This is a genomic window from Corynebacterium marinum DSM 44953 (assembly GCF_000835165.1).
In the GTDB taxonomy this organism is placed as follows: Bacteria; Actinomycetota; Actinomycetes; order Mycobacteriales; family Mycobacteriaceae; genus Corynebacterium; species Corynebacterium marinum.
Window position 1 is genome coordinate 1,246,239 of sequence record NZ_CP007790.1, and the last position, 56,860, is coordinate 1,303,098.

At 68.6% G+C, this 56,860-nt stretch carries 52 protein-coding genes, 4 pseudogenes and 1 riboswitch (2 of these 57 only partly in view); of the genes and pseudogenes, 18 read left to right on the plus strand and 38 right to left on the minus strand.

Translation table 11 applies throughout. The features are described from left to right. The 5 genes from secA2 to B840_RS05995 all read left to right on the plus strand — a co-directional run. Positions 1–1,212 carry the 3' portion of an accessory Sec system translocase SecA2 gene (secA2, locus tag B840_RS05975; RefSeq protein ID WP_042621388.1) on the plus strand. The gene continues 1,029 nt to the left of window position 1, outside the view, so only the last 1,212 of its 2,241 coding nucleotides appear in the window; its start codon lies beyond the left edge, outside the window; its stop codon occupies positions 1,210–1,212. Between the two features lie 120 nt (positions 1,213–1,332). Beyond that, the gene (gene odhI / locus B840_RS05980) at positions 1,333–1,767 is read left to right on the plus strand and encodes an oxoglutarate dehydrogenase inhibitor Odhl (protein WP_042621389.1); all 435 of its coding nucleotides are present in this window, start codon (positions 1,333–1,335) and stop codon (positions 1,765–1,767) included. A 21-nt stretch (positions 1,768–1,788) separates the two neighbouring features. Further along, positions 1,789–2,547 (plus strand): transcriptional regulator FtsR, encoded by a 759-nt coding sequence (gene ftsR / locus B840_RS05985; RefSeq protein ID WP_042621390.1) that lies wholly within the window; start codon positions 1,789–1,791, stop codon positions 2,545–2,547. Beyond that, positions 2,544–3,173: a bifunctional nuclease family protein gene (locus B840_RS05990; RefSeq protein WP_042621391.1), complete on the plus strand. Its 630-nt coding sequence runs from the start codon at positions 2,544–2,546 to the stop codon at positions 3,171–3,173. Before ftsR ends, B840_RS05990 begins: the two co-directional genes overlap by 4 nt. Positions 3,174–3,294: 121 nt before the next feature. Then, entirely contained in the window at positions 3,295–3,840 is a 546-nt protein-coding gene (locus tag B840_RS05995) for a MerR family transcriptional regulator (RefSeq protein ID WP_042621392.1), read from the plus strand. 79 nt (positions 3,841–3,919) lie between these two features. Here the strand turns inward: B840_RS05995 and B840_RS06000 are convergent, their stop codons facing one another. The 6 genes from B840_RS06000 to gndA form a co-directional block, all read right to left on the minus strand. Further along, positions 3,920–5,308: a hypothetical protein gene (locus tag B840_RS06000; RefSeq protein WP_042621393.1), complete on the minus strand. Its 1,389-nt coding sequence runs from the start codon at positions 5,306–5,308 to the stop codon at positions 3,920–3,922. A 27-nt stretch (positions 5,309–5,335) separates the two neighbouring features. Further along, on the minus strand, positions 5,336–6,202 hold the full coding sequence (locus B840_RS06005) for a hypothetical protein (RefSeq protein WP_042621394.1): 867 nt from the start codon (positions 6,200–6,202) through the stop codon (positions 5,336–5,338). Further along, positions 6,195–7,223 (minus strand): hemolysin family protein, encoded by a 1,029-nt coding sequence (locus tag B840_RS06010; RefSeq protein ID WP_373285112.1) that lies wholly within the window; start codon positions 7,221–7,223, stop codon positions 6,195–6,197. The genes B840_RS06005 and B840_RS06010 overlap by 8 nt, the downstream gene beginning before the upstream one ends. Before the next feature lie 24 nt (positions 7,224–7,247). After that, entirely contained in the window at positions 7,248–8,627 is a 1,380-nt protein-coding gene (locus B840_RS06015; protein ID WP_042621396.1) for a hemolysin family protein, read from the minus strand. Positions 8,628–8,659: 32 nt separating this feature from the next. After that, on the minus strand, positions 8,660–9,967 hold the full coding sequence (locus tag B840_RS06020; RefSeq protein WP_042621397.1) for a DEAD/DEAH box helicase: 1,308 nt from the start codon (positions 9,965–9,967) through the stop codon (positions 8,660–8,662). Positions 9,968–10,036: 69 nt separating this feature from the next. Beyond that, positions 10,037–11,491 (minus strand): NADP-dependent phosphogluconate dehydrogenase, encoded by a 1,455-nt coding sequence (gene gndA, locus B840_RS06025; RefSeq protein WP_042621398.1) that lies wholly within the window; start codon positions 11,489–11,491, stop codon positions 10,037–10,039. Positions 11,492–11,591: 100 nt separating this feature from the next. Between gndA and B840_RS06030 the strand changes: the two genes are divergently transcribed. After that, positions 11,592–12,041, plus strand: coding sequence for a PaaI family thioesterase (locus B840_RS06030; protein WP_042621399.1), 450 nt, complete (start codon positions 11,592–11,594; stop codon positions 12,039–12,041). Between the two features lie 7 nt (positions 12,042–12,048). Here the strand turns inward: B840_RS06030 and corA are convergent, their stop codons facing one another. Continuing rightward, positions 12,049–13,137 (minus strand): magnesium/cobalt transporter CorA, encoded by a 1,089-nt coding sequence (gene corA / locus B840_RS06035; protein ID WP_042621400.1) that lies wholly within the window; start codon positions 13,135–13,137, stop codon positions 12,049–12,051. Between the two features lie 76 nt (positions 13,138–13,213). Between corA and B840_RS06040 the strand changes: the two genes are divergently transcribed. Then, a complete protein-coding gene (locus tag B840_RS06040) occupies positions 13,214–13,819 on the plus strand; it encodes a class I SAM-dependent methyltransferase (RefSeq protein WP_042621401.1) in 606 nt (201 codons plus the stop codon). Between the two features lie 6 nt (positions 13,820–13,825). Then, positions 13,826–14,725, plus strand: a complete 900-nt coding sequence (locus B840_RS06045; RefSeq protein WP_042621402.1) for a TIGR01777 family oxidoreductase — start codon at positions 13,826–13,828, stop codon at positions 14,723–14,725. Here B840_RS06045 and B840_RS06050 read toward each other — a convergent pair. The 5 genes and pseudogenes from B840_RS06050 to B840_RS06070 form a co-directional block, all read right to left on the minus strand. Next, positions 14,726–16,252, minus strand: a pseudogene (locus B840_RS06050) (bifunctional hydroxymethylpyrimidine kinase/phosphomethylpyrimidine kinase); the annotation flags it as partial. Then, positions 16,241–16,340, minus strand: a riboswitch (TPP riboswitch). It overlaps the preceding pseudogene by 12 nt. 8 nt (positions 16,341–16,348) lie before the next feature. Beyond that, positions 16,349–17,212, minus strand: a complete 864-nt coding sequence (gene pflA, locus B840_RS06055; RefSeq protein WP_042621404.1) for a pyruvate formate-lyase-activating protein — start codon at positions 17,210–17,212, stop codon at positions 16,349–16,351. Continuing rightward, positions 17,212–17,766: pseudogene (gene grcA2 / locus B840_RS14045) on the minus strand (autonomous glycyl radical cofactor GrcA2). Before grcA2 ends, pflA begins: the two are co-directional and overlap by 1 nt. Next, positions 17,746–19,569: pseudogene (locus tag B840_RS06065) on the minus strand (pyruvate formate lyase family protein); the annotation flags it as partial. The pseudogenes grcA2 and B840_RS06065, both read right to left, overlap by 21 nt. Positions 19,570–19,812: 243 nt before the next feature. Then, a complete protein-coding gene (locus B840_RS06070; RefSeq protein WP_042621407.1) occupies positions 19,813–21,234 on the minus strand; it encodes an NAD(P)/FAD-dependent oxidoreductase in 1,422 nt (473 codons plus the stop codon). A 173-nt stretch (positions 21,235–21,407) separates the two neighbouring features. On the opposite strand from B840_RS06070, the gene B840_RS06075 reads away from it, so the two are divergent. Then, complete coding sequence (locus B840_RS06075; RefSeq protein ID WP_042621408.1) at positions 21,408–22,712, plus strand: SAM-dependent methyltransferase; 1,305 nt, start codon at positions 21,408–21,410, stop codon at positions 22,710–22,712. Between the two features lie 123 nt (positions 22,713–22,835). Here the strand turns inward: B840_RS06075 and B840_RS06080 are convergent, their stop codons facing one another. Genes B840_RS06080 through B840_RS13800 form a run of 3 tightly spaced genes read right to left on the minus strand, consistent with a single transcriptional unit; the run spans position 22,836 to position 25,885 of the window. After that, positions 22,836–23,240, minus strand: coding sequence for a DUF1003 domain-containing protein (locus B840_RS06080; protein ID WP_042621409.1), 405 nt, complete (start codon positions 23,238–23,240; stop codon positions 22,836–22,838). Positions 23,241–23,249: 9 nt separating this feature from the next. Next, positions 23,250–24,647: a cation-translocating P-type ATPase gene (locus B840_RS13795; RefSeq protein ID WP_229676650.1), complete on the minus strand. Its 1,398-nt coding sequence runs from the start codon at positions 24,645–24,647 to the stop codon at positions 23,250–23,252. Then, a complete protein-coding gene (locus B840_RS13800) occupies positions 24,620–25,885 on the minus strand; it encodes an HAD-IC family P-type ATPase (RefSeq protein ID WP_268236896.1) in 1,266 nt (421 codons plus the stop codon). Before B840_RS13800 ends, B840_RS13795 begins: the two co-directional genes overlap by 28 nt. Before the next feature lie 296 nt (positions 25,886–26,181). Between B840_RS13800 and B840_RS06090 the strand changes: the two genes are divergently transcribed. The 5 genes and pseudogenes from B840_RS06090 (at position 26,182) to B840_RS06115 (ending at position 30,236) form a co-directional block, all read left to right on the plus strand. Further along, positions 26,182–27,411 carry an NAD(P)/FAD-dependent oxidoreductase gene (locus tag B840_RS06090; RefSeq protein ID WP_042621410.1) on the plus strand — a complete coding sequence of 410 codons (1,230 nt, stop codon included), beginning with the start codon at positions 26,182–26,184 and terminating at the stop codon, positions 27,409–27,411. 808 nt (positions 27,412–28,219) lie between these two features. Then, positions 28,220–28,336, plus strand: a pseudogene (locus tag B840_RS14050) (hypothetical protein); the annotation flags it as partial. Positions 28,337–28,562: 226 nt separating this feature from the next. Continuing rightward, the gene (locus B840_RS13695; protein ID WP_042621413.1) at positions 28,563–29,099 is read left to right on the plus strand and encodes a hypothetical protein; all 537 of its coding nucleotides are present in this window, start codon (positions 28,563–28,565) and stop codon (positions 29,097–29,099) included. After that, complete coding sequence (locus B840_RS06110) at positions 29,078–29,467, plus strand: FtsX-like permease family protein (protein ID WP_084602827.1); 390 nt, start codon at positions 29,078–29,080, stop codon at positions 29,465–29,467. Before B840_RS13695 ends, B840_RS06110 begins: the two co-directional genes overlap by 22 nt. A gap of 13 nt (positions 29,468–29,480) precedes the next feature. Further along, on the plus strand, positions 29,481–30,236 hold the full coding sequence (locus B840_RS06115; RefSeq protein ID WP_042621415.1) for an ABC transporter ATP-binding protein: 756 nt from the start codon (positions 29,481–29,483) through the stop codon (positions 30,234–30,236). Positions 30,237–30,622: 386 nt separating this feature from the next. Here the strand turns inward: B840_RS06115 and B840_RS13475 are convergent, their stop codons facing one another. From B840_RS13475 to B840_RS13075, 3 genes are read right to left on the minus strand one after another with little or no spacing between them, the layout of a single operon-like run. Then, positions 30,623–30,796 carry a membrane protein gene (locus B840_RS13475; RefSeq protein ID WP_042621416.1) on the minus strand — a complete coding sequence of 58 codons (174 nt, stop codon included), beginning with the start codon at positions 30,794–30,796 and terminating at the stop codon, positions 30,623–30,625. After that, positions 30,796–31,497 carry a YceI family protein gene (locus B840_RS06125; protein ID WP_042621417.1) on the minus strand — a complete coding sequence of 234 codons (702 nt, stop codon included), beginning with the start codon at positions 31,495–31,497 and terminating at the stop codon, positions 30,796–30,798. Before B840_RS06125 ends, B840_RS13475 begins: the two co-directional genes overlap by 1 nt. A gap of 6 nt (positions 31,498–31,503) precedes the next feature. Beyond that, positions 31,504–31,848 (minus strand): hypothetical protein, encoded by a 345-nt coding sequence (locus B840_RS13075; protein WP_373285109.1) that lies wholly within the window; start codon positions 31,846–31,848, stop codon positions 31,504–31,506. A gap of 133 nt (positions 31,849–31,981) precedes the next feature. On the opposite strand from B840_RS13075, the gene B840_RS06130 reads away from it, so the two are divergent. Beyond that, a complete protein-coding gene (locus tag B840_RS06130) occupies positions 31,982–32,359 on the plus strand; it encodes an RNA polymerase-binding protein RbpA (RefSeq protein WP_042621418.1) in 378 nt (125 codons plus the stop codon). Between the two features lie 64 nt (positions 32,360–32,423). On the opposite strand, the gene B840_RS06135 is transcribed toward B840_RS06130, so the two are convergent. The 4 genes from B840_RS06135 to B840_RS06150 are packed head-to-tail and all read right to left on the minus strand — an operon-like array spanning position 32,424 to position 36,640. Continuing rightward, positions 32,424–33,227 carry a polyprenol monophosphomannose synthase gene (locus B840_RS06135; RefSeq protein ID WP_042621419.1) on the minus strand — a complete coding sequence of 268 codons (804 nt, stop codon included), beginning with the start codon at positions 33,225–33,227 and terminating at the stop codon, positions 32,424–32,426. Further along, positions 33,224–34,777, minus strand: coding sequence for an apolipoprotein N-acyltransferase (lnt, locus tag B840_RS06140; RefSeq protein WP_042621420.1), 1,554 nt, complete (start codon positions 34,775–34,777; stop codon positions 33,224–33,226). The genes B840_RS06135 and lnt overlap by 4 nt, the downstream gene beginning before the upstream one ends. Further along, complete coding sequence (locus B840_RS06145; RefSeq protein WP_042622562.1) at positions 34,774–35,313, minus strand: FxsA family protein; 540 nt, start codon at positions 35,311–35,313, stop codon at positions 34,774–34,776. The genes lnt and B840_RS06145 overlap by 4 nt, the downstream gene beginning before the upstream one ends. Positions 35,314–35,323: 10 nt before the next feature. Next, a complete protein-coding gene (locus B840_RS06150; protein WP_229676648.1) occupies positions 35,324–36,640 on the minus strand; it encodes a lipase family protein in 1,317 nt (438 codons plus the stop codon). Positions 36,641–36,669: 29 nt separating this feature from the next. Between B840_RS06150 and B840_RS06155 the strand changes: the two genes are divergently transcribed. Beyond that, on the plus strand, positions 36,670–37,329 hold the full coding sequence (locus tag B840_RS06155) for a hypothetical protein (protein ID WP_052491112.1): 660 nt from the start codon (positions 36,670–36,672) through the stop codon (positions 37,327–37,329). On the opposite strand, the gene B840_RS06160 is transcribed toward B840_RS06155, so the two are convergent. From B840_RS06160 to B840_RS06170, 3 genes are read right to left on the minus strand one after another with little or no spacing between them, the layout of a single operon-like run. Further along, positions 37,326–38,057 carry an SDR family oxidoreductase gene (locus B840_RS06160; protein ID WP_042621422.1) on the minus strand — a complete coding sequence of 244 codons (732 nt, stop codon included), beginning with the start codon at positions 38,055–38,057 and terminating at the stop codon, positions 37,326–37,328. The genes B840_RS06155 and B840_RS06160 overlap by 4 nt on opposite strands. A 5-nt stretch (positions 38,058–38,062) precedes the next feature. Continuing rightward, the gene (gene ygiD, locus B840_RS06165) at positions 38,063–38,851 is read right to left on the minus strand and encodes a 4,5-DOPA-extradiol-dioxygenase (protein ID WP_042621423.1); all 789 of its coding nucleotides are present in this window, start codon (positions 38,849–38,851) and stop codon (positions 38,063–38,065) included. Positions 38,852–38,855: 4 nt separating this feature from the next. Then, positions 38,856–39,971, minus strand: coding sequence for a M24 family metallopeptidase (locus tag B840_RS06170; RefSeq protein WP_042622564.1), 1,116 nt, complete (start codon positions 39,969–39,971; stop codon positions 38,856–38,858). Between the two features lie 35 nt (positions 39,972–40,006). On the opposite strand from B840_RS06170, the gene B840_RS06175 reads away from it, so the two are divergent. Beyond that, entirely contained in the window at positions 40,007–40,618 is a 612-nt protein-coding gene (locus B840_RS06175; protein WP_042621424.1) for a S1 family peptidase, read from the plus strand. Positions 40,619–40,734: 116 nt separating this feature from the next. Here the strand turns inward: B840_RS06175 and B840_RS06180 are convergent, their stop codons facing one another. The 11 genes from B840_RS06180 to B840_RS06230 form a co-directional block, all read right to left on the minus strand. Further along, positions 40,735–43,527 (minus strand): DEAD/DEAH box helicase, encoded by a 2,793-nt coding sequence (locus B840_RS06180; RefSeq protein ID WP_042622565.1) that lies wholly within the window; start codon positions 43,525–43,527, stop codon positions 40,735–40,737. Between the two features lie 45 nt (positions 43,528–43,572). Further along, positions 43,573–44,541 (minus strand): twin-arginine translocase subunit TatC, encoded by a 969-nt coding sequence (gene tatC / locus B840_RS06185; RefSeq protein WP_229676647.1) that lies wholly within the window; start codon positions 44,539–44,541, stop codon positions 43,573–43,575. An 18-nt stretch (positions 44,542–44,559) separates the two neighbouring features. Then, positions 44,560–44,871, minus strand: coding sequence for a Sec-independent protein translocase subunit TatA (gene tatA, locus B840_RS06190; protein WP_042621426.1), 312 nt, complete (start codon positions 44,869–44,871; stop codon positions 44,560–44,562). Between the two features lie 54 nt (positions 44,872–44,925). Next, entirely contained in the window at positions 44,926–45,921 is a 996-nt protein-coding gene (locus B840_RS06195) for a helix-turn-helix transcriptional regulator (RefSeq protein ID WP_042621427.1), read from the minus strand. After that, the gene (locus B840_RS06200) at positions 45,921–46,874 is read right to left on the minus strand and encodes a helix-turn-helix transcriptional regulator (RefSeq protein ID WP_042621428.1); all 954 of its coding nucleotides are present in this window, start codon (positions 46,872–46,874) and stop codon (positions 45,921–45,923) included. The genes B840_RS06195 and B840_RS06200 overlap by 1 nt, the downstream gene beginning before the upstream one ends. Beyond that, positions 46,875–48,311 (minus strand): Pup--protein ligase, encoded by a 1,437-nt coding sequence (gene pafA / locus B840_RS06205; protein ID WP_042621429.1) that lies wholly within the window; start codon positions 48,309–48,311, stop codon positions 46,875–46,877. Positions 48,312–48,317: 6 nt separating this feature from the next. Continuing rightward, complete coding sequence (locus tag B840_RS06210) at positions 48,318–48,509, minus strand: ubiquitin-like protein Pup (protein WP_042621430.1); 192 nt, start codon at positions 48,507–48,509, stop codon at positions 48,318–48,320. 15 nt (positions 48,510–48,524) lie between these two features. Then, complete coding sequence (gene dop, locus B840_RS06215) at positions 48,525–50,087, minus strand: depupylase/deamidase Dop (protein ID WP_042621431.1); 1,563 nt, start codon at positions 50,085–50,087, stop codon at positions 48,525–48,527. 11 nt (positions 50,088–50,098) lie between these two features. After that, a complete protein-coding gene (arc, locus tag B840_RS06220; RefSeq protein WP_042621432.1) occupies positions 50,099–51,607 on the minus strand; it encodes a proteasome ATPase in 1,509 nt (502 codons plus the stop codon). 86 nt (positions 51,608–51,693) lie between these two features. Then, positions 51,694–52,530 (minus strand): tRNA (adenine-N1)-methyltransferase, encoded by an 837-nt coding sequence (locus B840_RS06225; protein ID WP_042621433.1) that lies wholly within the window; start codon positions 52,528–52,530, stop codon positions 51,694–51,696. A 22-nt stretch (positions 52,531–52,552) separates the two neighbouring features. Continuing rightward, positions 52,553–53,815 carry a M18 family aminopeptidase gene (locus B840_RS06230; RefSeq protein WP_042621434.1) on the minus strand — a complete coding sequence of 421 codons (1,263 nt, stop codon included), beginning with the start codon at positions 53,813–53,815 and terminating at the stop codon, positions 52,553–52,555. A gap of 35 nt (positions 53,816–53,850) precedes the next feature. Here B840_RS06230 and B840_RS06235 point away from each other — a divergent pair, with 35 nt between their 5' ends. Further along, positions 53,851–54,669 (plus strand): RecB family exonuclease, encoded by an 819-nt coding sequence (locus B840_RS06235; protein ID WP_042621435.1) that lies wholly within the window; start codon positions 53,851–53,853, stop codon positions 54,667–54,669. Here the strand turns inward: B840_RS06235 and B840_RS06240 are convergent. Both B840_RS06240 and B840_RS06245 read right to left on the minus strand, forming a co-directional pair. Continuing rightward, positions 54,666–56,330: a formate--tetrahydrofolate ligase gene (locus B840_RS06240; protein WP_042621436.1), complete on the minus strand. Its 1,665-nt coding sequence runs from the start codon at positions 56,328–56,330 to the stop codon at positions 54,666–54,668. The genes B840_RS06235 and B840_RS06240 overlap by 4 nt on opposite strands. A gap of 63 nt (positions 56,331–56,393) precedes the next feature. After that, positions 56,394–56,860: the end of an anaerobic C4-dicarboxylate transporter gene (locus B840_RS06245; RefSeq protein ID WP_042621437.1), read on the minus strand. The gene runs 844 nt beyond the window's last position; the window shows 467 of its 1,311 coding nt (coding positions 845–1,311); its start codon lies beyond the right edge, outside the window; its stop codon occupies positions 56,394–56,396.

Genomic DNA, 56,860 nt, shown 5'->3' on the forward strand with positions numbered 1-56,860 from the left:
ACGCTGCAGGCGCTCATGCGCAGGTACCCCATGGTGTGCGGAATGACCGGCACCGCGGTGGAGGCCACAGACCAGCTGCGGCAGTTCTACGACCTGCACGTCTCCGTCATCGACCGGAACAAGGAACTCAAGCGCTTCGACGAGGCCGACCGCATCTACGCCACCGTCGCGGAGAAGAACCGGGCGATTGTCGAGGAGATCGCCCATCTGAACTCCACCGGCCAGCCGGTGCTCGTGGGCACCCACGACGTGGCCGAATCCGAGGCGCTGGCGGAGGCGCTCGGCGACCTGGGCATCGAGGTCAACGTCCTCAACGCGAAGAACCACGCGGAGGAGGCCCGCATCATCGCCGAGGCCGGCGACCTCGGGCGGGTCACGGTGTCGACCCAGATGGCCGGGCGCGGAACTGATATCCGGCTCGGCGAGTCCGTCGCCGAGCTGGGCGGGCTCGCCGTCATCGGCACCTCGCGACACCGCACCGCGCGCCTGGACAACCAGCTGCGTGGCCGCGCCGGGCGCCAGGGGGATCCCGGGCTCTCGCTCTTCTTCGTCTCCCTGCAGGACGACGTGATCGTCGCCGGCGGGGCAGGCGACACCGTCACCGCCCAGCCGGATCCGAGCGGGTTCATCGATTCGCCGCGGATCCGGGACTGGGTCGGCCACTGCCAGCGGGTCACCGAGGGGCAGCTGCTGGAGATCCACGCCCAGACGTGGAAGTACAACCAGCTGCTGGCAGACCAACGCGTCACCGTCGATGAACGGCGCACCCGCCTGATCGACACCGGCCAGGCGTGGAGCGAACTCGCCGGGCGCAACCCCGGGCGGGCCGCGGAGCTGGCGCATCTCGACCAGGACACCCGCGAGCAGGCGGCCCGCGACATCATGCTCTTCCACCTCGACGACGAATGGGCGGAGCACCTGGCAGTCATGGACGACGTCCGGGAATCCATCCACCTGCGCGCGATCGCCCGGGAGACACCCATCGACGAATACCACCGCATCGCGGTGCGCGAGTTCAAGGATCTGGCGCAGCGGGCCGTCGACAAGGCGTCGGAGACCTTCGCCGCAGTCCGCATCGACGAGGACGGCGCGCACCTGCTCGACGGCGGCCTCGCGCGGCCCTCGGCAACCTGGACCTACATGGTCTCCGACAACTCGCTGGCGGGATCGGGCAACTCCGTCGTGTCGGGAATCGGCAACCTTTTCCGCTGATCAGCCCACCCAGGGGGATGCCCGGGGTAAACCACCCGGGCACTGACACACTCATGCGGTCATCGCAGTCGCTATGATGGCAACAAGTCACAGTTCCGACAAAGCGGAGGATTCAAAATAATGAGCGAGAACACCGGTACTCCTGAGGCACAGGTCGAGACCACGTCGGTCTTCCGCGCCGATCTTCTCAAGGAAATGGAGTCCGGCGCAGGCTCTGCCCCCGCCGCAGCCGGCGCCGACAACCTTCCTGAGGGTGCAGGCCTCCTGGTGGTCAAGCGCGGCCCGAACGCCGGCGCCCGTTTCCTCCTGGATCAGCCGATCACCACGGCCGGCCGCCACCCCGAGTCGGACATCTTCCTCGACGACGTGACCGTGTCGCGCCGTCACGCGGAGTTCCGCATCAACGAGGGCGAATTCGAGGTCTTCGACGTCGGCTCCCTCAACGGCACCTACGTCAACCGCGAGCCGCGCAACTCCCAGGTGCTGACCACCGGCGATGAAATTCAGATCGGTAAATTCCGTCTCGTATTCCTCGCCGCCCCGAAGAACGACTAGGAACAGTCGAAGTAGATAACAGTGAGTGCTGTTCGAAAGTCGACGGACGCCGGTTCGACCTCGACGCACAGCTCCACCGGGGGTGCACCCCGGACAGTGAGGACCCTGTCCATCGGTAAGGTCCTCGAGGAGCTGCGCGGCGAGTTCCCCGACGTGACCGTCTCCAAGATCCGGTTCCTCGAATCAGAGGGGCTCATCACGCCGCAGCGGACCGCTTCCGGCTACCGGCGTTTCACCGCCGACGATGTCCAGCGCCTGCGCTACATCCTGCTCACCCAGCGCGACAACTACCTGCCGCTCAAAGTGATCAGGGAGCAGCTGGAGGCCATGGATTCCGGTGCGGTGACCGCGATTCTCAGCGCCGCCGAGGCGGAGCCGATAGTGTCGCCGGACAGCTTCCGCGCGCCGGCGGCCACCCGCCTCACCGACACCGAAGTGGCCGAGCAGGCGGGTGCATCCATGGCGGACGTCCTCGAGCTGCTCGAGGCCGGGCTTATCAAGCCCGACGCGGCGGGTTTCTTCAACGTCGACGACGTGCGCCTGGTCACCACGGCGCAGGCGCTCAAGGGCTTCGGCTTCGACCAGCGGCACCTGAGGTCGCTGCGCAACACCGCCTACCGGCAGGCCGACCTCATCGGCCAGGTCGCTGGCCCGGTGGCCCGGTCGAAGGGGGATTCCGCCCGGCAGCGCGCGGAGGAGATGGGGCAGCAGATGAGTGCCCTGGTAGTGTCCCTGCACGCCGGACTGGTCAAAAACGCCCTGCGGGAGGAACTGTCATGACGTTGATCCCCGTGGAATTCCACGGCATCCACACCACCGGCCCCGAGCAGTTCACCTGCGTGATCCTGCGCTGGGCCGAGCAGAACCGTGTCCTGCCGATCTGGCTGTCCCCCCTGGCCGCGGCGGAACTGGATATCCGGGAGGGTGGTTACACCCCGCGCCGACCAGGCACGGTCGACCTCCTGCTCGACCTGCTCAACCGGACCACCGGCGGGGTCACGGCGGTGAACATCATCAGCCATTTCGAGGGGGTGTTCATCGCCTCCATCGTGTTGGCCGACGGCGAGCAGCTCGACGCCCGCCCCTCCGACGCCCTGCTGGTCGCCCGTGCTCTGGAACTGCCGATTCACGTGGAGGAGGATGTCCTCACCCACACTTCCTTCTTCGTCTCGGACGACATCATGGAGGAGAGCTTCGGCCTGCGTTTCGATTCCGTACCGCAGGCCGGGGGAGAGGAACTCTCGGCCTCCGGCGATGCGAAGGCGGACGCGGATTTCGAGGAGATGATGCGCTCCCTGGGGATGTCCGAATCAGACTTTTTCCGGGGCAACGGCCCGCACGGTCCTCTCGACCGGGATGATGACGCCGACACCGGCGGGTCGCGGGGTGACGGCGAGAAGGAGTAGGCGTGACCTGCTATTGAGGGTCTGAGTTGCGGCGTGTCGGCGGGTGGACCATTGACGTTCGTCTACCCTTGGTCTTTAATGACGCATAGGGCGCCTTTCCAAACCCCATGGGAGTAATTACGTGAGCACGAACGATCAGCCTGTCCAGGAGTCACTCTTCGACCTCGGTCCGGGTGAGGAAGTCGGCTACCGCGTGCCCATTGCGTGCCAGGTTGCGGGCATCACCTACCGCCAGTTGGATTACTGGGCGCGGACCAAACTGGTCGTGCCCTCCATCCGCGGCGCCCGCGGTTCCGGCTCCCAGCGTCTCTACTCCTTCCGCGACATTCTCGTGCTGAAGATCGTCAAGCGTCTGCTGGACACCGGCATCTCCCTGCAGAACATCCGTCTCGCGGTGGACAAGCTGCGCGACCGCGGGGCCAACGACATCGCCGAGATCACCCTGGTCTCCGACGGCACCACCGTCTACGAGTGCCGCTCCGCCGACGAGGTCATTGATTTACTCGGCGGCGGCCAGGGCGTGTTCGGCATCGCGGTCCCGGGAATCATGAAGGAACTCACCGGGACCATCGCGTCTTTCCCGTCCGAGCGTGTCGAGGCCGACAACGAGCCCACCGTCATCGGCATGGACGAGCTCGCCGCCCGTCGTCAGCGTAAGACCAGCTAGACACCCGCTTCTCCACGCCGCCTTCCTCCCCGCCCCGCTCACGTGCGGCCGGAGGGAGGCGGTTTCTCCGATTCCGGGGTCAGAGCCCCGCGGCCGCCCGCAGCGCGGACTCGAGCTGCGCCGGATCTGTGATCTGGGTGTGCCCGGTCAAACCGGCCAGGACCCCATCGACCTCGCCGCCGCCGACGTGGACCACGTCGACGGAGACGTCGGCGTCGCCGATCGCGTCGGTGAACGCCTGGGTGAAGGCGGCGTCGTCCATGTCCTGGGCGGTGCCGCTGGTGACCAGGAGAACCCGGGCGGGTTCACCGGTGGCCCGGGACTGGTCCGCCGCGTTGGCCAGGGCGGCCACGAGGGCGGAGCGGGTCTGCGGGACGCCGCCGGTGCCGAAGCGCAGCACGGCGTCGGCCGCCTGCCGGCCGTCGGAGAAGTTCACGTTGCGGCGCCAGCCCTGTGTCACACCCGGGTTGAGCGGGGAGGAGTAGTTCCACAGGGCCACCTGCTGCCCGCCGGCGCCGAGGTCGCGGGCAATCGGGCCGAGGGCGGCGGCCGACGCGGCGTAGATGGAGCGGTCCCCGAAGGCGGCGGTCGTTCCCGCCGAGGTGTCCAGCAGAATGAGGGTGTCGGCCGGCGCGGCGGTCTCCGGCGCCTCCGCCTCCGGAGTCTCCTCGGCCGCCACGTCCTCGGTCACGGCGGCCCAGGCGGCGGAGCGGTCCGGAAGGTCGGCCGGGACGTCCCCGGTGGCGTCGTGGAAGTCGGTGAAGGCGGCTGCCGCGCGGGACTGTTCCTCGGTGACGTCGCCTGCGGGGCTGAGGATGTGGGCGAGGGTGACCACCTCGGCCCCGTCGATGACTTCGGTGGCGCCGGCTCCCTTGTGGATGCCGGCGGCGGGGCCGACGGCGAGGATCTCGGCGTCGGAATCCGTTGTGACCTCGCGGTCGCGCTGGATGAGGGCAGGTGCGCCCTCGCCGGCCAGTGCCACGGCGACAGCGACGGCCGTGTCCGGGTCGGTGGCGACGGGGTAGCTCACCTCGGCCGGATCGACATCGTTGAGCGCGGTTTCGTCGCCTGCGGTCCACAGCTGCCCGGTCCACACGTCCACGGGGACCGCGGAGGAGGCGGTGCGGTCGCCGAGCAGCTCGGCGGCGCGCGGATTGTCCGTGGTGAGGAGGACGGCGGCGTCGTCGACGGAATCGACCAGTTCCGCTGTCACGCAGTAGTCGCGGACGACGGGGCCGGTCTCGTTCCACTGGTTGATCAGTGCTTCCGCGGACACCCCCTGACTTTCAGCGACGGGCAGGATCATCTCGCCCTGGATGCATTCCTGCGCCTGCGGCTCGGATTGGGCATTGTCGCGCAGGCTGAACCACCACACGAGAGCGGCAATGAGCGCGAGGATCACCACGCCGACGACGATGACGGAACCGGAGAGGGCGTAGTTGTTCTTGCCACTGCTGTGACGGGCCACGGGGATGCCTTCCTGACGCGACGGACGTTAGGCCTGAAGTGTAGTGGCTTCCGCGCGGTCGATGAGGGAGACAAGCCGGTCGCGCAGCGGCCTTCCTCTTTCGGCCAGCCCGCGCTGCCGCTCGACGTACTCGGCCTTGCCCTCCGGTGTCTCGATGGGCACGACGCCGATGCCGTGGGCGCGGCAGTCGTAGGGGGAGGCCTCCATGTCCAGGACACGCGCGTCGACGGCCAGCTCGAAACAGTCGAGGAAGAGTTCGCCGGGCACCAGCGGCCCCAGTTTCGACGCCCACTTGTACAGGTCCATCGTCGCGTGCACGCAGCCGGCCTGGTCGTTGGCGGGCTGGTCCGCGCGTTCGAGCACGGTGAGGTTCAGCGGCCGCGCGGCCGGGGTGAAGAAGCGGTAGGCGTCGAAGTGGCTGCACCGGATCCGGTGCTTCTCGACGACCGCGTCGCTGCCCGCCGCGCCCAGGCGCAGTGGCAGGTCGTGGCGCGGGGAGTCGGTGCGGTAGACCATGGCCCATTCGTGCAGGCCGAAGCAGTCGAAGTGGGCGGGGTTGAGGTTGGTCCGGTGCAGCAGTTCGCGGATGTAGGTGAGAGAATCGCCCCGGCGGGCCCAGAAACCCGCGAGGTCGAGGGTGGTGCGGCCGCCCGCGACCCGGTAGTCGCGCCACTGCGCGTGAGGTGCGGTTCCCTCGAGGTCGACGCCCAGGCCCGGGTGCCACCGGCGCAGGTGCGAGGGGCGGACCGGGTAGTACTCGAAGAGGAAGTCGTGGACCGGGTGCTTCTCCTGGCGCTGGCGGCGGGCCAGGTGGTCGCGGGTGAGCCGCTCGGCGCGGTGCTCGTGGGCGGTCATGCGGCGCTGCCAGGAGGGGGCGTCGAGAAGCTCAGGCATCCTCGTGGGTCCAGTCGTTGACGGTGCCGACGTACTCCTCGATGAGGTCCTCGAGCGTGATCACGCCGATGAGTTCGCCCCGGTCGCGGACCTGCGCCATGTGCGCAGAACGGCGGTGGAGCTTGCGCAGCGCCTCGTCCATCGTGCCGGAGCCGTCGACGATGGTCAGCGGGCGCAGTTCCGTCCGCGGGATGTGTTCCTCGGGAACGGCGGTGGCCAGGCGGTCGAGCACGTCCTTGACGTGGATGTAGCCGAGGAAGGAACCGTCGGTCCCGGTGACGGGGAAACGGGAGTAGCCTGTCTCCACGACGGCCTCCTCGAGGTCGCCCAGAGTGGGGCCGCGACGGCCGAAGTCCAGGGTGCGGACCTTCTCGAGCGGGATCATGACCTCCGTGAGGGAACGCTTCTCGGAGCGCAGGGCCTTGGACAGGCGCAGGGTCTCCTCGGCGTCGAGAAACCCCTCCTCGCGGGACTCCTTGATCATGAAGGCCAGCTGGGCCTCGTCGACGCTGGAGTCGAGCTCGTCCTTCTGCTCGATGCCGAAAGCACGCAGCGTGATGCGGGCGACCCAGTTCATGAACTCGATGAGCGGGCGGGTGATCCTCACCCACCAGATCATTGCCGGGGTCAGCCACATGGCCAGCGTCTCCGGGCCGGCGATCGCGATGTTCTTCGGAACCATCTCGCCGAAGAGGATATGCAGGAACGTGATGAACCCCAGCGCGATGACGAACGACAGCGGGTGCAGCAGGTCCGGCGGGACACCCAGCGCCAGGAACGGCTCCTCGAGGAAGTGCGCGATCGCCGGCTCGGCGACCTTGCCCAGGATGAGCGAGGCGATGGTGATGCCGAACTGCGCTCCGGCCAGCATGATGGACAGGTGCTCGGTGGCGTAGAGGACCTTGCGGGCGCCCTTCTTGCCCTGCGCGATCAGCGACTCGATGCGGTCCTTGCGCGAGGAGATCAACGCGAACTCGGAGGCGACGAAGAAGGCGTTGGCCGCTAGCAGGGCGACGACCATGACGATGGTGCTGAAGACGTTCACTTAGAGGTATTCCTTCGCTTCCTCGTCGGTGACCGGGGTGAGGATCACCTTGTCCACCCGGCGGTCCTCCATGACGGTGATCCGGGCGATCCACCTGCCGGTGATGCCGGACTCGAACTCGGCGTGGGCCGGCCGGTCGGCCTCCGGCAGCAGGAGCACGTCCGTGATGGTGGGGATCCTGCCCAGGGCGGCCATGATGAGGCCGCCGAGGGTCTCGTAGGGGCCGGAGGGCGCGGTGTAACCGACGCGGGCGGTGAGGTCGTCGATGCGGACCAGCCCGGAGACTTCCCAGGAGGAGCCGAACTGCTGGAAGTCCTGCTCCGCGCTGGCGTCGTCGTACTCGTCGTAGACCTCGCCGAGGATCTCCTCCACCACGTCCTCGATGGTCACCAGACCGGCGGTGCCGCCGTACTCGTCCGCGATGAGCACCACCTGGGAGCCGGCGGAACGCACCGCGTTGAGCACGGCGTCACCGTCCAGGGTGTCCGGCAGGACCGGGACCTTCCTGGCCAGAGGCCCGAGGGTCGTGGTGGAGCGGGCGTCGCGCGGAACGGAGAAGGCGTCCTTGATGTGGACCACGCCGACCGTCTCGTCGAGATCGCCCCGGGCGACCGGGAAACGGGAGTGCCCCGTCTCCAGCGCCAGCGCGATGAGGTCGTCGACGGTGTCCTCGGCACCCAGGTAGGAGATGGTCGCGCGCGGGGTCATGAACTCGTTGGCGGTGGCGTTGCCGAACTGCAGCGAACGGTCGATGACCCGCGCCGTGTTGACGTCCAGCCCGCCCTGCTCCGCCGAACTGCGCACCAGGCTCCCCAGCTCCTGGCTGGAGCGTGCCGACGCCAGCTCGTCCGCGGGCTCGATGCCCAGCTTGCGGACGACGGCGTTGGCCGAGCGGTTCATCACGCGGATGAAGCCCCTGAACACGAGGTTGAACACCCGGACCGGGTGGACGACCACGCGTGCGGTCTGCAGGGGCATGGTGATGGCCACGTTCTTGGGCACCAGTTCGCCGAACACCATGGACAGGAACGTCGCCACGACCAGCGCCAGGATCAGCGCCACCGCCGAGGACGCCTGCTCGGTCAGTCCGACCAGCTCCAGGAGGGGAGTGAAATACCGCGCCAGGATCGGCTCCGCGAGGAAGCCGGTCGCCAGCGTGGTCACGGTGATACCCAGCTGAGCGCCGGAGAGCACGAAAGAGAGGCTCTGGTAGTCGCGCTGCACGGCCCGGGCGCTGCGGTCGCCCTTCTCCCGCACATGGTTGTCCACCGTGGACCGTTCCAGGCCGGTCAGCGCGAACTCGATCGCGACGAAGAGTCCGGTGGACGCCGTCAGTGCGACGAATCCGAGCAGCGAAAGAATGCTTAAGAGTATGTCCATCAGTTATCGGCCAGGTGGGGAACTAGGAGGGGTTAGGAGGAGCGGCGGCCGCGGCGTTGACCTGCGGGCCGTCCGGTGCGGCTGCGCTGACGGGCCTCGCCCTGCGGGGTGGGCCGGGAGGACGGCTTCTTCCTGCCCTGGGTCTGCTGCTGGCCGGGCACCGGGAGCGGGACACCGGAGGGCACCCGGGCACCGGTGATCTTGGCCAACGCATCGGAATCGGCGGTGACGCGCACCTCGGGGGCCTTGACACCAGCCTTGCGCATCATGGCCTCGACCTCCTTGCGCTGCTCGTCCATGACGAGGGTGACCACGGTGCCGGAGAGGCCGGCGCGTGCCGTGCGGCCGGCGCGGTGGAGGTAGGCCTTGTGCTCGGCGGGCGGGTCGACGTGGACGACCAGGGAGACGTCGTGGATGTCGATGCCCCGCGCGGCGATGTCCGTGGCCACCAGGACGGGGACAGAACCGTCGGAGAAACCGGCGAGAGCGTTGGTGCGGGTGGACTGGCCCTTGTCGCCGTGCAGCCCGGCCGCCTGGACACCTTCGCGGCGCAGCTTCTTCACCTGCCGGTCGACACCGTGCTTGGTGCGCATGAACATGATGGTCTTGCCCTCGCGGGCGCCGATGCGCAGGATGACGTCGCTGCGCTCGTCACGGTCGCCGACCAACAGACGGTGGTGCTCCATCGTGTCCACCGACGCCTCCACCGGTGCGGTCGAGTGCGTCACCGGATCGGTGAGGTAACGGTCGATGAGTTTCTGCACGTCACCGTCCAGGGTGGCGGAGAAGAGCAGACGCTGGCCGCTCTTCGGGGTGCGGTCCATGAGACGGCGGACCTGAGGCAAAAAGCCCATGTCGGCCATCTGGTCGGCCTCGTCCAGCGCGGTGACGGAGACCTCGTCGAAGAAGAGCTTGCCCTGGTCCAGCAGGTCCTGGGCGCGGCCCGGGGTGGCCACCAGCAGGTCCACCGGCGCGGCCAGCGAGCGGATGTGGCGGTTGACGTTCACGCCGCCGACGACGTCGAGGGTGCGCAGGCCGAGGGCGTTGGCGGGGGCGTCGAGACGCTCGCGCACCTGGACGGCCAGCTCGCGGGTCGGGGTGAGGACGAGCGCGCGCGGGTGTCCCGGGCGGCTGACGCCGGACTCGGCCAGGCGCGCCAGCATCGGCAGTCCGAAGGTGAAGGTTTTGCCGGAGCCGGTGGGGCCGCGGCCCAGCACATCCCGGCCGGCCAGCGCATCCGGGATCGCGGCCTCCTGGATGGGGAAAGGCTCGGTGATACCCTGCCGCTGAAGTTCACGCACGATGGGCAGGGGAAGACCGAGGTCCTTGAAAGTTGTCATTGCTGACAGTGTAGTCGCTGCCGGCCGAAACTCCATGGTCGGGACAGGACGGGTGATGCGGCGGAGGCGCTAGGACTCGATCTCGGAGCGGTCGCCGGACCACTGGGTGTGGAAGGTGCCCTCCTTGTCGATGCGCCGGTAGGTGTGCGCTCCGAAGAAGTCGCGCTGGCCCTGGATGATGGCGGCCGGCAGGCGCTCGGCGCGCAGGGAGTCGTAGTAGGACAGCGAAGAGGAGAAGACCGGCACCGGCAGACCCAGCTGGGTGGCGACGATGACGACTTCGCGCCAGGAGTCGATGAGATCCCCGAGCTCGCCCTTGAAGTACGGGTCCAGGAGCAGGGCGGGCAGAGCGGGGTCGTTGTCGTAGGCCTCGACGATGCGGTTGAGGAACTTCGCCCGGATGATGCAGCCGCCGCGCCAGATGGTGGCCAGGTCGCGGGGGTCCACGCCCCAGCCGTACTCGTCGGAGCCTGCCTTGATCTCGTCGAAGCCCTGGGAGTAGGCCACCAGCTTGGAGGCGTAGAGGGCGCGCCGGACGTCCTCGACGAAGCGCTCCTTGTCCAGGTTCAGCTCCTGGAAGGTCTTCAGGGCGCCGGTCGGCAGGTTGCCCTGGGCGGCCTTGCGCTGATCGAGGGAGGAGGACAGGGCGCGGGCGAAGACGGCCTCGCCGATGCCGGTGACCGGTACACCCAGGTCGAGGGCCTCCTTGACCGTCCAGCGGCCGGTGCCCTTCTGGCCGGCGGCGTCGAGGATGACGTCGACGAGCGGCTTGCCGGTCTCGGCGTCGACCTGGCGGAGCACCTCCGCGGTGATCTCGATGAGGTAGGAGTCCAGGTCGCCCCGGTTCCACTCGGCGAAGACGTCGGCGATCTCGGCCGGCTCCATGCCCGCGCCGAAGCGCAGCAGCTGGTAGGCCTCGCCGATGACCTGCATGTCGGCGTACTCGATGCCGTTGTGGACCATCTTGACGAAGTGGCCGGCGCCGTCCGGGCCGATGTGGGTCACACACGGGGTGCCGTCGACGACGGCGGCGATGGACTCCAGCAGCGGGCCCAGGGTCTCCCAGGACTCCTTCGGGCCGCCCGGCATGATCGACGGGCCGTTGAGGGCGCCCTCCTCGCCGCCGGAGATGCCGGCGCCGACGAAGTGGCGGTTGCGCTCGGCCATCTCCTTCTCGCGGCGGATGGTGTCGTTGAACAGCGCGTTGCCTCCGTCGATGATGATGTCGCCGTCCTCCATCGCGTCCGCGAGCTGGCTGATCACGGCGTCCGTGGCTGGGCCGGCCTGGACCATGATGATGGCCTTACGGGGGCGTTCGAGCGAGGCGACGAAATCCTCGATGGTTTCGGAGGCGATGAAGTTGCCGTCCGTGCCGTGCTCGGCGATGAGGGTGCGGGTCTTCTCCGGGGAGCGGTTGTAGACGGCGACGGTGTGTCCGCGGGAGGCGAAGTTGCGGGCGAGGTTGGAACCCATGACTGCGAGTCCGACGACGCCGATCTGGGCGAGATTCTCAGGGGTGTTCATGACTCTGGATTCTACGCACCGAGCCCCGGTTAGGCAGCCATCCGGGGCAAAAGATCACATCTTTCCACTAGTTGCAGGCCCGTGGGTAGGATCTTCCACCATGAGCGGGAAGTCGATCAGGGATCTCGTCGCGGCCGCGGCCGCGACCACCGAGGGCATCGGCGCGGAAGCGTTGGAGCTCGTCAACGCCGGAGTGGGCGGTCTCGACGCCGCCCTGGGTGTCCGCTACACCCGCATCGCCAACGGCCGGGTGGAGGCCGAGGTCGCCGTGGACGAGCGGCACCTCCAGCCGGTCGGGCTGGTCAACGGCGGGGTGTTCTCGGCGCTGGCGGAATCCACTGGTTCCCTGGCCGGCATGGTGGCGGCGGAAGGCCGGGTCGTCGTCGGGGTCAACAACAACACCGACTTCATCGCCTCCGTCCGGGACGGCGTCATCCGGGCGGAGGCAACGCCCGTCCAGGTCGGCGGGCGCACCCAGGTGTGGCAGGTTCTCATGCGCAACGACGGCCGCCTGGTCGCGCGCACCACCTTGCGGACGATGGTGCTCTAGGAGCCGGTCACAGCCAGTTGTTGCGGCGGAACCACCAGAACATCAGCGCCACCAGCAACGCGATGAGCGCCAGGACGATGTAGTAGCCGTACTCGTGCTCCAGCTCGGGCATGTGCTCGAAGTTCATGCCGTAGATGCCCGCGATGAGGGTCGGGGCGGCCGCCATACCGACCACCGCGGAGATGGTGCGCATGTCCGTGTTCTGCTGCATCGTGATCTTCGCCACCGAGGCGTCGATGAGGGCGGTGAGGCGTTCGTCGTAGCCCGCGATCTGGTCCTTCACCGTCATCTCGTGGTCGAGGACGTCCCGGAAGTAGCTGCGCAGCTGCTTACCCAGGATGTCGCGGTTCTCCGCGATGAGTGAACGCAGGGCCGGCGCCAGCGGATCGGTGGAGTGGCGCATCTCCAGGATCTCCCGCTTGTACATGTAGATCTGCTCGATGTTGAAGCGTGATCCGGGGGTGAACACCTCCTCCTCCAGCTCGTCGACCTCGCTCTCCAGCTGTTCGGCGATCCGGCTGTAGTCGTCCACCAGGTGGTCGGCCACCCGCCACGCCAGGGCCGCCGGCCCGAGGGCGACCAGCTCCGGGCTGTGCTCCAGGGCGTCGGAGAGCTCCGGCATCAACGCGCCGTGACGCACGGTGATGATGAAGTCGGGGCCGATGAGCATCTGCACCTCACCGGTGGTGATCACCTCCCGCGAATTGCCTTCGTAGGCGTCCGCCCAGAAATGCACGGAACGCACGACCATGAACAACTGGTCGTCGTAACGCTCCACTTTGGGGCGTTGATGGGCGGTGACCGCATCCTCGACGATGAGCGGGTGAATGCCGAACTCTTCCGCGACCCGCTCCATCTGGTGGGAGTCCGGCTCGTGCAGGCCCAGCCACACGAAACCGTTGCCGTGGTCGCGGACCTCCTGGAGGGCGGAGCTCACGTGGTATTCGCCCGGCCGACGAGTCCCGTCGGTGAAGACGCGGCAGTGCTCGATCGCCCGCTCCAGCGGCACCCGGATGCGCGGTCGTTCCACGGAAGGCCGTTGGTTCCCGTTCTTCCGCGCCAGCGGCGGGAGAGCACGTTCAAAAGGACTGGGCACTGGGGCGGTCTCCCTCCTGGGCCGGGCGGATGGACGTCCATCAGCTTATCCCGCCGGTGTTCCTATACTGGTCTCCATGGCTACCTGGACTGACGTGACCGCGCAGAATCCCGACCACTCGGAGAACTACGCCCGCCGCTGGCAGACGATGATCGACCGCGGCGACGACATCGACGGCGAGGCCCGGCTTGTCGACGCCCTCGTGCCCCGCAACGCCCGCATCCTCGACGCCGGCTGCGGGCAGGGCCGCGTCGGCGGTTACCTCGCGGCGCGGGGCCACGAGGTGACGGGCACGGACATCGACCCGGTGCTCATCTCCCACGCCCGCGAGCTCTACCCGGATGCGGCGTGGGCCGTGGGCGACCTGAGCGCCGACGAGATCCCCGGCGGCGGCTTCGACCTGGTGGTCTCCACCGGCAACGTCATGGGCTTCCTCGCCCTCGACGGCCGCCTGCCCGCCCTGGAGAACATCGCCCGCGCGCTCACACCTGGCGGCCGCTTCGTCGTCGGCTTCGGGGCGGGCCGCGGCTGGGGCTTCGACGACTTCATGGCAACCGCCCGGGAGGCCGGACTCGAGCCGGAGAACGTCTTCGAGTCCTGGGACCTCAAGCCCTTCACGGAGAACTCGCAGTTCCTCGTGGCGATCTTCACCAGACCCTCAACCCCCGCCCACAGAAGGTAACCCCCCATGGCCCCCACCAGAATCATCATCTCCGGCGCGTCCGGACTGATCGGCTCCGCCCTCGCCACGTCGCTGGAGGCTGACGGCGTCGAAGTCGTCAGGCTCGTGCGAAGACAGCCCCGCAACGCCGGCGAAGCGTTCTGGGAGCCAGGGAGCGGCGACCTGGATCCCGGTCTGCTCGCCGGTGCCGACGCGGTCGTCAACCTCAACGGCGCCAGCATCGGGAAACTCCCGTGGACGGGGAAATACCGCCAGGTGCTCCGCTCCTCCCGGCTGGCACCCACCCGCACGCTCGCCGACGCGATCCGCACACTGGGGAAGGACGCGCCGATGCTGGTCTCCGCCTCCGCCGTCGGCATCTACGGCGACCGCCCCGGGGAAACCCTCACGGAAACCAGCGGCCCAGGTGAAGGCTTCCTCGCCCGGCTCTGCGTCGACTGGGAGGCGGAAGCCCTCAAGGCCGGCCCCGAGGCGAAGGTGGCGCTGCTGCGCACCGCGTCCCTGCTGCACCCGGAGGCGGTGCTCAAACCTCTGATTCCCCTCACCCGGTTCGGCCTCAACGGCCCGCTGGGCACCAGCCGTCAGATCTGGCCGTGGATCTCCCTGGAGGACGAGGTTCGCGCGATCCGCCACATCATCGACCACGGCATCACCGGGCCGGTCAACCTCAGCGGCCCGACCCCGGCCAGCGCCCGCGACATCGGTCGGCACCTCGCTGAGCGTCTGCGCCGGCCCTACCTCATCCCCGCGCCGAAGTGGGCGCTGCGGATGGTCCTGGGCCGTGACGCCGCGGAGTCCCTGCTGCTTGCCGACGCCAGGGTGGAACCGGAGGTGCTCACAGGCTCCGGTTTCCAGTTCACGGAGCCGACCGCGCAGTCGGCCATCGACAGCGCGCTCGGGCACTGACTACCAGGCGCGGTCGGCCTGGGCGAAGAACTCCCGCTCGTAGACGCAGGCGTTGAGGTAGGCGGCCATCGCCTGTTCCCGCTCGGCCGGGGAGGCCGCCGCCAGGGCGCGCTCGGTGCGCGCGATGGCGCCGCGCGCGCCCTCGATGAACTCCTCCCCGGAGTAGGTCTGCAGCCATGCGTGGTAGGGGTGCTCCGGATGGTTGTCCCCGGTCAGTTCGAAGCCGATCTCCGCGTAGAGCCAGTAGCAGGGCAGCACCGAGGCGGCCCCCACGGCATAGGGCTCTACGGCGCAGGAGGCGACGAGGAAGTTGGTGTAGGCCAGGGTGACGGGGGAGGGGGCCGTGACGGTGACGCCGTTGGTTCCCAACCAGTCGCGGTGCAGCTGCGCCTCGCCCGCCAGCACCCCCATAGCGCCCTCCGACCAGCCGATCTGCCCCTCCTGGTCGGTGGCGTTGGCGGAGAGCAGCGCCAGCGCCCGGGAGTAGCGGTTGAGGTACTGCGCGTCCTGGTCCAGGTAGAAGGCGAAGTCCCGGTGACGCAGGGTGCCGTCCCGGAGCTCACGGATGAACGTCAGGTCCATGATCTCGTTCCAGACCTCGCCGGTGGCGTCCCACATCGCCTGCGTGTGCGGTCCGGCGGGAGCCAGGTGCGGGGCGGGGGCGGGCACGCTCGGCAGGGTGCCGGTGAGGTGCCGCCACGGGGTGGTGTCCGCCGCGGCCGCCAGGCGGCGGGTGCGGTGGAAGTGGTCGACCGGGCCGTGTCCGCCGCCGACGTCGAGGTCGTCGGCGTGGCGGATGGATTCGTGGAGCCAGCGGGTGGACCACTCGAGGGCCTCGGCCGCGGACTCGCCCGCTGCCATGCGGGTGGCCAGGGCCGCGGACAGGGAACAGCCGGTGCCGTGCGTGTTTGCGGTGTCGATGCGTGCGGTGGGGACGTGGTGGACGGTGCCGTCCGGGTGCACGACCGCGTTGTCGGCGGCCGAGCCCGTCAGGTGCCCGCCCTTGACGATGACGGTGGTGCCCGCGTCCGCGGCCAGTCCCGCGGCCTGGGCGATGGCCTCGTCGAGGTCGCCGGCCATGTCCGTGCCGCAGAGGACCGCCAGCTCCCGCAGGTTCGGGGTGATCACGTCGACCAGGCGGCCGAGTTCGCGGACGCCGGCCTCGGCGTCCTCGTCGAGCAGCCGGTCGCCGGAGCTGGCCACCATGACCGGATCGAGGACGACGTGCCCGGCCGGGCGGGCGGCCAGGGCGTCGCAGACGACCGCGATGGTGTCCACGTCGCCGAGCATGCCGATCTTCACTGCGTCGACGGTGACGTCGTCGAAGACGGCGGCGAGCTGTTCCCGGAGGAACTCGTGGGGCGGGGTGTGCACGGAGCGGACCCCGTGGGTGTTCTGCGCCACCAGCGCGGTGACGGCGGCCATGCCGAAGCCGCCGGCTGCGGCGATGGACTTCAGGTCCGCCTGGACACCCGCGCCTCCCGTCGGATCGGTGCCGGCAATGGACAGAACGCGTGGCTGAGTCACGACAATCCCTTCGCTAGTTCTAGCTAGAGCAGGTTCAATGGGTATGTTCTCAGCACAGCCCTGCAGCCGTGCACCCCAATGTCGTGGAAAAGACTATCAGTAAGTGGTGATCCCGCGGTCGAGGAAGACCCGGCGCGTGTCCTCGAGTGCCCCCGGCGACGGGGGCTTCGTGTCCGCCAGGTGGTAGGGGATGCCCAGCTCGCGCCACTTGTCGGCGCCCATGTTGTGGAAGGGGAGCACTTCCACCCGCTCGACGTTGGGCCAGCGCGCGACGATATCGGCCACCTGCGCCACGTTCTCGGGGTCGTCCGTCAGACCAGGCACCAGGACGAAGCGGACCCACACCGGCTTGCCCAGCCCGGCCAGACGGTCGCCGAAGTCGATCGTCGGCTGCAGGGACTGGCCGGTGACCGTGCGGTAGGTGTCCTCGTTGCCGGACTTGACGTCGAGAAGCACGAGGTCGATGTTGGCCAGGTCCCCGTCGCTGAGACGGGAGCCGAGAAAACCGGAGGTGTCTATGGCCGTGTGGATCCCCGCCTCATGGGCTGCGGCCAGCACCCGCCGGGTGAAGGCGAGCTGGAAGAGCGGTTCGCCGCCGGAGATGGTCAGGCCGCCGCCGGTCGCCCGGAAGACGCGCTGGTAGCGCTTGACGCGCTTGACCACGTCCTCCACCCGCTCCAGGGTGCCGGTGCGCATCTCCATCGTGTCCGGGTTGTGGCAGTACCGGCAGCGCAGCGGGCAACCGCTGAGGAAAAGCGTCATGCGGGTGCCGGGGCCGTCGACCGAGGTGACCATCTCCCAGGAATGGACGAGGGCGACGTCGCCGGTGAGGCGGGCGTCGAGAAGCTCGGGGCGGGTGAGGTCCCCGGCGGTGCCGCCGAGACCGGCGGCGACCCCGCGGGCCTTCTCACCCTGCGACGGGGTGAGATGAACGGCACCGGTCACACCGTCCCCGGCCACTACGCGCCCTGGTGGAAGGTGCGGGAGATGACGTCGCTCTGCTGCTCGCGGGTCAGCTTGACGAAGTTCACCGCGTAGCCGGAGACCCGCACCGTCAGGTTGGGGTAGTTCTCCGGGTTGGCCATCGCGTCCTCGAGCGTGGACTTGTCCAGGACGTTGATGTTGGCGTGGTACAGGCCGGAATCCATGTTGTTCGCGGAGCGGGAGGCCTTCATGTCTGCCATGCGCTCGTCGAAGGTCTTGTTGGACATGCTGGGGGTCTCCTAGTTGTCGTCCATGATGAAACCTGCGTCGAGGATTCCGACGAGGTTGCCGATCTGCTCGACCTTGGTGCGGCCGAGCCCGGAGGGGGTGATGGTGTTGGTCAGCGAAATGCCGTCGAGTGCGTCGTGGTAGTCGAGCTTGCCCACCGACAGCATGGACGCGACCATCCCGTGGGTGTCGGCGCCGTTGCTCGGGTTCGCACCGGGCGAGAACGGGGTGCCCGCGCGGTGGCCGTCGGGGAAATTGCCGGTGGCCTTGCCGTACACCACGTTCGAGGTGATGGTGAGCACCGACTGGGTGGGGATCGCGTCGCGGTAGAGGTGGTTCTCCCTGATCTTCGCCATGACCGTGTGAACGATGGTCGCGGCGATGTCGTCGGCGCGGTCGTCGTCGTTGCCGTAGCGGGGGAACTCGCCCTCGGTGAGGTAGTCGACGACCAGGCCGGTCTCGTCGCGGACCGGGGTGACCTGCGCGTACCGGATGGCGGACAGGGAGTCCGCGACGATCGACAACCCCGCGATGCCGCAGCCCATGGTCCGGATGATGTCCGAGTCGTGCAGTGCCATTTCGATGGCCTCGTAGGCGTACTTGTCGTGGGACCAGTGGATGATGTTGAGCGCCTCGATGTAGGTGCCGATGACCCAGTCGAGCATCAACTCGTACTTCTCCCAGACCTCGTCGAAGTCGAGCGGCCCGTCACCGGTGACGGGGGCGAACGCGCCGGGCAGGGTGACCTGCTTGCCGGTGACCTCGTCCCGGCCGCCGTTGATGGCGTAGAGCAGGGACTTCGCCGCGTTGACGCGGGCGCCGAAGAACTGCATCTGCTTGCCCACCTTCATCGGCGACACGCAGCAGGCGATGGCGGCGTCGTCGCCCCAGCGGTCGCGGATCTGCTTGTCCGACTCGTACTGGATCGAGCTGGTCTCGATGGAGATGGCGGCGCAGAACTCCTTGTAGCCGTCAGGGAGCTGATCGTCCCAGAAGACGGTGATGTTCGGCTCGGGCGCCGGCCCCAGGTTGCGCAGCGTCTGCAGCAGGCGGAAGGACGTTTTGGTCACCTGCGGGCGGCCGTCGTCCATGAACCCGGCGTCGGACCAGGTGGCCCAGTAGGGGTCGCCGGAGAAGATCTGGTCGTAGTCCTCGGTGCGCAGGAAGCGGACGATGCGCAGCTTGATCACCAGGGCGTCGATGATCTCCTGCGCGCCCTCCTCGGTCAGCGTTCCGGCGGCGAGGTCGCGCTCGAAGTAGATGTCGAGGAAGGAGGACAGCCGGCCGATCGACATGGCGGCCCCGTCCTGCGACTTGATGGCGCCGAGATAGCCGAAGTAGGTCCACTGCACGGCCTCCTGTGCGGTGGCTGCAGGCCCCGAGATGTCGATGCCGTAGGACTGCGCCATCACCTTGAGCTTCTTCAGCGCCTTGATCTGCTCGGAGTGCTCCTCGCGGTAGCGGGCCCAGTGCTCCGAGAAGCCCTGCGCGTGCACGGCGTGCTTCGCGGCCTCCTTGTCCTGGATGAGCTTGTCGACGCCGTAGAGCGCCACGCGGCGGTAGTCGCCGATGATGCGGCCGCGGCCGTAGGCGTCGGGCAGACCGGTGATGATGTGCGCGGAACGCGCGGCCCGGATGCGCGGAGTGTAGAGGTCGAACACCGCTTCGTTGTGGGTCTTGCGGTAGCGGGTGAAGATCTCCTTGACCTTCTCATTCGGCTCCTTGCCGGCCTCCCGGATCGCGGCCTCGACCATGCGCCAGCCGCCGTAGGGCATCATGGCGCGTTTGAGCGGGGTGTCGGTCTGCAGGCCGACGATGACGTCGTCGTCGTCGGAGATGTAACCGGGGTCGAAGGCGTCGATGTCCGCCGGGGTGTCCGTGTCGACGTCGTAGACGCGTCGTTCGCGTTCGACGGACAGGTACCTGTCCTCCAGGTGCCGCCAGGTGCGCAGCGTCTTCCCGGTGGGGCCGGCGAGGAAATCCGCGCCGCCGGTGAAGGGGGTGAAATTCCGCTGGATGAAATCGCGTACGTCGATGGTGTCGACCCACGGGCCTTCCAAGAAACCTTCCCATGCCCGGGTCTCGAGCGGGGTGGTGGTGTTCACGTGTCTACCTCTCAGGGTGGGATGTAAAGACGGTGCAGTATTCGGTTGACGGTGGCGCCATTGCTACCCCCACAACCCTTCGAGCGCCCCAGCCGGGCGGTGTCGAGCAATGCGTGCCACAACCACAGCCCAGTATATCCCCTCGGCGCACAGTGTCCCAGTAGGATGTAATACTATTAAGGCGAGGAAGGCCCGGACGAGACAGTTCTCGTCCGGGCCTTAACCTCGCCGCTGCGTAAGCGACTAGCGGATCTCTTTCTTGCCGGTGAACTTCGCGGTGTCGCGCAGTTCGATCGGGGTGTCGCCCTCGATCTCGGAGGTGAACTCCTGCAGCTTCATCAGCGCCGTGCGCGAATGCAGCTGCTGACGGGTGGTGGCGAGGTTGTAGCGCTTCGGCGCGACGCTGTTGAGGCCCCAGTTGATCATGGAGACCGCCCGGTTGCGGAAGCCGACGAGGAACATCACGTGCACGGCCAACCACAGCAGCCAGCCGATGAATCCGGTGACCTCGACCTTGCCCATCTTCACCACGGCGCTGAAGCGCGAGACGATGGCCATGGAGCCCTTGTCGAAGTACTCGAAGGGAGTGCGCTGGCCCGGGGTGGAGCGGCCGGCGGCCTCGTCCGCGATGTGCTCGGCGGCGTACTGGCCCGCCTGGATGGCGACCTGGGCCACGCCCGGCAGGTTGTTGTAGTTCATCATGTCACCCACGACGAAGACGTTCTTGTGCTCGCCCACCGTCAGGTCTTCGTTGACCATGACACGGCCGGCACGGTCGGTCTCGGCACCGGCCTGCTCGGCGACGAGCCTGCCCAGCGGGGAGGCGGACACTCCGGCAGACCAGATCTTGGTGAAGGTCTCGATGGTGGTTTCGGTGCCGTCGACGGTGTTCTTGTACACGACGGTCCGGTCGTCGACGTCGGTGACCATGGCGTTGAGACGCACGTCGACGCCGAGCTTCTCCAGCTGGCGCTGCGCGTTACGGCCCAGGCGCTTGCCGAAGGGCGGCAGCACCTGAGGTGCACCGTCGAGCAGGATGATCTTCGCGGCCGCCGGGGAGAAGTTGGAGTACTCGCCGGTCAGCGTGCGGTGGGAGAGCTCGGCCAGCTGGCCCGCCAGCTCCACGCCGGTCGGGCCGGCGCCGACGATGACGAAAGTGAGCAGGCGCTCGCGCTGCGCGGGGTCCTTGGCCAGCTCGGCGCGCTCGAAGGCGCCGACGACGCGGGCGCGGATCTCCAGGGCGTCGTCGATGGACTTCATGCCCGGCGCGAACTCGGCGAAGTGGTCGTTGCCGAAGTAGGACTGGGAGGCGCCGGCGGCGATGATGAGGGAGTCGTACCCGTAGGTGCGGGTGTAGGCGCCGAGGGAGGTGGTGACAATCTGGCCCTCGAGGTCGATGTCGGTGACTTCCCCCTTCACCACGTGCGCGTTGTCCTGGCCCTTGAGAACCTGGCGGATCGACGGCGCGATCTCGCCGGAGGACAGGATGCCGGTCGCTACCTGGTACAGCAACGGCTGGAAAAGGTGGTGGTTGGTCCGGTCGATGATCGTGATGTCCACGTCGGCGTTCTTCAGTTCCTGCGCGGCAAAAAGGCCGCCGAAACCGGAGCCGATGATCACCACGTGGTGGCGGCCGCCCTCAGGGCGGAAAGGGGTGTTCGTCATTGAAGATCAGTTCCTCATCTACTTTGCGGGAAGCAACGGACCCTATCGTATCGGGTTCCTGTCACCAATACGGCCGTGGGAGGACCTGAAATTTCTGGTCAACCCCGGTTCCGGGCATCGGAAAGCGGAGGTTTTCGTGTTTGCGGGCAGGGCGGGGGTTAGGATCGTCGGTTGTGAGGCATCCCCATCTGGCGGCGATCGACGCTGCGGCGTGGCCCGGCCTGGCTGACGTCCCGGCCGGACGGCTCGTCGACCTGCGCGCACGCGTCGCGGAGGCGTCGTTCGCACGCGCCTGCGCCGCCGCCGGCCTGGAACTGGACCCGGCCGGCGACCCCGATCTCGTGGTCGAGCATGACGCACTGTTCCCCCGGTTGGCCGTATCCGGCTGGCTCGGACTGGCGGAGAGTTTCATGGCGGGCGAGTGGCGCTCGGACCGTCTCGCGGATGTTCTCGAAGCGTTGATCGGCACCGGTTACCGTCCCCGCGGAGGGATCCCCGGACGGTTACCCTCCCCGGGGCGTTACGGCGGGGGCGAACTGCCCGCCGAACTGGTCCGGCTCAGCTCCGGCGACGGTTTCAGCGCCTTCGGCGGGGTCTTCGCCTCCGGGGTGCCCACGACCGTCCGGACCGCCGTGCCCAGCCACGTCCCCGGGCATTCCCGCGGCCGCGGCCTGGCCACGCACTTCGTCGACCTGACCACCTTCTCCGACCCCGAGGACGTCGACCGGGAGGATCTCGGCGACGCCCAGGCCCGGACGGTGGAGATGCTTCTCGACGCCGCCCGCGTCACCGCCGGCACCCACCTGCTGGAGTACCCGAGCACCGGCGGGGCCGTGGCGATCGGGGCGGCTCACCGCCGGGCGACCGTCGACACGCTCACCGCCGACCCCCGGCAGGCGCGCTGGGTGACGGAGCAGCTCATGCTCGCCGGCGTGGACGCCTCGGTGCACACCGAGGTCATCGACCACCCGGTTCCCGGGCCGCGCGACTGGCGTGGCAGCCACGACGCGATCGTGTCGGTGGAGAAGCTGGAGGTCCTCGATGAGCGGGACCGGGCCGGCTACATCCGGGCGCTGGACCGGTTGCTCACCATGGGCGGTTTCGTCTCGATGCAGACGGTCATCGCCACCGACGCGTTGAGCCCCGTCGCCCGCGGCGCGCTCGACGCGTTGCGCGCCTACGTCTGGCCGGGGCTGGCGTACCCCACCGCCACCGACGTGCACCGGCTGGTGGACCGCGAGTCCGGCCTGCGGGTCACCGCCCAGACCCACGTAGGAGGCCACCACCAACGCTCCCTGGCCATGCAGCGCTCCCTGTTCGAGGGGCAGACCAGGGAAGCGGCTGCCGCGGGCTTCGACATCGCCTACCGCCGCCTCTGGAGCTACCAGTTCGCGCTGCGTGAGGCACTCTTCCGCCTGCGGATGCTGGACACGGTCCAGTTCACCCTGACTCACCGCAACCGCAACGGCCGCCGATGAGCGTGGAGCCATCCCACCATGCCGGGCGCGTGCTGGTCTTTCATGACAGAATCCGCGACCGGCTCGGTGACACTTCCCTTCGTGACGGCTCCGGATAATCCCGGCTGCGGCCCGAAGCCGGCTTCATTCTTCCCGGCGGCCTTCCGCCCGCAGCTGACGGAGGAGTTCCAGCTGCTCCCGGTTGATCTCCAGCAGCAGTTCGATCTCTTCCTTCGCCGCCGTGTCAGTCTCGAAGTCGTGGCGGGCCATGGCCGCAGAGATCGCATCCTGTCGTTTCGCGGCGATGAGCAGAATCGCGCCCTGGAGACCCGCCAGCATGGACAGGAACAGGTTCAGGAGAATGAACGGGTACGGATCCCAGGGCCTGCCCGCCACTACATTCGCTGCCGTCCACGCGGCCATGGCCAGGAGGAAAGTGGCTACGAATCGCCAGCTTCCCATGGCGTTGCGGAGGACATCAGCGGCACGTTCCCCCCGGGTGAGGGACTTCTTGTGGTCCGAATGCCAGTCATTCTTTTCCTGGGACATGGCTCATGTTTACCCTTCAGGCTTCAGCGGAGGGGTGTCTCCCGAACTCCGACTGCCAGTACGGGACCTGGTGTCTCGCCCGCGATGCCGAAGGAACTTGTGGAGACCATCCACCGCCAGCAGGGTCGGAATGACCAGGAGAGCAACCAGCGCAGCCTCCAGCGGTGGTGGCGCGTGCCCGAGAACCCTGGCCACCGGGGCCAAGGAGAGAAAGAAGAGCAGGAGCACCGCTTCGACGACGACCGCCGCCACCAGCATTCTGTTGCTGAACCAGTTGATTCTCCAGGCCGGGAGGGTGGCGCTACGGCAGGCCACGGCGTTGGCCATCTGGCCCACTACCACCGTGGAGAACGCTGCACCGGAGGCCGTGGCCAGCAGCCCCGGCGAAGGTTGCGCACCCCAGGTCCATCCTGATCCCCACAGCACCAGGGTGAAGATCCCCATCGCGAACGCTGCCTGTACCGGTCCGAGCACCACAAACACCCGCGCCAGCAGCGCTCCGTCCATGAGGTGACGCTTCTCAGGCGGCTTGCGCAGAACGTTAGGGCTCGGTTTCTCTCCGCCGAGAGCGAGAGCCGGAAGCAGGTCGGTGCCGATGTCCAGCGCCAGGATCTGCAGCACCCCGAGTGCCAGGGGGAAGCTCCCGCCAGACAGAATCCAGACCACGAACGGTACGAGCTCCGACACGTTACTCGTCAGGTGGTAGGTGAGGAAGCGGCGGATGTTGGTGTAGGTAGCGCGCCCCTGTTCCACGGCGATCATGATGGTGGCGAAGTTGTCGTCGAGAAGCACCAGGTCGGCGGCCTCGCGGGCGACGTCGGTTCCCGTCATACCCATTGCCACGCCGATGTCGGCCTCGCTGAGCGCCGGGCCGTCATTGACCCCGTCGCCGGTCATCGCGAGCACATGCCCCCGACGCTGCAGGGCGCGGGCGATGGCGAGCTTCTGTTCGGGGGAGACACGACTGACCACCACGCCGTCGCGGTCGAGTAACTCGCCCAACTCGGCCTCGTCCTCCGGGAGATCATGGCCCTCAACGACCACCGGCTCACCCGGTGCGAGACCGATCTGCCGGGCTATCGCCGCTGCAGTGGCCGGATGATCCCCCGTGACCATCGCGACCTTGATCCCCGCCTGCCGCGCCTGCCGGAGGGCCTCAGGGACGTTCTGGCGGGGCGGATCCTGCATTCCCACCAGTCCTTCCAGGGTCAGCTCGCGTTCGAATTCCCCGCGGGACGCCGGTCTCCCCGGGGGGAGTGCCCGGCTAGCCACTGCCAGGACCCGCAGTCCGCGACCTGCCATACCCGCGAGCTCGGCGGCGGCCCGCGCCGCGTCCCCGGTGTTCGTGCACAGGGGCAGCACACTCTCCGGGGCGCCCTTCACCAGCAGCTCGTCCCCGACAACCACCGATTCCCGCCGCCTGGCCGGGTCGAAGGCGAAACGGGCATCGGGCTCCGGATCCGGGGGCCGTCCTTCTCCGCCAACCTATGCGCCAGGGCATCCAGCGCCGCCTCCATCGGATCCCCCTCCGCGATCCAATCCTCCGCCCCGCGCCGGATGCGGCCCCGGGATGCGGTTCTGGCGGCCCAGGCCAGCCGGCGCGCCGGGCCGGTTGCGGCGGGCGGTCCGGCGATCTCCGCGACGGGGGAGTAGCCCTCACCGTCGACGGTCACCACCCCCGTCGGTGTCCAGACCTCGACGACGTTCATGCGGTTCTGGGTGAGCGTCCCGGTCTTGTCCGTGCAGATGAAAGTGGCGGAACCCAGGGTCTCCACCGCCTGGAGGTTGCGGACCAGGGCGTTGCGGTCGGCCATCCGCTGGGCGCCCACGGCCAGGGACAGGGTGACTGTGGGCAGAAGTCCCTCGGGAATCATGGCTACGGCGACGCCGATGGCGAACAGGAGCGCGTTCTGCAGGGGCGTGCCCACCAGGATCGAGATGACGCAGAAAGCGACGCCGAATCCCAGCGCCACAGAGGAGATCGTCCGGACGACGCGGCGTAACTCCCGCTGGAGCGGCGTCGGCGGCGGGACCACGTGTGCAGTCAGGGAGGCGATCTCCGCCAGGCGGGTGTTCCTTCCGGTTGCGGTGACCAGGGCCTCAGCGGTGCCGTTGGCGAGGAATGTCCCGCCGAAACCGGTGTCGCCCGCTTCCTTGGGCAGCGGAACACTCTCGCCGGAGAGCATGGATTCGTCCGCGGTGCAGGTGTCCGTGCTCAGGAACTCCACGTCGGCCGGAAGCCGGTCGCCGGCGGTGAGCATCACGACGTCGCCGGGAACGACGTCGGCAGCCGCAACTTTCGCCGGGGCGCCGTCCCGGACGACGTTGACCTGTGTCGGCAGGAGGCCGCGGAGTTTCGCCGCCGCCTGGGTTGCCCGTTCCTCCTGCGCGAAGGCGAAGAGCCCGTTGATGACCACCACCGCGCTGACGGCGACGGCCAGTTCGGGGATGCGCGCGATCAGGGCGAGGACTCCCGCGCCCCACAGGAGCAGGGCGAAGAAGCTGGTGAACTGGCTGAGGAAACGCCGCCAGACCGGCACCCGCCGAACCGCCGGAAGTTCGTTGGCCCCGGCTTCGGCTAACCGTCTCTCCGCCTCGGCCGTCGTCAGCCCCGGGTGGCCGACAGGGCCCGCAGTGGTGTCCACTGGTTCACGTCGGCGGGGGAGAGGGGGAGAGGAACGGTGCCGAGCGGGGAGCTTTCTTCATTGCGCTTCCTTGTGCCGGACGATTCGGGCGGTGCAGGGGACAAGGATCATTTTTCCACGGCCCGGCCCCCGCGTCGGGGGTCGTGACCCGATCGTTTTCTTGCCCGCCGGGCCGCACAAGGTGAAGGTTTTCCCCGCTCAGAAGCCCCCTGAGACCCGGCGCGACGGTCCCGCGGAAGGAGTAGTGTGGGCCGTAACACACTCCAATCCGATCTTCCGAGGACGGTGCAGGTACCATGTCGAACCCGATCGAAGTGAAATCGACCCTCAAACCCGCTTATGACCATGTCATCGTCGGCGGCGGCGTGGCCGCGGACAAGGCGGCCCGCGCGATCCGGGAGGAGGCGCCCGAAGCCTCCGTCCTCATCATCTCTGACGTCGGCGACGGCCCGCTCTACCGGCCCGGGTTGTCCAAGGACCTGTGGCTCAAGGCGGGCACGACCCTGGAGGACATTGACCTGGGCACCACGCAGACGGGTGCGGAGCTGCTCCTGGGCACCACGGTGACCGCCCTTGATCCCGCGTCGCACACCGTCACCACCTCGGACGACCAGCAGATCAGATACGGCCGCCTGCTGCTGGCCACCGGGGCCTCGGCCCGCCGCATCGACACACCCGACGACGACCGCATCGTCTACTACCGCAACGCCGACGACTACCGGCACCTGCGCTCCCTCGTCTCGGAGGGCACCCGGGTCGCCATCGTGGGCGGGGGCTACATCGCCTCCGAGATCGCCGCCGGACTCTCGGCGGTGGGAGCCGATGTCAGCGTCCATTTCCCGAACAACCGGCTGTTGGAGCAGATGTTCCCGGACTCGATCACCGGCCACCTGACGGAAGTCTACGAATCGAAGGGGGTCTCGTTGAACAGCGGTTTCCGGCTCTCCTCGATCCGGGCGGGCAGAAAACTCACCCTCGAGCCGGAGACCGGTGAGGCTGTGGAGGCCGATGTCGTGGTCCTGGGGCTCGGTGCCATCCCCAACGTCCGGTTGGCGGAGGAGGCCGGCCTGGAGATGGAGCAGGGCGGAGTCCTGGTCGACGAGACACTGCAGACCAGCGCCCCGGACGTCTACGCCGCCGGCGACATCGCCACCTTCGAGGACCCGCTGCTGGGCCGCAGGCGCGTCGAACACATGGCCAACGCGGAACGCTCCGGCGACGCCGCTGGCCGCACCATGGCGGGCAACCGCACCGGGTACCGCTACACCCCGTTGTTCTGGTCGGACCTCTTCGACGACGGCTACGAGGCCCTGGGGGAGACGCGCACCAGCCACCGGGTAGAGGAGGTGTGGAACGACGCCCACGACGCCGCGGTCCTGTACTACTTGGACGGAGACCGGGTCCGGGGAGTCCTGATGTGGAACACCTGGGGTGCCGTGTCGAAAGCCCGTGAGGTGATGGAGGCCTCGAAGGAGGGGCAGCTGCCGTTGTCCGAGCTGGCCGACCGGATCACGCCGGGCGGTTAGGCGGGCCGGATCCACCCCCCGGTTGACAGGTGCAGCCCGGCGGGATTCAATGCGGGTAGACACTCCGGCCTCGGGACGTCGTCATCCACAGCAGTGGAGAGTAGGAACCTTGTTCCGCCGCATGCTCGTCAAGGACGTCCGCCGTAATCTCACCGTCTCTCTCACGCTGATCGTCCTGATGATGCTGTCGGTGGTTCTGGCCACCGCCAGCGCCGGGCTCCTCGCGCGGCTGGCAGGATCCAGCGACCTGTTGCTTGAGCGTGCCGACGCACCGCACGTCGTGCAGATGCACGCCGGCCCGCTGGAACCCGAGGACATCGCTCGGTGGGCGGCCGCGCGCCCCGAGGTCACCGCCCACGGGACCCACCTGCTGCTGGACGCAGACAACCAGCCGGTGACCGACGTCGAGCCGGGCACCGTGTGGCTGCCCGTCTACTACGAGATCGAGGAAGACCTGCAGCCGGGGGCGCTGGACCTCGTCGCCGGCCCCGACGGGTTCCGCCACGATCTGACCGTCGCGGGTTTCGTCCGGGACTCGATCATGAACACCGCGATCGCCGGCTCCAAGCGACTGGCGGTGCAGCCGGGGGCGCTGGACCTCGTCGCCGCGCACACCGGCACGCCGGAGCACCTCATCTCCTTCTGGCTGGAGGATCCGGACACGCAGATCGCCGGATTCCGGAAGGCCTACCAGGACGACCGCCTGCCCAGCGCCGGCCACATGGTCGACCGCGCCACCTTCACCATGTTCAACATGATCAGCGAGGGCATCGTCGCCGGAGTGGTCGTCCTCGCCGCCTTGTTGCTGATGCTGGTCGGGCTGCTGTGTCTCCGGTTGTCCTTCCTCACGGCGGTCCAGCAGGACCGCCGTGAGATCGGAGTGCTCGCGGCCATCGGGGTCGCCCCGCGCGGGATCAGCCGGATCTACCTGGCCAAATACGCAGCGTTCGGGGCGGTGGCCTGTTCCCTGGGGCTGCTGGGGGGGGGGCCTGGCACTGGCCCCTGCGCTGTCCACGGGACTCAACCGCTACCTGGGCACCGGCGGCGGAGCGGCGTTATGGCTCGCCCCGGCGTTCACTGCGGTCGGTGTCTATGCGCTGATTCTGGTTTCCATCCGCCTCCTGCTGCGCAGGCTCAACCGGATCAGCCCGGTGGCGGCCCTGCGCGCCACCGAGCCGGGCGGGAAAGCCTGGGCCCGCGGTCTCAAGCTGCACAGGATGGCGACGCCGACCAACGTCTCGCTGGGGCTGATCGACCTGAGCCGCCGGTGGACGATGTTCGTGCTGCTCTTCTTCGTCTTCGTCGTCAGCGTCTTCATCGTGGTGGTGCCCAGCAGCGCCGCCCTGACCGTCCGGTCCCCGCAGTTTCTCACCTACATGGGTGTCGGTCCGGCCGATGTCCGCATGGATCTGCAGTACGCGGACGACTCCTCCGCCGAGCTTTTCGACGCCGCCGTCGACACCCTCGCGGCCACGCCCGACGTCGCCGAGTTCACGGCCTTGACCACGACCCGCCATGAGGTGGGCGGGACGGACGGCACCAGCGTCAACCTCTACGTCGAAAGCGGCGACCACGACATCCTGCCGGTCAGCTACGCCGACGGGCGGGCGCCGTCCGGCGAGGGGGAGATAGCGCTCTCCCTGCTCGCGCTTCGGCGCTGGCTGCGATGCTGCTGGCTGTCCTCATGACCATGATGTTCACCCGCATGCTGCTGGCCTCGGACCGCGGCCAGGTGGCGATCCAACGGGCGATCGGGGCCACGGACCGCGACGTGCGCGCGCAGTATCTCACGCGCATTCTCACCGTCCTCGTCCTGGCCGTGCCGGTGGGGCTGCTGGGAGCGGCGACCGTGGGGGAGAGGCTGTTCAACCTCATCTTCGAGGTCATGTTCGGCGGCACCGCCAACCTGCTCCAGGGCACCAGCCAGATCGATCTGCTCATCGGGCCTGCCCTGGCCGCCGTCGCAGCCGCCCTCATCCTGGCGGTGGGCGCCGCTACGACGGTGGCCACCCGCGAGGTCGGCAACGCCGGAATCAGCACCCTGAACGTCGAGTAAGAGGACCGGAAAAATGAAGGAAACACCAGCTCAGAACGCAATTCTGGAGGCGCGGGGCGTCGAGAAGCATTTCGGCGGCACCACCGTCCTGCACGGTGTGGACCTGACGGTCCGCCGCGGCGAGTTCCTCAGCATCATGGGGCCTTCGGGCTGCGGTAAATCGACGCTGTTGTACGCGGTCAGCGGGATGGATCGCCCGGACGCCGGTACCGTGAGCCTGGACGGGGAGGCGCTGGCGGACCTCAACGCCGCAGAGCTGGCGAATCTGCGCCTGACCCGCATGGGCTTTGTCTTCCAGCAGGTCCATCTGCTGAAAAACCTCACCCTGCTCGATAACGTGGTGCTCCCGGGATACCTGGCCAAGCTGGCCCCGCGTGCGGTGCTCAACGAACGCGCGGGCACGCTCATGGCGCGGACCGGAGTGAGGGAGCTCGGCGACCGGGACATCTCGCAGGCTTCCGGCGGCCAGCTGCAACGGGTGGCCATCTGCCGGGCGCTGATCAACGATCCGGCGATCGTCTTCGGCGACGAACCGACCGGCGCGCTGGATTCGACCGCGGCGCAGGAGATCATGGGGATTCTGGAGGAGCTCAATGCCGACGGCATGACCATGCTGCTGGTCACGCATGATCCGCAGGTGGCGTCCCACGGTGACCGGGTGGTCTACATGATCGACGGGCGGATCGCCGCCGAACTCGAACTTGACCGTGAGGAGCATCTCGGGGAGCGGCAGGCGGCGGTCGACACGTGGTTGGCGACGCTGCGCTGAGCGCGCGGGAGGAGTGCCGGCCCCACACGAAATGACATAATGTACATTATCGGACAATAAGCAATGCCGGGCAGACCGGCCCGAATCGCTGCTCGCCCCCTTTAGCCCCTTAGTCCTGACGCCTCTGCGCGTTCACGGTCCTGCCCCCGCCCGTCCTGACGTTCCCGCGCCGACGGATTGCTTCCGTCAGAAGTTCCGTGCCGAGCGGCCCGCCGCGGCGCGCCCGCTCATCCCCGGCGCACCGGCGCGGGTGCTGACCCGGCTCCCGACGGCACCCGTGCCACATGCGGCCCCGGGAACGCGCTAAGGCCCGTTGGCGGCCACTTCTACACCACCCCCGGGCCCCGCCCCATTACGTCACTGTGACGTAACTAGGGCTGAGTGCCTTACTCCGCGTCCCGCTGACGGTATGCGTACCAGAGCTGTCCCGCAGAGGCCAGAACCATGACGCCGGCGATGACGCCGACGAACCAGTGCCCCTGCCAGGCGACGAATATTCCGAACCCGAGGATGACGATGAGGCGCAGCCAGATCATCGGGATCATGCGTGCGGGAGTCATCAGTTCTTCTCCAGGGCAATGCGGATGTTCAGCTCGCCCACGTCGTCGATTTTGGCGGCGACGAAATCGGGCGACTCCACGCCGTACTCATTCCGGTTGATGAGGACGTCACCGGAGACGACGAGAAGCTCTCCGTCGCGGAGCACGTCGAACTCGTGGCTCAACGGGCGGGTCTCCCCGCGGATCTCCAGTTCCCCGTCCAGCGTCAGCTTCGCGGGGGTTCCGTCACCCGGGATCTCGGAGACGTCGACGGGCTCGGTGACGCGGAAGGTGGCTGTCGGGAACTCGTTGGTGTTGAGGATCTTGGTGCGGACGTTGATGTCGCGCCGCTCGTTGTCGGTGGATACCTCGTTCATGTCGACGGTGATCTCGCCGGCCTGCAGGGTGCCGGCCTCGATCGTCACGTAGCCCTCGACGTCCTGGGTCGACCCGGAGGTCTCCCGGCGGTCGGACGGCAGGATCTCGAAGAAGGTGAAGCCGACGGACGTGGTGTTCTCGTCCCGGGTCTGCGTGACGCGCCACTGACCGTTGATGTCGGTCGACGCCGGCTGCGCGCCCTCCGCGGACAGCCCCTCCGTGCGCACGCCCGGCCCCATTGCCATGGCGATGAGCACCGGCACGACAGCCACCAGGGCGAGTACAACGATGAGTACGACGAAGATCGCGATGACGATCTTGCTGGCGGATTTCTGCTGGGCCATCCTGTGTTACCTCAACTTTTCAATCGTCCGTGCGAGCGCAACCAATTCGGTGCACAGGTCGCGCAATTCGTCCGGGTCAGCGCCCTCCGCGGATGCGGTGGCGACGTCCTCGGCCGCGCACCGCAGTTCGAAGAGCGAATCCCGCAGTGCTTCGACGCGGTCCGGATGAATGATAACCGCTTCCGCCGGGATACTGGTACCTGCGACATTGTGGCGCTGTTCATAGGCCCGCTGTTTACAGGATCTGCTGCAGTACTTCCTCGGTCGGCCGCGGCCGGTGCTGTTCAGCTCCTTGCCGCACCACGCGCAGGAAACCGCAGGTTTGGTTGGGGATATCGTCACGTGACACACAATAACCGATCGTTGCCGTGCGCAGGGAACAAAAGGCGCGGCGGGTCCGTTATACTGGTACGTCTACAAGTGAACCGGGCGGGATCTTTCGCCCCGGTTCCCCCGGGAATGCAACGAAAAGGATGATGCCGCAATGGCAGATCGCGTACTCCGCGGCAGCCGCATGGGTGCCGTCAGCTATGAAACTGACCGCGACCACGACCTTGCCCCGCGCCAGATGGTGAAGTACCGCACAGACAGCGGCGAGATCTACGAGGTCCCGTTCGCCGACGACGCGGAGATCCCCGAAGAGTGGATGTGCAAGAACGGCCAGCTGGGAACCCTCATGGAGGGCGAAGGCGTCGAGTCCAAGCCCGTCAAGCCCCCGCGCACGCACTGGGACATGCTGCTTGAGCGTCGTTCCATCGAAGAGCTCGACGTCCTCCTCGAGGAGCGCGTCGAGCTGCTGCGCAAGCGTCGTCGTTCCGCGGCCCGCCTGCTCAAGGAGCAGCAGTCCAAGGAAGGCGAGTAGTCCTCCCCAGGACTCCCCCGCACCTGCTCCCCTCCCGTCCTCCTGGGAGGGGAGTTTTGCCGTGTCAGCGCCGGCGGCTGCGCTGCCAGTGCTTGAATTCGTAGCCGAGCATGCCCTTGGTTACCTTGGCGATCTCGGCGGCCTGGCCGGCCCGGTGCCTGACGCCCCAGCGGGTGACCTCGACGAGGGAGTCCTTGACGAAGCTGCCGTCGAGCTTCGATTCGCCGATCTCGCGCTCGGTGAAGGTGATGGGCACCTCGCGGACGTCGAAACCGCCGACGACTGCCCGCCAGGCGAGGTCGACCTGGAAGATGTAACCGGCGTTCGACAGCTCGTCCAGGTCCATCGCCTCGAGCACCTCGCGGCGGTAGGCGCGGTAGCCGGCGGTCATGTCGGACAGGCCACCGCCCAGCATGAACGAGATATAGGCGTTGCCGCCCTTGGACAGGATCCAGCGCTTCTTCGGCCAGTTGACGACCTTGCCACCCGGGACGTAGCGGGAACCGATGACCAGGTCCGCGCCGGAGTCGATCTCGGACAGCAGGAGGTGGAGCTGCTCCGGGGCGTGGGAGCCGTCGGCGTCCATCTCGCACAGGACGGTGTATTCGCGCTCCAGGCCCCACTGGAAACCCGCCACGTACGCGCCGCACAGGCCGCCCTTGCTCTCGCGGTGGAGGACGTTGATGCGCGCGTCCTCCGCAGCCAGCTCGTCGGCCTTGTCCCCGGTGCCGTCAGGGCTGTTGTCGTCGACGACGAGGATGTCGACCTCCGGGGTCGCGGCGCGGACACGTCCCACGATGAGCGGGAGGTTCTCCAGCTCGTTGTAGGTGGGGATGATCACCAGGGTCGCGTCACTGGGGTTGGTCACGAAGGTCTCCTATGGGGTGTTGACGGTCGAGGCTTGCCTGTGGCACGAAGCGGCTTCCGGCGGGCGGTCACCAGGGCGGCGGCCAAGAGCATGCCTCCCAGGATTATAAGTCCCAGCTGAACGATATGGCCGTACCGGGCCGCGAAGGTGAGCGAATCCCGCAGCGGCAGCGTCTCCACGAGGGTCCCGGGCTCGAAGATCCCCGTCTCCTGGCTGACGGAGCCGTCGGGGTGGACGATGGCGGAGACACCGGAGGTGGCGGCCACGACCAGGGCCCGGTCGACCTCGATGGCGCGCATCCGGCTCATGGCCAGCTGCTGGTAGGTCATGTCGGTGAAACCGAAGGTGGCGTTGTTGGTGGGCGTGCTCAGCAGCTGGGCACCGTCGAGGACCGCCTGGCGGTAGGCCGGGTCGAAGGCGACCTCGTAGCAGGTGGCCACGCCGAGGACGATGTCGTCCATCCGCACGGTGAACTCGGGCGGGCCGGGCTTGAAGTCCCCGGCCTGGTCGACGTACGGGGAGAACATGCGGAAGAAGTCGCGCATGGGCATGTACTCGCCGAAGGGCTGGAGGAAATGCTTGTGGTGGTGGTCTCCCCTGCCGGTCTCGGGGTCCATCACCACCATGGTGTTGCGGTCGCCGACCTCGTCGCGGGTGATGGTGCCCACGAGCACCGGCGTATCGACGGCCGCGACCGCCTGAGCGACCAGCTGCCCGGCCCGTTCGTCGGCGAAGGGATTGACGTCGGAGGAGTTCTCGGGCCAGATGACCAGGTCGAGTTCCTCCCCGCTCTCCCCCACCTGGGCGGCCAGTTGCTCGGTGACGTTGACGTGGTTGGTCAGCACCGCCCGGCGTTGGGCGTTGAAGTCCAGCCCCATGCGGGGCACGTTGCCCTGCACTGCGGCGACGGTGACCTGGCCGACGGTGGCTTCCTCGCGGTCGACCACGGTCAGGCCGGTGAGCAGGCCGGCCGCCGACGGAAGGATCACCGCCGCCACCGCCGTCACCCGTACCCGGCGGTCGCGCGTGAGCAGGCCCGCCAGCCCGGCGCCGACCACCACGGCGGCCAGGGTCACGAGGGCGGGGCCGCCCCAGACGGCGAGGTCGGCCAGGGGTCCGTTGACCTGGCCCCAGGTCAGCCGGACCCAGGCGAAGCCGCCGAAGGGGAAGGAACTGCGGGCCCATTCGACGAGCACGTAGACGAAGGGGAAAGCGAGGAATCCGTAGCGCCACCGGGCGACAGCCACCCCGCCGAGGCCGGCGGCCAGCGCGTAGAGGGCGCAGAAGACGGAGAGCGCGACGTAGGGCAGGTTGCCCACGAACTCGCCGATCCACGGCAGCATGAACAGGTACACCACCAGGGCGTGGACGAAGCCGATGAGGGCGCCCGCGCGCAGAGAGGGGCCCGGCCGGCCCTTCCAGGGCATGACCGAGACGTAGAGCCCCGCCATGCCCAGGACCCCCGCGATCCACCAGCCCAACGGTTCGTTGGAGGTGAAGGCGAGGAAACCGGAGGCTGCGGCGAGGAGGAGACGCAGCAGGAGAATCACTCCCTGTCCCCCGGCTTTCCGCCGAAGTCCTCGGGGCGGATGTCGCGGGTCCATTCCTCGATCTCTGATTCGTCGATGACCTCGCCGGCGGGCTCGCCGGAACGCGGGGCCTCCGGGTCGACGAAGCTGCCGTAGCTGGTGGCGGAGCGGCCGGCGTTGGTGGCCTCGAAGCTGCGGACGCCGAAGTTCTCGATGGAACCGATCAGCTTCGCGGCGAGCATCCTGCGCGCGAGGGAACGGGTCGGCGGGAAGATGAGCAACAGGCCCACCACGGAGGAGGCGATGCCGGGGGTGCCGGCCAGGATGGCGCCGGCGGTGAGCAGGCCGTAGTCGCCTGCCAGGCGCCCGGCGCTGATCCGCTGGGCGGCGGCGAGCCGGCCGACGCGCTGCATCTCCACTCCGGCGCTGACCAGCCCGAGGGCCATGAGGACGAACAGCAGGAGCAGGGCCCAGCCGACGCCGAGCCAGGAGGCCACAGCCCAGAAGGTGAGGGCCTCGATGAGGAGGACGGGAACGATTGCGAAGATCAACGGCACGTCTGCCACACTACCTGCGCAGTTGATCGATCAACCACCCGACGTTGCCGGGCAGGCGCCGGTAATAGGGGCCGAAATGATTCGCCCCGGTCCGGCCCGGCAGCCGGGGCGTGCGGTCCTCGAGCCACGTGAGTTCGGCGCCCTGCCCGCGCCACGCGTCCCGCAGTTCGCGGACCTGCCGGGCGGGGACGACGTCATCGTGCCGGGAGCCCCACAGCAGCACCGGCACGGACGGCGCCGCAGTGCCGAGCTCGCGGCGGTCGAATTCGGCGGCGACGTGCGGGAGGTCGTCGAGAAGCTCGCCGAGGGGCACACCGGAGCGGGTCCAGCGGGATGTGCCGCGCCACCCGGAGGTGAAGACCGAGCTGACCGCGCAGGTGGTGGTATCGGCGAGGACGTGGTCCATGCCCTCCCGGGAGAGGCTGGCGAGGATCTCCGCGCGGATCTCCGGGGAGATGACCAGCAGGCCCGCGACCGCGTAGGAGAGCACGCCCGTGACCAGGGAGCCGTCGAGATGGGTGAGCACCTCGTTGAGCCGGGAGGGCGGGGCTCCCACCACCGCGGCGCGGGTCCGCACGTCGGGAGCGTAGTCGGCCCGTTCCAGTGCCATGCCCACCGCCGCCCCGCCCTGCGAGAAGCCCCACATCCCCACCGGCGTGTCCTCCGGCAGTCCGAGGGGGCGGGCGGCGCGGACGGCGTCGAGAAGCGCGCGGCCGCCGGAGGGGTGGTCGCAGTAGAGCTGCCAACCGAAGTCGGGGTCCCGCGGGTAGTCGGTGAGGACGACGTGTGCGCCGGCGGCCAGCAGCATGGTCAGGGCCGGCAACTCGTAGGAGGCGACGATGTCAAGGGGCCCGTCGAGGCTGACGCTCATCCCCACCGAGCAGCTGTAGGAGGGGTCGCAGTGCTTCGCCACGCCCTGGGTCGAGGGCGCGAAAGCGACGACCGGCCGCGGGCCGCCGCGCCAGGGCCGGCGCGAGCGGAGGAAGGCGCCGGTGGCGGTGATGGTGCGGCCGCGGGCGTCGGTGGTGACGTACTCGATGCGCCAGGCCGTCGCGGGGTTGGCGGAACCGGAGGTCCCCAGCAGACGCATGGGCGCGGAGGCCAGGAGAGTCCCCGGTTTCTCACCGATCACCCAGGTGGCGTGGTCGAAGCTGGGTTCCGTGTCCCATTCGGTGAACGACGGCCGCCGCGGGGAGCCGTCGCGGCCGGTCAACCGACGGACTGCTCCCCTGCCGACCTCGTGCGCCAGCGGTAGCCAGGCGCGCGCTGCGGCCTCGCCCACGCCGGACCGGTGGATCCGGGGGTCGTCGGCACGGTTGGTGAACACGCACCCCACTGTAACTAGACTGCTCAGTCGTGACCGAACTTCTCCCCGCATTCCTCGACATCGCCGTGCCCGCGGGCGTGATCGCCCCCGGCGGGTGGGAGCCGCTCGCCGCGCTCGCCGACGAACACGCGGCCTCCCGCCTGCACCTCACCGACGCCGGTCGGCTGCGCCTCTACTCCGGGGGCCCGCTTCTCGACGCCGCCCGATCCGCCGGCATCCCCGTCGACCCGGGTGAGCTGGCCGCGCCTGTGGGCGAGATCGGGTGGCTCGCGCAGGAGGACGGGCTGGTGCACCTGGGCGCCGGGCTGCCGCTGGGTGTCCTGACCTCCCGGATGGCGCGGATGCTCGACGTGATCGAGGCGCCCGTGACCCTGTGCCGCGACCGGGTGCTGCGGATCGAGGGGCTGAGCGAATCCGTAGCCGAACAGGTCGTCCGCGTGCTGGCGCCGCAGGGGCTGATCTTCGACGTGAATTCGCCGCTGCGGACCGTCTCCGCGTGCGTGGGCGCCGCCCAGTGCTCCCTGGCGCTCTCCGACGTCCGGGGCGACGCGCTCCAGGCGGCGGCTTCCGGCGCCCTCGTGTCGGAACGCACCCACTTCGTCGGCTGCGCTCACCGGTGCGGTGCCCCGGCGCGCCCGCACACCGAGTACCTGGCCACCGGGGACGGCGAGTACGAGGTGGCGGGCTAGCGGGGCATGCGGCGCCAGACGGGGCGGGGGACGAGCTTCATCACCCAGGCCAGCAGGCGCAGCCGCCGGGGGATCCACAGGGTGGCGCTCCCCTTCCCGGTGCGGATCTCCGCGGCGACGGCATCCGCGACCTGCGCCGGAGTCACGGACATGGGGGCGGGCTTCATCCCCTGCGTCATGGAGCCGATGACGAACCCGGGGCGGGCGGTGATCAGGCGCAGCGGTGTGCCGTGCAGGCGGTCGGCCAGTCCCTGGCAGAAAGCGTCCAGCCCGGCCTTGGTGGAGCCGTAGACGTAGTTGGCCCGGCGCGCCCGCCAGCCGGCGATGGAGGAGAAGGCGACGATCTCCCCGTGCGGCATGGTGTCGGCCAGGACGGTGAGCATGCTCACCTGGCTGGTGTAGTCGATGGTGGCGATCTCGGCGGCGTGGGCCTCGTCCTTCTCGGCGCGGGCCTGGTCGCCGAGGATGCCGAAGGCGAGGACCGCGGTGGACACTCCCCCGGCCAGTTCCTGCGCCCGCTCGACCAGCTCCCGGTGCGAGGCAAGGTCGGCCGCCTCGAAGGCGAGGGTGTGGACGGCGGTGGCGCCGGCGGCCCGGAGGCGGGCGGCGACGTCGGCAAGAGAGTCCGCGCGGCGGGCGGCGAGCACGACGGGGCGCCCGGAACACAGCCGTGCGGCGAGCTCTCCGCCGATGTCCGAGTGTCCGCCGAGGAGCAGGAGTGCGTTCATGCCCTCTAGGATGCCACCCGGTATCCCGTCATGGAGAGCGAGCCCATGGTGCGCTGCTCGTTGAACACGTCGACCTGGCTACCGCCGATTGCGGTGGTGACGCCGGCGATGTAGGCCAGGGGCAGGAAGTGGTCCGGTGTGGGGACCGAGCGGGTGTAGCCCTCGTGGTCGCGCAGTGCCTCGAGGCGGTCCGGGTCGCCGAGCATGATGTCGCGGGCGGCCTCGTCGAAGGAGTCGGCCCAGCCGAAGCCGGTGTCGCCGGCGTGCCACTGCACCAGGGAGAGGTTGTGGACGACGTTGCCGGAGCCGACGATGAGGACGTTGTGATCGGTGGCGAGCTTCGCCAGCCGGGAACCGAGGGCGACGTGCTCGTGCAGGGGCTTGGAGGCGTCGATGGACAGCTGCACGACGGGGATCTTGGCTTCCGGGAACATGTGCTTGAGCACGGACCAGGTGCCGTGGTCGAGGCCCCAGTCATGGTCGTTCTGCACGAGCGTGGGCTTGGCGATGTCTCGCACCAGCTCGGCGACCTCGGGGTCGCCCGGGGCGTTGTACTGGACGGCGTTGAGCTCCGGGGGGAAGCCCCAGAAGTCGTGGATGGTGCGCGGGTTGGTCATCGCGGTGACTCCGGTGCCCTTGGTGTACCAGTGGGCGGAGACGGCGAGGATCGCCCGGGGGGCGGCCTGACTGACCTCCTGGCCTAACTTCGACCAGGTGCGCGTGTAGTCGTTGTCCTCGATGGCGTTCATGGGGGTGCCGTGTCCGACGAACAGGGCGCGGGTGGTGCCGCTCATGGGGTTACCTCAGATCTCGTTGGTGACGTGTCAGCAATTCTACACCGTTGTCCGTCACCACGGCAATATCCTCCAGCCTCATTCCCCAGTGGCCGGGCAGATAGATCCCCGGTTCGATGGAGAAGCACATCCCCGGTTCCAGGACCAGGCCGTTGCCGGCCATGATGTAGGGCTCCTCGTGCGTGGACAGCCCGATGCCGTGGCCGGTGCGGTGGATGAAGTACTCCCCGTACCCGGCCTGCGTGATCACGTCACGGGCGGCGCGGTCCACCGATTCAGCTGTCACACCCGGGCGGGCCTGCGCCACAGCGGCCGCATGCGCCCGGTGGAGAACCCCGTAGGCGGCCACCGCGTCCGGGGCCGCATGTTCCAGACCACCGACGACATAGGTGCGGGTCGAGTCCGAGTGGTAGCCGGGACCCCGGGTGCCGCCGAGGTCCACCACCACGATGTCCCCGGTCCCCAGCACCCGGCCGGAGTGGCTGTGGTGCGGGTTCGCCCCGTTGGGGCCGGAGCCGACTATGACGAAGTCCACCTGGTCGTGCTCCTTGAGGATCAGCGCGTGCAGGTCCGCGGCCACCTGCGCCTCCGTGCGCCCGGCGCGCAACAGCCCGGGCACCCGCTCATGCACCCGGTCGATCGCGGCGGCCGCCAGGTGGAGCTGCTCCACTTCCGCGAGGTCCTTGCGCATGAACAACTCCTTGAGCGTGGTCGCCGCCGCCACCGTCTCCCGCCCTACCAGCTTCCGCTGCAGGTCGAGCACGTGCAGGGTGGTCAGAGAGGAGCCCAAGGCCACCGCGCCGGTCTCCCCCAGTGCGGCCACGGCCAGCGCGTGCGGGTCCTGCCCGTCGGTCCACCCGCGGACCTGAACGTCGAGCTCGGGGACGGCGGAGTGCGCGACATCGCCGACATCAGTCACCGGCACGAGGAGCACCGGCCTGCCGTCCGCGGGGACCACGACCGCGGTGAATCGTTCGTGTGAACTCAGCCAGGAACCGGTCAGGTACGCCAGTTCGGGGCCCGTCCCGATGATCAGCCCCGCCAGCCCCCGGACCCGGCACAGGCGGGCGGCTTCCTCGAGGCGGCGGGCGTAGACGGTGGAGTCGAAGAGTTCAGCCATGCCGACCATCCTAAGCGCCGCTACCCTGGGGCGGCGTGTCCTCCTCCACCACCCTGCGACTGAAGTCCGGCCGTTCCTACTGCTCCGGCGTGCTCATCAGCCCGGACCTGGAGGCCGCCGTCCACACCCGCACCGACCTGGTCCTCAGCTGCTCCCACTTCCTGCGCGGACGCAGCGGCCCGATCTTCGTCAGCGGCGCGTGGTTCCCCGCGAAGGTCCTCGGCGCGGTCCGCATCCCCCGCACGGACATCGCGGTCCTGCGTCTGGACACCCCGTCCCCGCCCAAGGACCTGCTCCGCTTGTCGACGTCCCCCGCCCCCTTCCTCGCCCCCACCGTCACCGAGGGCTTCGGCGGCGGTCTGCGCCGCCCCGGACAGCGGGTCGGCCGGGTCATCGCCCGCTCCCCCATCGCCGTCGGGCGCAATGTGCGCACCTTCGTCACCTCCGCGGCGATCCTCCACAACAATCCCAAGGCCATCAAGGGCGATTCCGGCGGACCCGTGATCGTCAACGGGGAGATCGCCGCAGTCCAGTCCATGGTCACCGACCCCCTGGGCATGAACACCGGCATCGCCACCGTCGCGCAGGTCGCCCCGCACCGGGGCGCCATCGCCGCGGCCGTGGCTGCCCTGCAGCAGGCGTACTGAAGTGCCGCTCTCCCCTTCTGAATGGAAAAACCCGCAATCAGCCGGGTTTCCGGCCTGCACCCCGAAAGGAGCCACTGCTTGCGGGTTCCTCCTTTCAGAGTGCGCCAACAGGCGAACTAGTAGCCGATGGCCACCACACCCCGGCGGATGGCGTTGATGGCGCGCCGGGCGTTGGCCTGCACATCGTCGGTGTAGGCGGTCTTGGCCACCTGGTCGAGCAGGTCGATGACCTGGCGGCACCAGCGGACGAAGTCTCCCGGGGTCATCTCGGCACCCGACTCGGCCGCGGCGGCCAGGCAGTAACCGAGTGGGGCGCCGGCCGCCCACTGGTGCATGGCCAGGGCGAAACCGGCCTCAGGCTCCCGGGTGAGGGGTAGGTTGTGCCGCTTCTCGTCGGCCGCCAGCTCGGACCAGACCCGCATGGTGTCGTCCATGGCCGTGGCCATCCGGTCAGTGGCGGCCTCGGGCTCCCCGCCGGTGTTCTTCCGGCTCTCGAAGGTGCACAGCGAGACCACTCCGGCCAGCTCCGCCGGGTCGAGCTCGTTCCAGATCCCGCGGCGGAGACACTGGGCCACCAGCAGGTCGGACCCGATGTGGATCCGGGACAGCAGTTCGCCTTCGGGGGTGAGCACCGGGATCCGGTCCGGGCCGGTGCCCTCGAACTCCACGTAGTACATCTCCGACAGCAGCGCGATGATGCGCTCGAAGTGCCTGCCGAGGGTGTCGGTGGCCTTCTCGATGCGGGCGTTGAGCCGGTCGAGTTCCCGTTCGCGGCGCGCCAGCTTCTCGCCCACACGGGCCAGCTGCTCCCGGTCGGTCGCCGGCCAGGTGTGCACCGGATGATCGCGCAGGGCGGTGCGCAGGGCGGTCACCTTCTCCGAGTCGCGCACCCGGGCCACCTGGCGCATCTTGCCCGGACGGCCGAAACTGTGCCGCCGGAAATGGTCCACGACGTAGCGGGTGTTCCGCCGCGGTTCCTTGACCACGTTGCGCGGGAGGCGCATCTGGCCGATGGTGATGGGCGGGTTGGCGAAGGACGCGGCGTCGATACGCCCGGACCAGCCCTGCTCCGTGGTCACCCACGGGCGCGGGTCGGCGGTCTGGTTGGCGGGGGTGACCACCACCGCCAGCACCGGGTGTTTGCGCCCCGGAATCGCGATGACGTCGCCGACCTGCAGCTTCCCCAGCAGCGTGACGGTCTCCTGCTGACGCTGCTCCATCGAGTGGAGGCGGGAGGCCTTCTCCTCCTCGCTGAGATCGCGGCGCAGACGCATGTAATCGACGAGCAGGTCGGCCGCGTCGTCCCCGTCGCGGACGGGCGGGGCGAAGGTGACGATCGCGTCGTTGAGCTGGGAGCGCAACTCCCGGACACGGTGCTCGGCGCGCTCGATCTCGCGCACATCGTCGACCACGGATTCATCGGCCTGATACTGGGCGAAGGACTTCTCCAGCAGACGCAGCGAAGGCTCGAAGCCGAGCATGTTCAGCAGGTTGACGGCCATGTTGTAGCCGGGGACGAACGTGGAGATCAACGGGTAGGTGCGTGTCGACGCCAGCCCCGCCACCGCCCGCGGGTCCATGGCCGGCGACCACTGCACCACGGCATGGCCGATGACGTCGATACCGCGTCGCCCCGCCCGCCCGGTGAGCTGGGTGTACTGGCCCGGGGTGAGGTCGACGTGGCTCTCACCGTCGAACTTCACCAGCTTCTCCAGCACCACGCTGCGCGCCGGCATGTTGATGCCCAGGGCGAGAGTCTCGGTGGCGAAGACCGCGCGCAGCAGCCCCTGGACGAAGAGCTTCTCCACGATGTGGCGGAACGCCGGGAGCATGCCCGCGTGGTGGGCGGCGAAACCGCGCTTCAGGGCGGCCTTCCACTGGGAGAACTGCAGCACCTCGAGGTCCTCCAGCGGGATGCCCGCGACGCCCTCGTCGATGATCGCCTCGATGCGCTCCGACTCCTCCTGGCTCGTGAGGACCAGGTTGGAGCGCAGGCACTGGAAGAGCGCGCCGTCACATCCCGCTCGGGAGAAGATGAAGGTGATGGCGGGCAGCATCTTCATGCTCTGCAGCACCCGGATGACCTCGGGGCGCCCCACCGGCCGTTGACGGTCTTCGGGGCGTTTGACGCCCGCACGGCGGCCCTCCGCCCTCGCGCGGAAACCGCGGCCCGACTCCCAGTCGGAACGCCCCTCCTCCGCCTGGGCGGACTCCATCCGCTCGATGCGCTGCTCCAGTTCCCGGTTGACCTGGCCGCCCGTGCCCGGTTCGAACAGGGGGTAGATCTTCCGGCCGACCATCATCCACTGATCCAGCGGGACAGGGCGCAGGTCGGTGACGATGACCTTCGTGTCGCCGCGGACGGTGGACAGCCAGTCGCCGAATTCCTCCGAGTTCGACACCGTCGCCGAGAGCCCGATGATGTTGACCCGCTCATCGAGGTTGAGGATGACCTCCTCCCACACCGGGCCGCGCTCCCGGTCGGCCAGATAGTGGATCTCGTCCATCACCACGTGGCTGAGGCGGTCCAGCGCCGGTGAGGCCGCGTAGATCATGTTGCGCAGCACCTCGGTCGTCATGACGACGATCTCGGCGCTGCCGTTGATCGACACGTCGCCGGTGAGCAGGCCGACGGCCTCCTTGCCGTGCGCCTTGACCAGGTCGTGGTACTTCTGGTTGCTCAACGCCTTGATCGGCGTGGTGTAGAAGCACTTCGTCCCCCGGGACAGCGCCAGAGAGACGGCGAACTCGCCGACGATGGTCTTGCCGGCGCCCGTCGGGGCGCAGACAAGCACCCCGTGGCCGTCCTCCACCGCCTGACAGCCCTGGAGCTGGAAGTCGTCCAGCGGAAAGCTGAGGCGGGAGGTGAACTCCGCGAGGTGACTCACAGTGCTGTCGTTGGTGTCCATGAGACCCACGTTACTGAAGAAGAGGTCGCCTGATCACCCGGAACCTCAGAGCACGTCGTCGAAGGTCCCGTGCGACGGCGCCACCGGGGCGGGGGCGCTGACCGGCGCCGGTGCGTCCACCCCGCCCGGGCCGCTGTTCAACGGGGAGGCGGCCTCGTCCTCGAGGTCCATCCACTCCGGGCGGTGGCGCTGCCGGCGTTTGTCGTTCCAGCGGGCGAACTGCATCGCCATCTCCACCAGGAGCGTCAGCGCGACGGCGAGGATCACCATGGAGAAAGGATCCTGCCCCGGGGTCATGAACGCCGCGAAGAGGAACAGGGTGAGGATGATCACCCGGCGTTTGTCCTTGATCGCCTCGTACTCGAGTATGCCCACGATGTTGAGCATGACAATGATCAGGGGAACCTCGAAGCTCACGCCGAAGATGAGCAGCAGCGCCAGCAGGAAGTTGTAGTAGCGCTCGCCGGTGAGTGCGGCGACCTGGGTTTCGTCGCCGACGGTGAGCAGGAAGTCCAGGCCGTAGTGCACGACGAAGTACGCCAGCACCGCGCCGGCAGTGAACAGCATTACCGCGAGGGTGACGAAGGTGAAGGTACCGCGGCGCTCCTTCTTGTGCAGACCGGGGACGATGAAGGCCCAGATCTGGTAGAGCCACACCGGGGAGGAGAGCACTAGGCCGGCCAGAGCACCGACCTTCAGGCGCAGCATGAACATCTCGAAGGGGCCGGTCGCCAGCAGGCGGCACTCGCCGTCCGCCGTGAAATCCGCGCGGTTCTCGGGTGGGAGCTCACAGTAGGGCCCCCGCAGGATCTCGCCGAGGGGGCTGAGCCCGAAGGGACTGTACTGGTACCAGAGGAAACCGAGCACGGTGCCCGCGAGCACGGCAATCAGGGAGATGACCACGCGGCGGCGCAGCTCCTGGAGGTGCTCGACCAGCGACATCTCGCCGGTCGACGACTTCCTCCTCTTCCTCAGGCTCGGGCGCCGCCGGGTGACCTCACCGGACTGGGACATTGTCGACGTGACCCCGCCCTACTGGTTCGGCTGGTTCGGGTGCTGCTGACCGGGCTGACCCGGCTGTGGCTGCTGGGACGCCTGGCCCGGCTGCGCCTGGGGCTGGTTCTGCGGCTGGTCCCAGAAGTCCTGCTGTGGGGCGGCGATCTGACCCTGCTGCGGCTGCTGGGCTGCCGGCGGCTGATCGTCGTTGCTCATCTCCTTGACCTCGGACTTGAAGATGCGCATGGACCGTCCGATGGAACGCGCCGCATCGGGGAGCTTCTTCGCGCCGAACAGCAGGACGACGACGAGCACGATGATCAGGATTTCCCAGGGGCCGGGAGTCATAAGTGTGATACCTCTCAGAAAGAGCTGGGGCGGGTACGCTGGCGTGATCAAGCGTCACTGGCTAGCGAACTTAGATCCTTGATCATACGCTGTCAATGCAGCTACCGCGTGACCGCGCACCTCAGCCACCAGCTCCGGCGGGCCGGTGACCTTCAGCCGATCGGACTGGCCGAGGGCGAAACGGATCAGCCACTCCTTCGAACCAACCGGCATCCGAGCCTGCACCCAACCGTCCTCGGCCACCTCCCCGAGGGTGACCGGGAAATAATCGGCCAGCCACGTGTGCTCGGGGTGGATGAGCAGCTCGGCCTGCTCGGTGATCCGCCGGTAGCCGAAAGGGTCCTCCACATCGAAGGGCAGGGCGGCCAGGTGGGGCGAGGAGTCCTCGTCAAGGATGTGCACCTGACTCATCCGGTCGGCGCGGAAGTTCTTGTGCCGGCCGGAGGTCTCCTCCCAGGCGGTGAGGTAGGTTTCCCCGCCGGTGACGAAGATGCGCGCCGGGTCGACCACCCGGGTGCTGGTGCGGTCGGAGGAACGCGAGCGGTAGGTGAAGCGCAGCTTCCGGCCGGCCTCCATCGCCTCCCGCAGGATTTCCTGGGAGGTCCGCTCCGCCGGGTCGTCGGCCGCGATGGAGTCGAAGATGGCCGCCACCTCCGGGCCGAGGATGCCGCGCAGCTTCGCGGCGGCGGAGATGACCGCCTCCCGGTCGGTGAGCCCGGGTGTGGCCTCCAGGGACTCCAGTGTGAGGAGCAGCGCGCCCGCTTCCGTGGGCGTCAGCCGCAGGGGGTGGTCCATACCCTGCGAGTTGGTGATCTGCACCCGCTGGTAGGAGGCGGTCAGCTCGACCAGCTCCTCCGGCCACGTGCCCACGCCGCAGCAGGCCAGCCGTGCCAGCTCGTCGATGAGTTCCGCCGGGTCGCGGCCGAGATCCTTGGCAGCCTCCAGCACGGTGCGGTCGGGGTGCGCCTGGAAATACGGGATGAGGTTGAGCGCCCGGACGAGGGTGTCCAGCTTGCCGGGGGAATCCGCCGGCCCTGTCCTGGCGGGCATCAGCGTGCCACCCCCCGGAGCAGTGCGATGATGTCGGCGCGCACGTCGGTGGGTTCGTGCACCACCACGTCCGGTGCGAAACCGGCGGCGGTGCGGGCGAGCCAGTCGCGGTCGACGTCGACAAGCTCCACGAGGCCGTCCGCGCGGCGTGTGCCGGCCGCCGCGAGTTCGAGGGCGGTGCCCTCCGGGATGTGCAGGACGGCGTCGACACGCCGGCGCCCCACGCGCAGCGACTTCTCGACGATCGTCTGCAGGCTCTCCGGCGCCTCGGTGTGCGTGGCCGGGGCGCGCAGCGCGCGGACGTCGCGGATCCGGCGGATGCGGAAGCACCGCGGCTCGTCCCGGTCGATGTCGTGGCCGACGAGGTAGAGACGGTCGTGCAGCGGCACGAGCCCCCACGGGTCCATGACCCGGCGGGCTGGGGCCGAGGTGGGCGTGGCCAGGTAGTCGAAGCTCATGCGGTAACCCGCCCGGATGATCGCGAGGGTGTCCTTGAGCAGCTCCGGGGGAAGCCGGTGCAGGTCGTTGACGTTGGTGAACACCGGGGCCTGCGAAAGGTCCCGGCTCACACCGGACGCGGCGAGCTTGGTCCAGCCGGAGCGGGCGAAGGCGCCCAACTCGCTGCTTCGACCCATCTCCCCGGCCAGGCCCAGCACGGCCGCCTCCTCCGGCGTGAAGGTGACCTCCGGGAGATCATACTCGTCGGACAGGAGGCGGTAGGTGGTCACGCCGTCACCGGACGGCGACGAGGTCAGCGGCACCCCCGCCCGGCCGAGGGTGGCGATGTCGCGCCGCAGTTTCGTCAGGAAGGCGTCGTCGCCGAGCCCCTGATAACCGTCGACGTGTTCCCGGATCCAGGCGGGGGTGAGCATCCGCCCGCCGTGGCGGTCGGCGTTGATCAGCGCGAACACCAGGTTGGTGAGCCGGCTGACCGCCATCTGCGTCTTGACCATCTAGACCCTCCCGTAGGCGTCTGCGTTCTCCTCAAGATAGGCCAGCAGGTGGTCCACGCGCTCGTCAACCGGCTGGAAAGGGTCGAGCAGTTCCACCACGCGGGGCTCGGGGGCGTTGACCTTGAGGTGGACCCAGTCGGTGGTGACGGGTGCGCCGAGTTCCTCGGCCGCCGCGATGAAGCGCCCCCGCAGGTGCGCGCGGGTGGTCTCCGGGGCGGCGTGGAGGGCCTGCCCGATCGCGGCGTCGTCGGTCCACCGGTCCACCAGTCCCCTGGCCTCGAGCAGCGGGAACAGTCCCCGGCCGGGGCGGATGTCGTGGTAGGCCAGATCGACCTGGGCGAGCTTCGGGTGGGTCCAGTCCTCCCCCACCCGCTCTCGGTAACGGTTGAGCAGGTTGAGCTTGATCACCCAGTCGATCTCCCGGTCCACCCGGGAAAAGTCCTGCGTGCGGATCGCCTCGAGCTGGCGGGTCCACAGGTCGACCACCCGGCGCAGCTCCGCGGTGGGGGTTCCCTCATCCGGGCGCTCCTCCAGCCACACGGCTGCGGCGGCCAGGGTGGCCTCCTGCACCTCCAGTGCCGTGACGGTGCCGCCCTGCTTCAGCGCGAGCGGCGTCGAACCGGTCATGTCGCGGGCAATGTCCCGGATGTGGCCGATGGGGTTGTCCATCTCGAAGTCGGGCAGCTCGACGCCGGCCTCGATCATCTCCAGGACCAGCAGGGTGGAGCCGACCTTGAGCGCGAAGGTGGTCTCCGACATGCTGGAGTCGCCGACGATGACGTGCATGCGGCGGAAGCGGTTGGAGTCGCCGTGGGGCTCGTCGCGGGTGTTGATGATCGGCCTGGCCCGCGTCGTGGCCGAGGAAATGCCCTCCCACACCTGGTCGGCGCGCTGGGACACGACGAAACCTGCGTCGAAGCCTCCGCCCGAGCGACCCACCATGCCAGCGCCGCAGATGAGCTGGCGGGTGATCATGAACGGCAGGAGCTGCTTGCCCAGGTTGCGCAGCGGCAGGTGCCGCCCGACAAGGTAGTTCTCGTGGCAGCCGTAGGAGTTGCCCACCGAGTCGACGTTGTTCTTGAACAGGTACACGCGTCCGTCGATGCCGTCCGCGGCCAACGCCTCCTCGGCCTGCTGCGCCAGTTCGTCGACCATCCGGTCGCCGGCCTGCTCGTGGTTGAGCAGCTGGGTGAGGCTGTCGCACTCCGCGGTGGCGATCTCCGGGTGGGAGCCGACGTCCAGGTACAGGCGTGAACCGTTGGGCGTGAAGATGTTCGAGCTGGCGTAACGCGACACGATCGGCCGGAAGAGGTACCGGGCGATCTCATCCGGGCTCAGGGTGCGGCCGCCGTCGCCGGCGACCGCGGTGATTCCGTATTCCGTTTCGACGCCGACGATCCGGCGGGCGAAGAGACGTCCCTCAGTGGCGCTGCTCATGGGCGGTTACTGGCCGCCCTTCTGCACGTACGAGCGGACGAATTCCTCCGCGTTGGTCTCCAGCAGCCCGTCGATCTCGTCGAGCAGGTCGTCGGTGCCGGTGGTGTTGAGCTGGGCCTGCCCTGCCTGCGTCTCCGCGGCGTCGTTGTTGCGGTCGCCGCCGCCGCCGGCGCTCACCTGGGTCTGGGGTCCGGTCATGATGGGTCTCCGTTTCTAGTGCTGGTGGGGTTTGTTGATGTGGGTCTTGTTGTGGTGCGTGATGTAGTGGTCGGGTTCGATCCCGATCTCCGCCAGCCCGGCCAGCAGCTCGTCGGTGTTCTCCGCCGAGTTGATGATCTCGCCGACGTGCTCGCGGGTGAGCTTGTCGACGTCGTTGGTCTGCAGGCGGGCGGTCCCCTCGCTGTACTTGAGGATCATCGTCTGCCAGCTCGCGGCGATGACGTCCTCGCCGAAGCGGGCGGACACGGCGCCGCGGAACCAGGCGCGGGAATCCGCCGGCGGGGTCTTCGCCGCCTCGCGGATCTCCTCCTCGGTCGCCAGGGTGGCCATGCGGCCCTTGCGCACGAGGGCGTGGTGGAGGGATTTCGCCGGGTCGATGTCGGCGTACTGGAGGTCGATGAGCTTGAGCTTCGGGTCGGCGATGTCCACGCCGCGGTCGAGGTATCCCTTGATCAGCGCCCACTTCGCGGTCCAGTCGAGCAGGTGGGAGGTTGTGAGGGGGTCGTCGGAAAGCAACTCCATGACCTCGCCCCACAGGGAGATGACGCGCTCGTCGACGTCGTCTTCGGCGGTGACCCGATCGCGGTAGAAGGCGAGGATCTCCAGCGCGGTGAGCTCGCGGCCGTCGCGGAGCCGCAGGCGGTGGGTGAGGGTGAGGTCGTGGGAGACGTGCTTGATCTCGGCGACCGGATCCTTCAGGCGCAGGTCGGAGAAGTCGACGCCGGCCTCGATGGCGTCGATGACCAGCTTGGTCATGCCGAGCTTGAGGAAGGTCGAGGTCTGCGACATGTTCGCGTCGCCGACGATGGTGTGCAGGCGGCGGAAGTGCACGGCGTTGGCGTGGGGTTCGTCGCGGGTGTTGACGATGCCGCGGTTGAGCGTGGTCTCCAGCGAAATCTCCTGGTGGAAGTAGTCCGCCCGCTGGGAGATCTGGAATCCATCCTGCTCCCCCGCCTCGCCGATGCCCACACGCCCGGCGCCGACGATGATGTTGCGGGTGACGAAGAACGGGATGAGCGCCTGGGTCAGCGTCTCGAAGTCCGTCTTGCGGGAGTACTGGTAGTTCTCGTGGGCGCCGTAGGACGCCCCCTTGCCGTCGACGTTGTTCTTGTAGATCTTCAGCGGCGGGCACGGGTCGTGGTGCTTGAGGATCGACAGGCCCTGCCCGTAGAGCTCGGCGACGTCCTCGGCGGCCTTGAGCAGGATGAGGTCGCCCGCGGCGTCGTAGACCATCGCGTCGTAGGCGTTGGACACTTCCGGGGAGGAGTACTCCGGGTGCGCGTGGTCGACGTAGAAGCGTGCGCCGTTGGTGGTGACCACGTTGGCGATGCCCACCGCGTCCGGCTCCACGACCGGCACCGTGTGGTAGCGGCGCAGGTCGAAACCGCGGGTGTCCTTGAGGGGGGACTCCTCCTCGTAGTCCCAGCGCGACCTCGCGCCGGTGTTCATCGCCGCGTAGGCCACCACCGCGTGGGTGGAGGTGACGATGGGGCTCAGCCCCGGGTTCTCCGGGGTGGAGATGCCGTACTCGGTCTCGGTGCCCATGTATCTGGTCATATTTTTCAACCCTAGCCAATCACTCGTGCCTGGAGGACGCGTTTGCCGTGGCGCCCCGCGATCCGCGACCACTCGTCCGGATTCGCTGTGTTGGGCAGGTCCTCGCTCTCATTCTGTTCCGTGGCGACCGCCTCGCGGATGTGCGCGACGGTCACACCCGCCTCGCTGACGCCGGCCAGGTGGTCCTTGATGGCCAGCTTCTTCGCCCGGTCGACGATGTTGGCGATCATGGCACCGGAGACGAAGTCGGAGTAGTCCAGGACCTCGGTCTCCCCGTCGACGAGGGTGAGCTCCACGTACGGCCGCGGCTCAAAGAGCGTCTCGACGCCCGCCTCGATCAGCTCGCCCACCGGCACCGCATGCGGCACCCGGTCGGTGAGGTAGCGGGTGAAGATGTCCCTTGCCCCCGCACTGGTGGGGCGCTGCACGCGGATCTTCACGTCCAGCCGTCCCGGGCGCAGCAGCGCCGGGTCGATGAGCTCCTCGCGGTTGGTGGCGCCGATGATGATGACGTTGGCCAGGTTCTCCACGCCGTCGAGTTCGGTGAGCAGCTGCGGGACGATGGTGGTCTCCATGTCCGAGGACACGCCGGAACCGCGGGTGCGGAAGATCGACTCCATCTCGTCGAAGAAGATGATGACGGGGCGCCCCTCCCCCGCCAGCTCCCTGGCGCGCTCGAAAATGAGCCGGATGCGGCGCTCGGTCTCGCCGACGAACTTGTTCAGCAGCTCCGGACCCTTGACGTTGAGGAAGTAGCTGGCGGAGCCGTCGCCGACCCGCGCCGACAGGGAGTTGGCCACCGCCTTCGCGATCAGCGTCTTGCCGCAGCCGGGCGGACCGTAGAGGAGCACGCCCTTCGGCGGGCTGAGCTGGTACTGCCGGTAGAGGTCCGGGTGAGAGAACGGCAGCTCCACCGCGTCGCGGATCTGGTCTATCTGCTCGTCCAGGCCACCGATGTCTGCGTAGGTGACGTCCGGAACCTCCTCCAGTGAGAGCTGGGAGACCTCCGTCTTGGGGATGCGCTCCACAGCCATTCCCGCCTTGGTGTCCACGAGCAGGGTGTCCCCGGCGCGCGCGGTGGTGCGCAGCGGCTCGGCCAGGCGCACGAGCTGCTCCTCCCCGGTGGAGTTGGCCACCAGCGCCCGGTCGCCGGCGATGCGCTCGGTGAGCATTCCCAGGTCGCCGGTGTCCGGGAAGCCGCAGGTCTCGACGACGATGGAGCCGTCCCCCAGGCGCAGCAGCGCGCCGGGGACGAGCTGTGCGCGGTCGATGTGCGGGGAGACCTTCAGGCGCATGCGCCGGCCGGAGGCGTACACCTCGGCGTCGCGTCCCCCTTCGCTCTCCCCGAGGTAGACCCCGTAGGTGGAGGCTGGTTCCGCCAGGGCGTCGACCTGGGCGGAGAGGTCTTTGAGCCGGTCCCGGGAGGCCTTGAGCAGCTGCGACAGTTTGGCGTTGCGGCTGCTCAGCGTCTGGAGCTCACGCCTGAGGCCGGCGGCGTCCGTGATCTGAGAGCTGTCCATGCCTCAACTGTAACCTCCACCACCGGGGACGCCGTTCACCCCCGGGCCATTCCCGGGGTTACCCCTGACAGTATGTGCCGGGAGGGCTACTTGCGGGCGCGGCGCTGCGGCCGCGGGGGCGTGACGCCGTCGGCGAGCCGGCGGGCCCAGACAAGGAACGCCGTGTGGGCGTTCATCCGGTGCTCCGGGCGGGTGGCCAGGCCCTCCACCTTCCATTCGCGCACGAGCGACTCCCACGCCTTCGGCTCGGTGAAGCACTGCTGCTCGCGGATGCCCTCCATGACCTTCATCAGCTGCGGAACGGTGGCCACATACGTCATGAACACGCCGCCCGGGATGAGGGCGTCGCGCACCACGTCGAGGCACTCCCACGGCTCGAGCATGTCGAGGATGACGCGGTCGACGGGGCCGCCGAGGTCGTCGACCGTGACCTGGGTGAGGTCACCCAGACGGGGGTCCCACGTCGCGGGGCGCCCGCCGAAGAACTCGTCGACGTTGGACTCGGCGAACTCCAGGTGGTCCTCGCGGATCTCGTAGGAGATGAGCTTCCCCTCGGGGCCGATGGCGCGCAGCAGGGCCATCGAGAGGGCGCCGGAGCCTGCGCCGGCCTCCAGGACGCGCGCGCCGGGGAAGATGTCGCCCTCGATGAGGATCTGGGCGGAGTCCTTAGGGTAGATCACGGCCGCCCCGCGGGGCATGGACAGGACATGGTCGACCATGAGGTGGCGGAAGAGCAGGTAGTCCGAGCCCAGGGTGGAGCGGATGACCGAGCCCTCGTCCATGCCGATGATGTCGTCGTGGAGGATGAGGCCCTTGTGGGTGTGGAACTTCTCCCCCGGGGTCAGGATGATGGTGAAGTGCCTGCGCTTGGCGTCGGTGAGTTGGACGCGGTCGCCGGGCTGGAAGGGGCCGGAGTTGGCCAATGGGTGCTCCTTGAGGGGTGGATCAACGGTTGATCAAGTATGCCTCAAGCGCGTCCGTGAACCACACCTGGTCCCGGACTCCTGCCAGCTCGCGGGCCGAGTGCATCGACAACAGCGGCACACCCACGTCCACGGTGGCGATGCCCAGGCGGGTTGCGGTGAGCGGGCCGATCGTCGAGCCGCAGGGCACGGAGTTGTTGCCGACGAAGGTCTGGTCGGGCACCCCGGCAGCCCGGCAGGCGCGACGCCACTGCGCGGCCGTCTCCGCGGTGGAGGCGTAGCGCTGGTTGGCGTTGATCTTGAGCACCGGGCCGCCGTTGATCAGCGGGTGGTGGTCCGGGTCGTGCTTGCCAGCGTGGTTGGGGTGCACGGAGTGCGCGGCGTCCGCGGACACGCAGCTGGAGCGTGCGTACATGCGGCGCAACCCCTCCGCGTCGGCGCCGAGGGCGTGGGCGGTGCGTGCGAGCACGTCCTCCAGGACCGGTCCAGCGGCGCCGGTCGTGGTCGACGAACCGACTTCTTCGTGGTCGAAGGCGGCGAGCACCAGGATGTCGCGGCCCGCGTCGCCCGAATCGACCGCGCGCAGCAGCGCCAGCAGCGAGGCGTGCACCGAGGTGAGGTTGTCCATCCGGCCGGCGGCGATCAGTTCGACGTCCGCCCCGAAGACCTGCCCCGGCTGGGTGTCGCAGGTGATCAGGTCGAAGCCGTCGATGTCGTGCTTCTCGACGCCCGCCCGGGAAGCCACCACGTCCAGCACCGAGGATGAGCCGTCCCCGGCCAGGCCGATCACCGGTTGCATGTGCGTCTGCTTGTCCAGGGTCAGCTCCTTCGACCGGTCCAGGTGGACCGCCAGGTGCGGGACCCGGGCGACCGGTCCGGTGGAGACCAGGCGCACGGAACCGTCGCCGAGCACCACCCGGCCGGCGAAGGTGAGCTCCCGGTCCAGCCAGGAGGCGAGGACAGGCCCGCCGTAGACCTCCACGCCGGCCTGCGACCAGCCGCATTTCTCCAGTTCCGGGGAGGGTTTGAGGGTGAATCCGGGGGAATCGGTGTGGGAGCCGATGATCCGGAAACCCGAGTCCGGGGACGCGTCCTCCGGCACCCACCACGCCATCACCGCCCCGCCGCGCACCATGACGTGCCCGCCGGGGGTGGCATCCCACGGGGCGGTCTCATCCTGCGGGACGAAGCCGGCGTCTATGAGCCGGTCGGCGACGACGCGCGCGGCGTGGAAGGAACTGGGGCTGGCGGCGATGAAATCGATCAGGTCGAGCGTCTGGTTCATGTCTCCAGCTTGCCACGGATAAGGTGGGGGCCATCATGACCTCGACTGCTCCACGCCCTCTCGCCCTGTCCCCCTCCCGCGCCTCCGACTACAAACAGTGCCCGCTGCTCTACCGGCTCCGGGCCATCGACCGGCTGCCGGAACCGAAGACTCTCCCCCAGGTCAAGGGCAATCTGGTCCATTCGGTTCTCGAGCACATGCACGCCCAGCCGCGCGAGGAGCGCACCTACCCGGCCGCGGTGAAGCAGCTCAAGCCCCACTGGTCCCGCATGACCGGGGAGGACGCCGAACTCGACGAACTGGTTCCCGCCGACGCGCTCATGGACTTCCTCGTCGACTGCCGGGGCCTGCTGCGCGGCTACTTCGAGATGGAGGACCCGCGGGGCTTCGACGCCCACGCGGTGGAGATGTACGTCAACACCGTCCTTCCCAACGGCGTGCCGGTGCGCGGGTTCATCGACCGGGTCGACGTCGCACCCACCGGCGAGGTCCGGGTGGTCGACTACAAGACCGGCAAGAAACCGCTGCCCCGCTACAGCCACGACGCCCAGTTCCAGATGCGCTTCTACGCCCTGGTGTACTGGCGGCTCAACGGCGTCATCCCCCACCAGCTGCGCCTGATGTACCTCAAGGTCCTCGACTCCATGTTCCTCGCGCCCTCAAAGGAGGAGCTCGAGCACTTCGAGCGCGACCTCGCCGACCTGTGGGGGAAGATCGAGGGCGACGGGAAGGCCGGCCGCTTCCGCCCGAAGACCTCGAAGCTGTGCGGCTGGTGTTCCTTCCAGGCGCTGTGCCCCGAGTTCGGCGGAGACACTCCGGAATACCCCGGCTGGCCGGGGTCGATGGCGGACTAGAACAGTCCCGAAATCTTCCCGTCGACGTCGATGTCGATGTTGTCGGCCGCCGGCCTGCTCGGCAGCCCCGGCATCGTCATCACTGCGCCGGTCAGGGCCACGACGAAGCCCGCGCCGGTACGCGGAATGAGCTCCCGGACGTGCAGGGTGTGCCCGGTCGGGGCGCCCAGCTGAGCGGGGTCGTCGCTGAAGGAGTACGGCGTCTTGGAGATGCACACCGGCAGGGTGTCCCAGCCGTTCGCCTTGAGCACCGCCAGATCCTTCCGGGCCTTGGCGGAGTACTCGACCCGCTCGGCGCGGTAGATGCGCTTGGCGATGGTCTCGATGGACTTTTCCACGCCCTTCGACGGGTCGTAGAGGCTGGTCGATTTCTTCGAGAGGTTGTCCAGCACCAGGCGGGCGAGGTCCTCCGCGCCTTCGCCGCCCTTCGCCCACACCTCGACCTCGGCCAGCGGCACGGTGAAATCCTTGGCCCATGCCTTCATGAACGCCCGTTCGGCGGGGGTGTCGGAGGTGAACAGGTTGAGCGCCACCACCGGGGTGACGCCGAACTGCTGGATGTTGGAGACATGCCGGGCGAGGTTCTTCACGCCGGCCCGGAGAAAGTCCAGGTCCTCGCGGGTCAGCTCGTCGCGGGGCATGCCGCCGTTGTATTTCAGCGAGCGGATCGTCGCGACGATCACCGCGCCGTTGACGTCCAGGCCGCCGGAGCGGGCCTTGATGTCGAAGAATTTCTCGGCGCCCAGGTCGGAGCCGAACCCGGCCTCCGTCAGCACGACGTCCGCGTGCTGGAGTGCCACCCGCGTGGCGATCAGCGAGTTGCAGCCGTGCGCGATGTTGGCGAAAGGGCCGCCGTGGACGTAGGCGGGGGTGCCGCCGAGGGTCTGTACGAGGTTGGGGTTGATCGCGTCCTTCATCAGCGCCGCCAGGGCGCCCGTCACGCCGAGTTCGCCCGCGGTGACGGGCTCGTCGTCGAAGGTGAAGGCGACGGTCAGCCGGCTCAGCCGATCCTTGAGGTCCGCGAGGTCGCTCGCCAGGCACAGGACCGCCATGATTTCCGACGCCGCCGTGATGGTGAAGCCCGTCTCCCGGGGGGTGCCGTGCGCCGGACCGCCCAGGCCGGTGACGACGTCGCGCAGGGAGCGGTCGTTGACGTCGATGCAGCGCTGCCACACGATCCGCCGGGAGTCGATGCCCAGGACGTTGCCCTGCTGGACGTGGTTGTCCACGATGGCTGCCAGCGTGTTGGTGGCCGCGGAGATGGCGTGGAAATCACCGGTGAAGTGGAGGTTGATCTCCTCCATGGGCACTATCTGCGAGTATCCCCCGCCGGCGGCGCCGCCCTTGACGCCCATGACGGGTCCCTGGGAGGGCTCCCTGAGCGCGGCCGCCGCCTTCCTGCCCAGCCTGGTCATGGCGTCGGTCAGACCGATGAGGACGGTGGACTTGCCCTCACCCGCCGGCGTCGGGGAGATGCCGGTGACGAGGATCAGTTTTCCCTCGGGCCGGGTGTTGCCCAGGCGGGTGATGTCCACCTTCGCTTTGTTGCGCCCGTACGCGACGACCGCATCCCGGGGGATGCCCGCCCGGTCGGCGATCTCGGTGATCGGCTCGAGGGCGTGGGCCTGGGCGATTGCGACGTCAGTGAGAGGTTGGGCCATGTCAGACACATTACTTTCCGGAGCTCAGGGATGGATGGTGGAGCCGTGCAGGGGTGAGCCGGGTCAGATGAGCACCGAGCCGATGCCGTAGCTCAGCAGGACGGCCACGGTGATGTTGACCACTCCGGGGATGAGGAACGGGTGGTTGAAGACGAACTTTCCGATGCGCGTCGAACCCGTGTCGTCCATCTCGACGGCCGCCAGCAGCGTCGGGTAGGTCGGCAGGACGAACAGGGCGGACACGGCGGGGAACGCCGCGACCGCGGTGAGCGGCGCCACGCCGATGACCAGGGCTGCCGGCATCAGCGCCTTGGCTGTCGCGGCCTGCGAGTACAGCAGCGCGGCGGCGAAGAAGAGGACGACGGCGAGCAGCCACGGGCTGGCGGAGAGGACGTCCCCGGCGAGGACCTGGATGTCGTCGATGTAGTGGTTGATGAAGGTGGTGCCCAGCCAGGCGACACCCAGGACGCAGATCGCGGCGGACATGCCGGAGCGGAACACCTGGGTCTTGATGATCTCGTCCGCCGGGA

What these genes read in the sequence shown, in the direction of transcription:
- B840_RS06195 (WP_042621427.1), bottom strand. Translation starts at nt 45,921, where the DNA reads ATGCCCGCCAGGACAGGGCCGGCGGATTCCCCCGGCAAGCTGGACACC.
- B840_RS06045 (WP_042621402.1), top strand. Translation starts at nt 13,826, where the DNA reads ATGGCCCCCACCAGAATCATCATCTCCGGCGCGTCCGGACTGATCGGC.
- tatA (WP_042621426.1), bottom strand. Translation starts at nt 44,871, where the DNA reads ATGACTCCCGGCCCCTGGGAAATCCTGATCATCGTGCTCGTCGTCGTC.
- B840_RS06200 (WP_042621428.1), bottom strand. Translation starts at nt 46,874, where the DNA reads ATGGTCAAGACGCAGATGGCGGTCAGCCGGCTCACCAACCTGGTGTTC.
- B840_RS06160 (WP_042621422.1), bottom strand. Translation starts at nt 38,057, where the DNA reads ATGAACGCACTCCTGCTCCTCGGCGGACACTCGGACATCGGCGGAGAG.
- B840_RS06020 (WP_042621397.1), bottom strand. Translation starts at nt 9,967, where the DNA reads ATGACAACTTTCAAGGACCTCGGTCTTCCCCTGCCCATCGTGCGTGAA.
- arc (WP_042621432.1), bottom strand. Translation starts at nt 51,607, where the DNA reads ATGGACAGCTCTCAGATCACGGACGCCGCCGGCCTCAGGCGTGAGCTC.
- B840_RS06125 (WP_042621417.1), bottom strand. Translation starts at nt 31,497, where the DNA reads ATGGCCCAGCAGAAATCCGCCAGCAAGATCGTCATCGCGATCTTCGTC.
- B840_RS06180 (WP_042622565.1), bottom strand. Translation starts at nt 43,527, where the DNA reads ATGGACACCAACGACAGCACTGTGAGTCACCTCGCGGAGTTCACCTCC.
- dop (WP_042621431.1), bottom strand. Translation starts at nt 50,087, where the DNA reads ATGACCAGATACATGGGCACCGAGACCGAGTACGGCATCTCCACCCCG.
- tatC (WP_229676647.1), bottom strand. Translation starts at nt 44,541, where the DNA reads ATGTCCCAGTCCGGTGAGGTCACCCGGCGGCGCCCGAGCCTGAGGAAG.
- B840_RS06070 (WP_042621407.1), bottom strand. Translation starts at nt 21,234, where the DNA reads ATGACGAACACCCCTTTCCGCCCTGAGGGCGGCCGCCACCACGTGGTG.
- B840_RS06040 (WP_042621401.1), top strand. Translation starts at nt 13,214, where the DNA reads ATGGCTACCTGGACTGACGTGACCGCGCAGAATCCCGACCACTCGGAG.
- B840_RS06170 (WP_042622564.1), bottom strand. Translation starts at nt 39,971, where the DNA reads ATGGCTGAACTCTTCGACTCCACCGTCTACGCCCGCCGCCTCGAGGAA.
- B840_RS06030 (WP_042621399.1), top strand. Translation starts at nt 11,592, where the DNA reads ATGAGCGGGAAGTCGATCAGGGATCTCGTCGCGGCCGCGGCCGCGACC.
- B840_RS06230 (WP_042621434.1), bottom strand. Translation starts at nt 53,815, where the DNA reads ATGAACCAGACGCTCGACCTGATCGATTTCATCGCCGCCAGCCCCAGT.
- B840_RS13475 (WP_042621416.1), bottom strand. Translation starts at nt 30,796, where the DNA reads ATGACTCCCGCACGCATGATCCCGATGATCTGGCTGCGCCTCATCGTC.
- ygiD (WP_042621423.1), bottom strand. Translation starts at nt 38,851, where the DNA reads ATGAGCGGCACCACCCGCGCCCTGTTCGTCGGACACGGCACCCCCATG.
- B840_RS06240 (WP_042621436.1), bottom strand. Translation starts at nt 56,330, where the DNA reads ATGGCCCAACCTCTCACTGACGTCGCAATCGCCCAGGCCCACGCCCTC.
- B840_RS06090 (WP_042621410.1), top strand. Translation starts at nt 26,182, where the DNA reads ATGTCGAACCCGATCGAAGTGAAATCGACCCTCAAACCCGCTTATGAC.
- B840_RS06210 (WP_042621430.1), bottom strand. Translation starts at nt 48,509, where the DNA reads ATGACCGGACCCCAGACCCAGGTGAGCGCCGGCGGCGGCGGCGACCGC.
- B840_RS05990 (WP_042621391.1), top strand. Translation starts at nt 2,544, where the DNA reads ATGACGTTGATCCCCGTGGAATTCCACGGCATCCACACCACCGGCCCC.
- B840_RS06010 (WP_373285112.1), bottom strand. Translation starts at nt 7,223, where the DNA reads ATGGTCGTCGCCCTGCTAGCGGCCAACGCCTTCTTCGTCGCCTCCGAG.
- B840_RS06015 (WP_042621396.1), bottom strand. Translation starts at nt 8,627, where the DNA reads ATGGACATACTCTTAAGCATTCTTTCGCTGCTCGGATTCGTCGCACTG.
- B840_RS06080 (WP_042621409.1), bottom strand. Translation starts at nt 23,240, where the DNA reads ATGTCCCAGGAAAAGAATGACTGGCATTCGGACCACAAGAAGTCCCTC.
- B840_RS06235 (WP_042621435.1), top strand. Translation starts at nt 53,851, where the DNA reads ATGACCTCGACTGCTCCACGCCCTCTCGCCCTGTCCCCCTCCCGCGCC.
- B840_RS06115 (WP_042621415.1), top strand. Translation starts at nt 29,481, where the DNA reads ATGAAGGAAACACCAGCTCAGAACGCAATTCTGGAGGCGCGGGGCGTC.
- gndA (WP_042621398.1), bottom strand. Translation starts at nt 11,491, where the DNA reads ATGAACACCCCTGAGAATCTCGCCCAGATCGGCGTCGTCGGACTCGCA.
- odhI (WP_042621389.1), top strand. Translation starts at nt 1,333, where the DNA reads ATGAGCGAGAACACCGGTACTCCTGAGGCACAGGTCGAGACCACGTCG.
- B840_RS06110 (WP_084602827.1), top strand. Translation starts at nt 29,078, where the DNA reads ATGCTGCTGGCTGTCCTCATGACCATGATGTTCACCCGCATGCTGCTG.
- B840_RS06005 (WP_042621394.1), bottom strand. Translation starts at nt 6,202, where the DNA reads ATGCCTGAGCTTCTCGACGCCCCCTCCTGGCAGCGCCGCATGACCGCC.
- pafA (WP_042621429.1), bottom strand. Translation starts at nt 48,311, where the DNA reads ATGAGCAGCGCCACTGAGGGACGTCTCTTCGCCCGCCGGATCGTCGGC.
- B840_RS06130 (WP_042621418.1), top strand. Translation starts at nt 31,982, where the DNA reads ATGGCAGATCGCGTACTCCGCGGCAGCCGCATGGGTGCCGTCAGCTAT.